Consider the following 56704-nt stretch of genomic DNA (forward strand, 5'->3'; position numbering starts at 1 on the left):
TTGCGGCCGAAGATATCGGACAGCCATCCGGCGAGCGGCAGCGTCGCGAACTCCACGAGCGCGGCATAGACCACCGCATCGAGGATCACCTGACGCGGCACGCCGAGCTTCGTCGTGGCATAGACCACCGTGAAGACGGTGAGCAGGTAGGCGAGCCCGACTTCCGAAACCGTGATGCCGATCGACAGCAGAAAGCTGCGCCAGTCGCGGCGCAGGACTTCCCACACCGGCTGCGCCAGAACTTCCTTGCGCTCGACCACCTCCTTGAAGTGAGGTGTCTCGGCGAGCCTCAACCGCACGATGAAGCCGACGCCGACGAGCAGGATGCTGATCAGGAACGGCACGCGCCAGCCCCAGCTCAGGAAGTCAGCTTCGGGCAGCTTCGTCATCAGGCCGAAGATGCCGGTCGAGGCGGCGACGCCGACGGGAAAGCCGATCTGCACCAGGCTGCCGTAGAAGCCGCGGCGGTTGCCGGCGTGCTCGATCACCATCACCACCGCGCCGCTCCATTCGCCGCCGAGTCCGATGCCTTGCACGAAGCGCAGGATGACGAGGAAGATCGGCGCCCAAACGCCGATCTGGCTGTAGGTTGGCAGGCAGCCGATCAGGAACGTGCCGAGCCCCATCGCGATCAGCGTCGCGACCAGCATCTTCTTCCGCCCGAGCCGGTCGCCGTAATGTCCGATGATCGCGCCGCCGATCGGGCGCGCCACGAAACCGACGGCATAGGTCGAGAAGGCGGCAAGCGTTCCGACGAAAGGATCGAAGCTCGGGAAGAACAGCTTGTTGAACACCAGCGCTGCAGCGGTGCCGTAAATCAAGAAATCGTACCACTCGATCGCGGTGCCGAGCGCGCTGGCCCAAACCACATGCGCCGTCGTCGATCGCTCCGTCCCCGCAGAGACCCCGGTTGCTGCCGTCATGCCCAACCCCACGATTTTGCGTGGCGGCATCATGGCCAATCGCCATGACGGTTGCAACCTGCGGAAGTGATGTCTCCGCCTGAGGCGCGGAACGAGAGATTGGCGCACGGCTGGCTCGGTGCTCGTCGTTGCGGAGAGCTTGCGACGAAGCAATGCAGACTGTTTCCGCAGATACATGTCTTGATTGCGCCACTGCACCCGCAATGACGCGCGGCCAGACGGCTGCGCGCGAAATGGAACGCTCCTCGTCACGCAACGATGGTGGCCCGGAACCCCACTTGCCCCATCATTCGTCATTGACAAATTTATTCGTCAATATCTAACTTGCGATCAGAATAACGAGCCGCACCAAGCGGCACCATAAAACGGGAGGGAACGACGATGAGAGGGCTTCTGGCCTGCGCCATGCTCATGGCCATGACTTCAGCAGCGATGACTTCGGCCGCAACAGCGCAGATCTCCGACGACGTGGTGCGGATCGGCGTGCTCACCGACCTGTCGAGCTGGGGACGCGACAACAGCGGTCCCGGTTCGGTCGAAGCGGCCAAGATGGCGGTCGAGGAATTCGGACCGACGGTGCTCGGCAAGCCGATCGAGATCATCAGCGCCGACCATCAGATGAAGACCGATGTCGGCGTGCAGATCGCGCGCGGCTGGTTCGACAACGGCAATGTCGATGCGGTCGTCGACATCCCCAATTCCGGCATCGCGATCGCGATTCACAACATGGTGCGCGAGCGCAACAAGATCGCCCTGCTCTCCGGGCCCGGCGCGAGCTCGCTCACCGACGAGCTTTGCAGCCCGAACACCGCACATTTCACTTACGACACCTACGCGCTGTCGAAGGTGACGGCCTCGGCCGTGATCAAGGAAGGCGGCAAGTCCTGGTACTTCATCACCGCGGACTACGCGTTCGGCCAACAGCTCGAGAAGGACGCCACGCGTTTCATCAACGAGATGGGCGGCAAGGTGCTCGGCGGCGTGAAGCATCCGACCAACACCGCGGACTTCTCCTCCTTCGCGCTTCAGGCCCAGAGTTCGAAGGCCGACGTCGTCGCCTTCGCCAATGCGGGCCAGGACACCGACAACGCCATCAAGCAATCCGGCGAGTTCGGCCTGGTTCAGGGCGGCCAGAAGCTCGTCGGCCTGCTGATGTTCGACACCGACGTGCATGCGATCGGCCTCAAATCCGCGCAAGGCACCTACATGACGACCGCGTCGTACTGGAACATGGATGAGCAGACCCGCGCCTGGTCCAAGAAGTTCTTCGCGCGGACCAACGTGATGCCGACCATGATCCAGACCGGCGTCTACGGCTCGGTGCTGCACTACCTCAAGGCCATCAAGGCCGCCGGCACCGACGATCCGGCCAAGGTGATGGCCAAGATGCGCGAGCTGCCGATCGAGGACACCTTCGTTCACGGCGGCAAGCTTCGCGAGGATGGCCGCGTCATTCGTGACATGTATCTGGCCAAGGTGAAGTCGCCCGAGCAGTCCAAGGAGCCCTGGGATTATCTGGAGATCGTCAAGACCGTGAAGGGCGAGGACGCCTTCCGCCCGATCTCCGAATCCAAGTGTCCCCTCCTGAAGAAGTGAGGCCCGCATGACCGGCAACGAGCGCAACGCAATTGAAACCTACGAGTGCGATGTGCTCGTGGCCGGATCAGGTGCCTCCGGCATGTCGGCGGCCATCACCGCGCGCTATCGCGGGCTCGACGTGCTGATCGTCGAGAAGGAGCCGCGCTTCGGCGGCACCACCGCCCGCTCCGGTGGCTGGCTCTGGATTCCCGGCACGTCGCTGGCACGCGCCTACGGTATCGAAGAGACGCCGGACCAGGCGCGCACCTATCTGCGGCACGAGGCCGGCAACAATTTCGACGCCGCGCGCGTCGACGCCTTTCTCACCGCCGGCCCGGAGGCGGTCGATTTCTTCACGACGAAGACATCGCTGCGCTTCGATATGCCGCTGGTGTTTCCGGACTATCACGCCGAAGCGCCCGGCGGCGCGCAGGGCGGCCGCTCGATGGTGACGCGCCCCTTCGACGGCCGCGAACTCGGCGACCAGATCAAGACGCTCGGCATGCCCCTGCCTGAGCTCACCGTGTTCGGCATGATGCTGGGCTCCGGCAAGGAGATCATCCATTTCATGCGGGTGACGAAGTCGGTGGCGTCGGCGATCTACGTCGCCAAGCGCCTGTCACGCCACATGATGGACGTGCTGCGCTACGGCCGCGGCATGACCCTGACCAATGGCAATGCGCTAGCGGGCCGCCTCGCGAAGTCGGCGCTCGACCTGAAGATTCCGATGTGGCTGTCCTCGCCCGTCCGCGAGCTGACGACTGAGAACGGCGCGGTGACGGGCGCGATCGTCAGCCGCGAGGGACGCGATGTGCGCGTTCGTGCCCGGCAGGGCGTCGTGCTCGCCTGCGGCGGCTTCCCGCACGACGTGGAACGGCGCAAGAGAATGTTTCCGCACGCGCCGACCGGCAATGAGCACTATTCGCCTGGACCGACCGGCAACACCGGCGACGGCCTTCGTCTTGCGGAAAGCGCCGGCGGACATGTCGAGGATCGCCTGCCGAACGCGGCGGCGTGGGTGCCGGTGTCGCTGACCACGCGCAAGGACGGTTCGAAAGGCGTGATGCCGCATTTCATCGACCGCGCCAAACCCGGCGTGATCGCCGTACTGCGCGACGGCAAGCGCTTCGCCAACGAGGGCAATTCATACCACGACTTCGTCCAGGCCATGATCAAGGCGGCGAAGCCCGGCGAAGAGATCGCGGCCTTTCTCGTCTGCGACCACCAGACGCTGCGCAAATACGGACTCGGCTGCGTGCCGCCGTTCCCGATGCCGCTCGGCCATCACCTCAACACCGGCTATCTCATGCGCGGAGATTCGCCGGAGGCGCTCGCGGCAAAGGCCGGCATCGACGCCAAGGCCTTCACCGAGACCGTGAGGCAGTTCAATGCGACGGCACCACAGGGGCACGACGCCGCCTTCGGCAAGGGCTCGAAGGCCTACAACCGCTATCAGGGCGATGCGCTGCACGGCCCGAATCCCTGCGTCGCGCCGATCGAGAACGGTCCGTTCTACGCGATCAAGATGGTGATCGGCGATCTCGGCACCTATGCCGGCATCGTCACCGACGAGAACGCGCGCGCGCTCGACGCCGAGGGACGGGTGATTTCGGGGCTCTATGCCGCCGGCAACGACATGGCGAGCATCATGGGCGGCAATTATCCCGGCGCGGGCATCACGCTTGGGCCGGCCCTGACCTTCGGCTACATTGCCGGCCGTCATCTCGCCGACAGCGCGGCCAAGCGCAACGCGGCCTAACGCACGCGCCAGGACACGCATGAAGAGAGAAAGCCGCGGCATCCAGTCGATCGAGGTCGGTGGAGAATTGCTCCGCGCCCTCGCCAGGAGCGGCGAGCCGATGATGCTGCGCGATCTCGCGCGCGAGGCCGGCATGACCCCGGCCAAGGCGCATCCCTATCTCGCCAGCTTCTCGCGCATCGGGCTGATCGAGCAGGACGAAACCACCGGCCGCTACGAGATCGGCGCGCTGGCGCTCGAACTCGGCTTGATCAGCCTGCGCCGGCTCTCCGGCGTGCGCATCGCACGGCCGAAGATCGCGGGCCTTGCAAGCCAGATCGGGCATGCGGTCTCATTGGCGGTCTGGGGAACCCACGGGCCAACCGTCGTGCAGCTCGAAGAACCCGGTCAGCCCGTGCATATCGTGATGCGGGCGGGATCGGTGATGGCATTGCTGGAGACCGCGACAGGCAGGGCCTTCGCGGCCTTCCTGCCGGAGAAGACGATCAACGCCGCGCTCGAAGGCGCTCTCGACCGTCATGGCGTCGGCTACAATCCGAAGCGGCCGGTGAAAGGGCCGAAGGTCGCCGAGATGCTCGCCGAGGTTCGCAAGCATGGCCTGGCGCGCGCGCTCGGCGATCCCCTGCCCGGCGTCAACGCGTTTTCCGCACCCGTGTTCGATCACGCCGGCCATGTCGCACTGGTGATCACCGCGATGGGACCGGAAGGCACTTTTGATGCCCGCTGGGATAGCCCCATCGCCCACGCCTTGCGCGACTGCGCCGGCGGAATCTCGAAACGGCTGGGTTACGGGATGACGATCGCGGCGGAGTGAGGCGTCGCGGCCGACGCACCAATCGCTATCGTCCTCCGCGAAGGCCGGGCATCCCGTCCGCCGCGACCTTTCGGCTCGACAGCAGGCATCACGGAGGACTGGATCGCCCGGTCAAGCCGGGCGATGTCGCCCTGTCTGGGCGTCAGTCCGTGCCCCTACTTATCCTTCACCGGCACCGTGTAGTTCAGGATCAGCCGGCCGCCGTCGGGATAGATGGTCTGCCCGGTGATGTAGGACGCATCGTCACTCGCCAGGAACGCGACGACCGACGCGACTTCGCTCGGTTCGCCGCCGCGGCCGCTCGGCGTGCGTGACAGCACGGTCTTGCGGGCGTCCTCGGATGTGTAGATGGACGATGCCACCATGTCAGTCAAAATCGTGCCGGGTCCCACCGCGACGACACGGATGTTGTGCGGGGCGAGCGCCACGGCGGCAACCGAAGTGAGCTGCTTCATGCCGCCCTTCGAGATGGCATAGGTCGCGAGCGTCGGGATCGCGAGCAGCGCATTCACCGAGGACATGTTGATGATGACCCCGCCGCCGCCCTGCACGATCATCTGCCTCGCCGCCGCCTGCACGCCGAAGAACGCGCCTTTCAGGTTGATGGCGATGACGTCGTCGAAATCCTGTTCGGAAATGTCCAGGATGCCCTGGTTGCGGGCGACACCGGCATTGTTGACCATGATATCTAGCCGGCCGAACTCCTTCACCGCGGTGGCGACGAGTTGATCCACGTCGGCGCGCTTTGCGACATTGCCGACAACGGTGCGCAGAGCCTCCGGCCGTCCGAGTTCGGCGGCCGTTTGGGCAAGACCGTCGGCATCCACGTCCGCGATGACCACCTTGACGCCGTCATCGAGGAATCGCTTTGCGCAGGCCTTGCCGATGCCGCGCGCTGCACCGGTGATGGCGGCGACCTTGCCGGATAGTTTCATGGGCTCACTCCAGAATGGCTGCTCGGGCAGGCTGTTGCCGGGTGAGACCCGGCTTACGCCGCCGCAAAGCCGAGATGAGCACGGAACCGGTTCTTGATAAAGACGGCATCGCGCGAGGGTAGGGAACGCGGCGGATTCTCGGCGAGGACCTTGATGACGAAGAGCCGCGGACCATCGGCGGGCTCGCCGATCTGCGCCGCGAGGCGCTGCACGTCTTCGATCGTCCGTGCCGTTCCGGTCGCGGCGAAGCCGCAGGCCGCTGCGATCGCGGTGAGATCGACGCCGCGCCCGGTGTGGCTCGTCTGCATTCCCGTCTCGCCGAAATGCTGATTGTCGATCACGACGATGTCGAGATTGCGCGGGCGTGCGACGCCGATGGTGGCGATGCCGCCGAGCCCCATGAGCTGTTCGCCGTCGCCGGTCAGGGCGAGGACGCGCCTGGATGGTTGCGCCTGGGCCAGCCCGAGCGCAATCAGCGCAGCGCCACCCATGGCGCCCCAGAGATAGAAATTGTCGTCGCGGTCGCCGGTCGCGTGCAGATCATAGGTCGGCGAGCCGAGGCCGGACACGACCAGGGCGTCCTTGCGATCGCTGAGGAGTGCCGCGACGGCGGCGCGGCGATCAAGCTGGGAGGGAATGGTCATCGACATCACCACTTTTTCTTGCCGATCAGGCGTTGCCCGATCAGGACCGCGATCTGCTGGTCGGATTCGTAGGCGAGCGCGGCTGCCGATTCCACGGTCTCGACCAGATCGTCCGGCGTTTCCGCGCGCATCACCTTCAGGCCGATCGCCTCCAGCGAGGGCTGCGTCGCCCGGCTCATCGGAACCTGCCAGGGATTGAACTCGGCCCATTCGCCGCGCATCGTCACCAGCATCAGCAGCGGAAAGCGGCCGATCGCCGACAGCGATAGCATGTTGATGCAATTGCCGACGCCGCTCGACTGCATCAGCAGCACGCTACGCTGGCCGCCAAGCCAGGCGCCCGCGGCAATGGCCACGCCCTCTTCTTCGGTGGTCAACACATTGGTCGTGACGTCGCGATCGGCCGAGAACATCCGAATGAGCTGGCTGTGGCCGGCATCGGGCACATACGACATCTGCCGCACGTCGGCGGCTTTCAGCACGCGATAGAGCTCGGATGGCCAGTCGTCGCTGGTACGTGTTTCGAGATTCGGCTGAGGGCTGTGCACCGCGTGTCTCCCTGACATTCGAACGGCACGCTAGCGATGTCCGGGCGCGAAAGCTCTGACCGTCTGGCACGAACAGATATCGAGAGATTGTATAGCTGCAGAGGCGAGCGATGCGCGCAACTATGCCCTCTCCCCTTGCGGGAGAGGGCATCACAGGAGGTCGATACGCACTCACTTGGGTGAGGGGTCTGTCTCCGCGCACTCATAGGCATCCGTATGCGCCGCCAGATACCCCTCATCCGGCGCTTCGCGCCACCTTCTCCCACAAGGGGAGAAGGGAAGTGGTACCGTCGTTCGGTCTGGCCTAGTTCGCCACAGACCTTGCCGCCGCGGGCATGTAGATCTGCGCGTAGCCTTCCTTGATCGCGGAGGTGATGCGATCCAGGCGGCGGTCGATGTGCTTCTCCAGGACCGAGACGCAAGCGTCCTCGTCGCGCGCCTTGAGGCCTTCGACCACGGCGCGGTGCTCGGCCTGGGTGTTGGAGCGGTTGATGCGATCCATGTCGATCCAGCGCACGAAGCGGATGCGGGCGTTGACGTTGCGCAGCACACGCAGCATCTCGGCATTGTTCGACATCGCCATCAGCCGTTCGTGGAACGTTTCGTCGAGCTCTACCAGTTCGACGGAGGACCGCTCGCCGGGATCCGGACCGGTGGCTTCGAGGAACTTCAGCAGCGCGTCGACGTCCTCGTCCCTGGCCCGCTTGATGGCGAGGCGGATCGAGGCGACCTCGATCGATTTGCGCAGCTCGTAGAGATCGAAGATCTCGTGAGCGTCGAGCTCGCGGCAGAAGAAGCCCTTGCCCGGCGTGAAGCGCAGAAACCCTTCGGTGTTGAGACGGTTGAGCGCTTCGCGCAGCGGCGTACGACTGACGCCAAGGCGCTTTGCCAGCTCGCCTTCGTTGAGCCGTTCGCCCGGCTTGAACTCGTAGCTCACGGCCATCGCCTTGAGCTGTTCATAGACGCGATCGACGATACTATCGGAGGCGAGTTCCACGTTGCTCTTCATCAGCTGCATTCATGCCCGAACACAGCCCAATATACCGGGCCTGCGGGAGCGATTGCAATGCAAACAACGGCGGAGCTTGTGAAGAGCTTGCGACAGCCGGAATCAGGCGAACGCGCGCGGGCGCAGTCCAGCATGAAACCAGGTGATCATGGAATAGATGTCGTAAACCGGCAACCCGACCTCGGCCTGCAGGGCTGCCGCATAAGGCGGCATGTTGGTGCATTCGAGCACGATGGCGCCGACGTCGGGGTTCTTGGCCACGAGTTGCTTGCCCGCCTCGACCACGTCGCGCTCGGCCTGCGCCACATCCATATCGTCCTTCTCGGCCTTGATCAGGACACGGAAGAATTCCTTGCCGTGCTCGGTGCCGACCAGCGGCGTATCGAGCGGCACGCCGGCACCTTCGAGGTGGGCCGGCGTCAGGGTCGAGCCCGACACCGTGACGAGGCCGACGCGCTTGCCCGGCGGCAAGGTCGCCTGCACCCACGGCACCTGCATCAGCGACGAGGTCGCAACCGGCACGCCGACGGCTGCCGCGATCTCCTTCTGGAACAGCGAGAGGAAGCCGCAATTGGTGGTGATGGCTTCGGCCCCGAGCCGCACCAGATCCTTGGCCGCATCGATGAAGTCGGGCAGCAGGCCGGCTGCGCCCTTCAGCACCACCTTCTCCGGCGAGGCGCCGGTCACGACGCGATAGAGCACCGGGAATGGCCAGGTCGTGCCGTTGCCCATGTCGCCAGGAATACGCGGAAAGCGCGCCTCCAGCATCAGGATGCCGAGCGGCGCACCGTAGATGGCCTTGCCGCCACGAGCGATGCGGGAGGACGAATTGGCTGGATGGGTCATGGTGCGATCTCAGAGGAAGCGGGTGGGCGCGAACGGCGCGAGCGGAATTTCCGGCTGCTTGCCGCTCAGGAGCTGGGCGACGAGACGGCCGGTACGGGCCGAGCCGACCAGGCCGACATGGCCGTGGCCGAAGGCGTAGACGATGTCACGCGAGGCGCGCGCGTGGCCGATACAGGGAAGACCGTCCGGCATGCTCGGGCGGTGACCGAACCAGGTCTTGATGCGCGAGGCCGGGATGTCCTTCGGCAGTTTCGGGAACATGCTGAGGAGATTGTTGCGCAGGATCTCGGCGCGCTTCCAGTTCGGCGCGGCTTCGAGGCCCGCGATCTCGACGGTGCCGGCCGCGCGCAGGCCCTTGTCGGTCCAGTTCACGACCATCTTGACGTCCGAGCCCATCATCGAGCTGCGCGGACCGGATTCCGGATTCTCGATCATGACGTGATAGCCGCGCTCGGTCTCGAGCGGGAGCGGATCGCCGACGGACGCCGTGAGCCGCTTCGAATGCGCGCCGGCAGCGACCACCGCGGCATCGCAGGCGATCTCACCGGTTTCGGTGACGACCGCGACGACCTTGTTGCCGCTAAGCTTGAGTCCGGTCGCCTTGGCATGGACCAGCTTCGCGCCGCTGGCGATCGCGTGATTGGCGAGAGCCGCGACATAGGCGCCGGGATCGCGGCACCGCCCCGCCTCTTCCACCACCACGCCGAAGGTGTAGCGCGGATGCAGATCCGGCTCGCGCTGACGCATCTCGTCGGCGTTGAGCTCCAGCCACTCGACGCCGACCTTCTTGCGCAGCCGCCAGCCGAGATCGTTGTCGAAATTGCCGCGCGACGGGAACACGTGCATCACGCCGTTGCGCTCGACCAGCTCAGGCACGCCCGCCTCTTCCGCAAGCTTCCGGTGCAGCAGCGGCGCATCCTTCAGGAGATCACGCAGCGCGAAGGCGGTCTTCTCGACGCGTGCCTCGGTCCAGCCCGAGAGCAGGTACTTGATCAGCCAGGGCAGCGCCTTCGGCAGATAGGACCAGCGGATCGCGAGCGGGCCCAGCGGGTCCATCAGATAGCCCGGCACCTTCTTCCAGATGCCCGGCTCGGCCGGCGGGATCACCGAATGCGACGACAGCCAGCCGGCATTGCCATAGCTCGCCGCCTGTTCGCCGCCGGGCTCGCCGGCGTCGATCAAGGTGACGCGATGGCCCTCGCGCAGCGCCTCGATGGCGCTGACCACGCCGACCGCGCCGGCTCCGATGATGGCAACGTGGCGGCCCTGAGACATCGCTTAAGCCTTCACCGCGGGCACAAAATCCTTGCCGACCGAAAGCGCGCGCGGATCGATGATGCAATGGAGGATCGACGGCTTGCCCGAAGCGAGCGCGCGCTCGAAAGCCGGCGCGAATTCCTCGGTGCGCTCGACCCGCTCGCCATGGCCGCCGAACGCCTTCGCATACATCGCGAAATCGGGGTTCTTGAGCTGGGTGCCGACGACGCGACCGGGATAGTCGCGCTCCTGGTGCATGCGGATGGTGCCGTATTGCGAATTGTCGACGACGATCACGATCAGCGGTGCGTCGTACTGAACGGCGGTCGCGAATTCCTGGCCGTTCATCAGGAAGCAACCGTCGCCGGCGAAGGCGACGACGACGCAATCCGGATATTGCCGCTTGGCCAGCACGCCTGCCGGCACGCCGTAGCCCATCGAGCCCGAGGTCGGCGCGAGCTGCGCTGCGAAGCTGTGGAAGCGATGGTGACGATGGATCCAGCCGGCATAATTGCCGGCGCCGTTGCACACGATCGCGTCCTTCGGCAGGCGGTCGCGCAGCCACGTCATGACCTGCCCGTACTGGAACGTGCCCGGCAGCTCGCGCGCCTTGTCGGTCCAGGCGAGATAGTCGGCATGGGCCTTGGCGGCTTCGCCCTTCCAGGCAACCGCGCCGGCCGGTTTCAGCGTCTCGACGGCGGCGGCGAACGCGGCAGGCGTCGCCTGGATCGCCAGCGCCGGCTGATAGACGCGGCCGAGTTCATCCGAACCCGGATGCACGTGGATCAGCTTCTGCTTCGGAGTCGGAATGTCGAGCAGCGTGTAGGACGAGGACGGCATTTCCGACATGCGGCCGCCGATCAACAGGATGACGTCGGCGCCTTCGATGCGAGCCTTCAGGCCGGGGCTCGGCCCGATTCCGAGATCACCGGCATAGTGCGAATGATCGGCGTCGATCAGCGAGGCGCGGCGGAACGAGGTCGCGACCGGCAGGTCGAAACGCTCGGCGAAGCGCGCGATGCCCTTGGTGGCCTCATCCGTCCAGCGCGAGCCTCCGAGAACGACCAGGGGCGCCTTGGCGCTCGCGAGCATCGCAGCGACGCGATCGATGTCGGCGGGAGCGGGCCAGCTTACCGCCGGTTCGACGCGCATGGCGTCGGCGACGGCGGCGGTTTCGGTCAGCATGTTCTCCGGCAGTGCGATCACCACGGGACCGGGACGCCCCTGCATCGCGACGCGGAAGGCGCGCGCGACCAGCTCCGGAATGCGATCGGGGCGATCGATCTCGACCGCCCATTTCGCCATGGTGCCGAACACGGCCTTGTAGTCGAGTTCCTGGAACGCCTCGCGCTCGCGCATGCCGGTATCGACCTGGCCGACGAACAGGATCATCGGCGTCGAATCCTGCATCGCGATGTGCACGCCGTGGCTGGCATTGGTCGCGCCCGGCCCGCGGGTGACGAAGCAGACGCCCGGGCGCCCCGTGAGCTTGCCGTAGGCCTCCGCCATCATCGCGGCGCCGCCTTCGGCGCGGCAGATCACGACGTCGATCGGGCTGTCATGAAGCGCATCGAGGGCCGCCAGGTAGCTCTCGCCCGGAACGCAGGTGACGCGCTCGACGCCTTGGGCGACGAGCTGGTCGATCAGGATCTGGCCCCCGGTGCGGGTGTTGCGAATGGTCATGACAGCTCCCTACAGGCTCCGGCGATGCGTTTGACCGCTTCGCGCAAGTTTTGTTCCGAGGTGGCGTAGGACAGGCGGAAATAAGGTGCAAGGCCGAAACAGCTACCGGGCACCACGGCCACGTCATGCCGCTCCAGCAGGTAGCGGCAGAACGCGGCATCGCTATCGATGACGGTGCCGTCGGGCGCGCGGCGGCCGATCAGGCCGGCACAGCTCGCATAGGTGTAGAACGCGCCTTCGGGCCGGCGGCAGGTAACGCCATCGATGGCATTCAACGCATCGACCACGATATCCCGTCGGCGCTGGAACGCGGCGCGACGTTCGACCAGGACGTCCTGCGGTCCCGTCAGCGCGGCGATCGCCGCGGCCTGACTCACCGAAGACGGATTGGTGGTGCTTTGGCTCTGCACCACGGCCATCGCCGCGATCAATTCGCGCGGACCACCGCCATAGCCGACGCGCCAGCCCGTCATGGCGTAGGCCTTTGAGACGCCGTTGACGGTCAGCGTACGCGATTTCAGGCTCGGCTCCAGCGCCGCCGCCGTGACGAACGGCATGCCGTCATAGATCAGGTGCTCGTAGATGTCGTCGGCCATCAGCCAGACGTGCGGGTGGCGCTTCAGCACGTCGAGGATCGGACGAAGCTGCGCCGCCGAATAGGCGGCACCGGTCGGGTTCGACGGCGAGTTCAGCAGCAGCCAGCGCGTCTTCGGCGTGATCGCGCGTTCGAGATCGGCCGCATCGAGGCGAAATCCGTTCTCCTCGCGGCAGAGCACGTCGACCGGCGTGCCGTCGGCGATGCGCACCATGTCGGCATAGCTCGTCCAGTACGGCACGGCGAGGATCACCTCGTCGCCGGGGCTGAGCGTCGCCATGAAGGCGTTGTGGATCACCTGCTTGGCGCCCGCTCCGGCGGTGATCTCGTCCGCGGCGTAGACGAGATCGTTCTCGCGGCGGAATTTCTCGGCGATGGCCGCCTTCAATTCCGGCGTGCCGTCGAGGATCGTGTATTTGGTCTGCCCGGCGCGGATGGCCCGCTCGGCCGCCTCCTTCGCATGATCCGGCGTGTCGAAATCCGGCTCGCCGGCGCCCAGCACGATGACCGGCCGCCCCTCGCGCTTCAACCGCTGCGCGACCGCGCCGATCTTGAGGATCTCGGAAACGCCGATCGCGCTGATGCGCTGGGCGGGGCGGAAGTTCGATGCGGGAGCCTGGACAGTCATGGGCCAGCCTCTAGCTACGCGCGGCGATCGCGATCACTTCGATACGGTAGGCGGGATCGGCGAGTTCGACCTTGCCGCAGGCGCGCGTCGGCGTGTTGCCCGGCACGACCCAGGCGTCATAGACCGCATTCATCGCGTCGAAATCGTCCATGGTCTTCAGCCAGACCTGCACGCTGAGAAGGCGCGACTTGTCTGTGCCGGCGCGGGCCAGCATGTCGTCGACCTTGGCCAGGGCCTCACGGGTCTGCTGGGTGATGTCAGCGGTCTTGGTGTCCGCGACCTGGCCTGCGAGGAAGACGAGATCGCCGAACACGGAAGCGCGGCTGCGGCGGGCGTTCTGGTCGAGGCGGGTGATGTCAGACATGGGACGTCCTTGGTCTTTACTTGCCGGTGGCGATGATGCGGCGGCAGTGATCGAGCGCCGCGCCGATAAGGTTGTCGCTCGCTTCCGGCGTGCGGAACGCCGAGTGCGCCGAGAGCGTCACGTTCGGCAGCTTCGTGAGCGGATGGCCGGCGGGAAGCGGTTCGACGGTGAAGACGTCGAGGCCGGCATGGGCGATGTGGCCCGAGCGCAGAGCATCGAGCATCGCATCCTCGTCGACGATCGCGCCGCGCGCGGTGTTGATCAGGATGCTGCCGGGACGCATCTGGGCAATGCGCTCGCGCGACAGCAGGCCCTTGGTCTCGTCGTTGAGAAGAAGATGCAGCGAGACGACATGGCTCTCGGCGAGCAGCTTTTCCAGCGAAACGAACTCGACGCCGGGATGCGACTTCGGCGACCTGTTCCAGGCGATCACCTTCATGCCGCAGCCGATCGCCATGCGCGCGGCTTCCGCGGCGATGCCACCGAAACCGACCAGGCCGAGCGTCTTGCCGGTGAGCTGCACCGCGTCGCGTCGCAGCCAGTTGCCCTCGCGCATGCCGCGGTCCATCTCGCCAAAGCTCTTGGCCGAAGCCCACATCAGGGCAATCGCGCATTCGGCGACCGCGGTGTCGCCGTAACCCTTGATCGTGTGCACGGAGATGCCGCGCTCGGCGAGCTCTTCCGGATTCATGTAGCTGCGCGCACCGGTGCCGAGGAAGACGACATGCTTCAGCTTCGGGCACTTGGCGGCGATCGGGGTCGGCACCGCCGTGTGGTCGACGATCATGATCTCGGCGTCGTCGAGCAGGCCGGGGAGATCATCGGGCTTGATCGAGGGATTGCGGTTGATGCCGACCGGCAGATGATCCGCGCGCAGCAGCTTGTCGGTCACTGCCGCCAGGGTGTCGTTTGCATCGACGAATAGGGCGCGCACAGGCCTCTCCTTTAGATCTCGATCATATTGCGTTCAGTCTTGTATTCAGACTTGAATGCGATTTGCAAGCCCTGCCTTTCGGGATTTTTGCGCAATCCTGCCAAGATATTGGGCTCTTCTCTGCCTTGCCGCACAAATGGTCAGCAATTTGAAATACCGTATTGCATTTTATCCTGAATACAGAAATAGTCCAGTCGCCGGGCTCGACCCGACCAAAATTCAAGGAGGCAAAGACCATGAATCGCAGGGACGCACTCACCACCGTCGCGCTGGCAGGCGCCGCGATTGCCGCGAGCAGCTCGGCCAAAGCCGACACCGCGCCAACCTCCACGCTCGATCGCATCAAGAAGAACGGCGTGTTGCGGGTCGCCGTCATCGTGGGCCAGGAGCCCTACTTCCATAAGGACCTCGCCACCGGTCAGTGGTCGGGTGCCTGCATCGAGATGGCCAAGGACATCGCCGGCAAGCTCGGCGCCAAGCTCGAGACGCTGGAATCGACCTGGGGCAACCAGATCCTCGACCTCCAGGCCGACAAGGTCGATCTCGCCTTCGCCGTGAACCCGACCCCGGAACGCGCGCTGGTCATCGACTTCTCGACGCCGATCCTGGTGCACTCCTTCACCGTCATCGCCAGGAAGGGCTTCGCCAAGCCGCAGACCTGGGCCGAGATCAACAAGCCCGAGGTCAAGATCGCCGTCGACATCGGCTCGACGCACGAGACGATCGCGCGCCGCTACTGCCCGAAGGCAACCATCCTCGGCTTCAAGAACCGCGACGAGGCGATCCTTGCGGTCGCGACCGGCCGCGCCGACTGCAACGTCTCGCTGGCGGTGCTCTCGGTTTCGACCCTGAAGAAGAATCCGAACCTCGGCGAACTCGCGATCCCCCGGCCGCTGCTGACGCTGCCGACCAACATGGGCATCCGCGCCGAGAGCGACCGCCGCTACAAGGACTTCCTCAGCGCCTGGGCCGACTACAACCGCGCGATGGGCCAGACGCGCGAATGGATGCTCAAGGGCTTCGAAGCCGTCGGACTCACCGCCGACGATCTCCCGACCGAAGTGCAGTTCTGACGGCAGCCCCATGTATGTCTGGGAGTTCGCGGCGCTCAAGCCGTATTGGGGCCTGATCTGGCAGGGGCTCCTGGTCACCGTGTTCTACACGGTGATCACGGTGGCCGCGGGCCTCGTCATCGGCCTGATCGTCGGCGTGCTGCGAACGACGGCACCGCGTTGGGTCTCGGTGCCGCTGCGGCTCTACATCGAGATCTTCCGCTGCACCCCGCTCCTGGTGCAGCTGGTCTGGATGTACTACGCCCTGCCCGTCCTGATCGGCGTCGACATGTCCCCGGCGATGGCCTGCTTCATCGCGCTGTCGCTCTATGCCGGCTCGTTCTACGCCGAGATCTTCCGCGGCGGCATCGAGGCCGTCGACGTCGGCCAGTGGGAAGCCGGGCGCGCCATCGGCATGCGGCGCGGAAAGATCTTCCGGCGCATCGTGCTGCCGCAGGCAACGCAGGTGATGATCCCCTCCTTCATCAACCAGACCATCATGCAACTCAAGAACACCTCACTGGTGTCCGTGGTCGCGGTCGGCGACCTCCTCTACCAGGGCTCGGTCATCACGGCATCGAGCTACAAGCCGCTCGAAGTCTACACCACGATCGCCGTGCTCTATTTCGTCGTGCTGTTCCCGCTGACGCTGATTGCCGACCGGGTCGAGTCGCGGATGGGAGCGCATCGATGAATGCCAACGGCGCGACGCTGGTCGCAAGCAACATCCACAAGGCGTTCGGCGAACACGAGGTGCTCAAGGGCGTCTCGCTCTCTGTCGCGCGCGGTGAGGTCGTCACCCTGATCGGGGCATCTGGCTCGGGCAAGTCCACCTTCCTGCGTTGCCTGAACCTGCTCGAAATGCCGCAGCAGGGCGAGCTCGAAATCGGCACGCACAAATTCACCTTCGGCAAGGGCATGCGCGCCGCCGGCGATGGCCAGCTCGCGATGCTCCGCCGCAGCGTCGGCATGGTGTTCCAGCATTTCAACCTGTTCCCGCACATGTCGGTGCTCCGCAACGTCATCGAGGGCCCGGTGCAAGTGAAAGGCATGGCGCAAGCCGAAGCCGAAGCGCTTGGGCGTGACCTGCTCGCCAAGGTCGGCCTCGCCGACAAGGCCGATGCCTTTCCGAGCCGCCTCTCGGGCGGCCAGAAGCAGCGCGTCGCTATCGCACGCGCATTGGCAATGAAGCCCGACGTGATGCTGTTCGACGAGCCGACCTCGGCGCTCGATCCCGAACTGGTCGGGGAAGTGCTTTCCGTCATCCGCGGGCTTGCGGCCGAAGGCATGACCATGGTGCTGGTGACGCACGAGATGGCGTTCGCCGCCGACGTCTCCACCCGCGTCGGGTTCATGAACGACGGTGTCATGGCGGAGATCGGCACGCCGGAAGAAACCATCCGGCAGCCGCGCAGCGAGCGGCTGAAGGCATTCTTGAGCCGGTTTCACGAAACGCATTGAGGCGCTTGAGCCGCGCGGCACGCCGGCGTATGATTTTCGCGCATGCGGCCACGCTCGGCTGTCCCAATTGCGGACGACTGGATCGCGGCGCGATTGTCGGATAGATTGATTTATCTCAAGGCTGCATCCGAAGCGCGAGCCCGGCTTGCGATCGCAAGCTGGCGACACCTTCGGACGATCGGGGGTAAATCATGTCCCGGCGTATTTTCCAGACAGATGGGTCTGAGCCGGCCGAGAGCGGGCCACCTCGTCAGGCCATCATCGCACCCAAAGGCTGCAACCTCATCCTCATGTCGTCGCACGGGGACAGCGGGCGTTCCGCGCTTCTCATTGGGGGGCGAGGCAAACCAGATGCCGGCGCAATCGAAGATTCCCATACTGGTCTGTCCATGAATGCACACCCGCGTGGGTGTCGAACCAGCGCGCCGGGAAATAAAAACAATGTCGTCGAGACAGGGAGCCTGAAAATGTACGCCCACATTCTCTTGAGCACGGATGGATCGGATGTCGCGAGAAACGGCCTCAAGCATGGAATTGCCCTGGCAAAGGCGTTGAAGGCCAAGGTGACGGTGATCGCCGTGACCGAACCGCTGCCGATCGACTACGGGAGCGGACATGCTTCGGGATGGATACCGTCGGAGCAGGAAATCGATGCCTTTGAGGCGGCCAGCAAGCAGCGTGCGCAGAAGATCCTCGATGAAGCGCGTGCCATGACGGAACAAGCCGGGGTATCCGCGGAGCTCGTGCATGTTCCGAATTCGCATCCGGCCACCGAGATCATCAAGACAGCGAAGTCGGGCGGCTGCGACTTGATCGTCATGGGCTCTCACGGGCGCCGCGGTCTCAAGAAACTGTTCCTGGGCAGCCAAACATCGGAAGTGCTGGCGGACGGCAGCGTGCCGGTGCTGGTCGTGCACTAGCCGGCGACCGGGAGCGGCAGGGCAACCCGGAAAAGCAGCCCTGCCTCGCGGCGTCGGCAGCGCCCACGCCTTGCCGGACGCGCACCACTTCTTGCGCCGGATGTTCAGCCGACCGGTCCCGTGGTCCAGTTGTCCCCCGAGAGCGGGATGACTCGCACGTCATCGATGACTCCGATATCCAGGCTTGGATCGAAGTGGCGCATCGTCCTCTCGTTCAGATCGATGATGCGACCGGGCCGGAGCGGTCCCACGTCATTTATCTTGACGATGACCTTCTTGCCCACGGCCTCGACGAGCGCATATTTCGGCCTCGCGCCGAACTGAACCCCACCAAATTTCCCGCGCAGGCTCGTCTTGATCGCAGCCGCCCAGACAGAGGGATCATACCGCTCTCCGGACGCTGTGTTCGGACCGCCCTCCTCCTTGCCGGGCTTGAACGGATTGTACATGGACGCCGCACCAACGATCGCCTTTCCCGAGGCGGCATCGACGGCGGCGCTTGACGGACTCTTCAGGGTCTCACTTCGAGCAGCAGCAACGGAAACGACAAGCGCAACCGCGGCGCCGCAAATCGCGGCGCGCGAGTGGATCAGCATCTCAACTCCTGTGATTTTTTAGATCATCCGGTTCCCGAAGCCGCAAACATGGTCAAGCGAACGCGTCAGCGTTCGTGAACTTGCGCCGATCGTTTGCGGATTCGAGCCACCCCTGGCTACGGAACCGTCGTGCGAACCAGAGCGGTCCTACACAGTGCTTACGTTCTCACTGACTAAGACAGAGAATGCGTCAGCAGCATGACTTGATGGAACCACCGTGAGTGCGAGTCCAAGAGTTCGATCAAGCTGATTGAAGCGAAAAGTATTCTCAGTCAGCGATGGACACCACGCCTACTCACATGCCGTCGCGTTGAATCCAACCCGTTGCGATCGCGCTCGCCCAGATGAGCATTCCCTTGCTGCGCGCCAGTGTGGCCATGGACGTGTTGTCGTATGGCACATAGCGAAACGTCGCGACCCAACCCAATCTGGTTTGCTCCAGAATCGCGTAGCACGCATGAGGCGTGCCGACCTCGACAACGTAAGGGACGGGTGTCTTCCCGTCGTAGCCGGGCAGGCCGACGCTGCCGGGATTGACGATCATTCGCCCGTCCCTGAGGTGAACGGCTCTCGGAATGTGCGTGTGCGCGCACAAGATGAGACCGGCGTCGATCCCTTCAGCCCCGGCTTCGATGGTCTCGATTCCGCTCGGGCGCACACTGCCGTCGGCGGCGACGTGATCGAGCCAGAATGCAGCGTCGTCTCTCGGCGATCCATGACACAGGAACACCTGCTCCCTGTATGTCAGCGTGGATGGCATGCTTGCCATCCAATCGAAATGCTTGGGCTCGAGTTGTTGAAAATCGCTGCGCGTCGAGATACCGGCACGCCGGAGCTCGACGAGAATTCGATCCTGGTCGCCCCGCACCGATGGAAACCCTCGCTCGATCAGCAGGTCCGCGGTTCGCGCGGCTTCGAGCGGACCACTGACGTGATCGCCGAGATTTACGACGTCGTCGATGCCGAGCTTTGCGATGTCGGCAAGTACGGCTTCAAGCGCGGGACAATTCCCGTGTACATCCGCGATGGCAGCAAATTGCATCGAGCCCTCCTGTTCGAGACGGCCGACGATTCACGGAATGCGGGACGATGCAGGGTCAGCGGTTCTCTTTAGCTGCATTTTTAAAAGCGCCCGCAAGCTGAGTATCAAATCGGCGCTGACAGGAGAACTACACGATCAGTGCGATCGGTTCAAGCTGTGGCCCCGCTCACTGCTTCCGCCGCGGATTGCGCCTGAAGTTCAGCCCACACCCGGCAACGCGCACCATCGTTGAGCGGCACGCTGTGGAACGGCTGGACGAAGATCGCGAGAGCCTCATTGCCGGGTTCGAACAGCGGCCACGCTTCGGCGGCATCGGGTCTGCCTGTCGTGACGAAACGCAGCACGCCTGCTTGCAGCCGCGACGCCACCTCGATGTCGGCGGGCGTCATCGGTCCGCCCTTGCGCTTCAGGATCGGACGATCGATGAAATGGGGAAGATGCGCCCACAGGCAGGCGTTGTCGACGCCATGGGTCGGTCCTTGCGACAGGAACGGCTCCAGCGCCGGGCGATGGTCGAACCGGCTCAGCCACACCGCGCCGCCTGCCTCCGCATGAAGCCGCGCGAGATCGGCCATGGGGCGATGCCAAAACGCGTCCGACAGCAACGCTTCATACGGATCCTCGTCGAGCCGCGCCGTGGCGCGATAATAGGAGAGCAGCCGACACCAGCCGGCATCGCCATACGCGGCGCGCACCTGCCGCTCGGTGGTACGGATCATCGACGCCGGTGGCGTGCTCTTCAGGAACATCGCCATCTCATCGCGACAGGAGCCAAGCCAGAGCGGAATGTCGCGCAGGCTTCCGTCGGCGAAAGCATCGCGTGGCTCGCGCGGGATCACGGAGCCGTCGAGCACCGGGCCGAACACGGTACCGGACTCCGTCTCGTCCGCGAGCCTGCGGCCGACGCGCTCCACCGCTGCGAAGAGCTTCGGCAGCGACATGGAGACAATAGTGGCGGGGTCGCGGGCAAGCTCGAGTTCGTCGAGCACCCGGCGCGCGACGTCGTCGGCTCGATCGGCGCTCATGATGGCGCGGCCTGGCGCGCTCAGCGCGAGCGCCCGGGTGAATTTGCCCTTGGCTTGCGGCAACGTCGCCAGCGCGATCACCATGGAGGCGCCGGCCGACTGCCCCGAGAGCGTGATCGCTTCGGGATCACCCCCGAAATTCCTGATGTTGGTCCGCACCCAATCGAGCGCGGCGAGCGCATCCGACACCGCGAGATTGTTGGCCTGATCCAGCCCGTGACGATGCAGTTGCAGGAAGCCGAGCGGACCTAGTCGGTAGTTGATGGTGACGATCACGGCAGGGCCGTGTGCCGCAAGGAACGACCCGTCATAATCGGCACCGCCGCCGGTAACGAAGGCGCCGCCGTGGATGAAGAACAGCACCGGCAGCGGACGATCGGCTTCCGACGGTACCCAGATGTTCAGGCTCAAGCAGGATTCCTCGATCGCCTGATCGAGATGACCGGGTTGCGGCGCGTAAGCACCGTAGTCCGTACAGCGGCGCAGCTCCGACCACGCGGGCGGCGTCGTCGCCCTGGCGAAACGTCGCGCGATCGCGAACGGCACGCCCTTGAAGGCGCGCACATGCCCTTGCTCGACGCCGACAATGGGACCGCTGGTGGTGGGAACCGCTTTGGTCAGCATGCGATCGCCATCCTGCGTTCAAGCGCGCCGCTTGCCGAGATCGGCGATGTCGACGGTATGGGTTTCACGCGCGGTTGCCGCAGCCGCCGCCGAGATCACGCAGCAGCCGGCGACGAAGATCGCGACGGGAATCCAGCCGTTCGGCCCCCCGCCGACCAGGCTAGCGCTCACCAGTGGCGTGAAACCGGCGGCAAGGAAGCCGAGCTGCGTGCCGATCGCCGTGCCTGAATAGCGCACGCGTGCTTCGAACATCTCGGCATAGAAGGACGGCCAGATCGCGTTCGGCGCAGCGTACACGATGCCGGACAGGATCATCGCCGCCGCGAATATCGCAAGCGTATTGCCGGATGTGATCATCATGAAATAGGGAAACAGCAGCACCGCGCAGCCGAGCACGCCGCCGATGAATACCGGCTTGCGGCCGATCCTGTCGGCCAGCAGCGCCCAAAGCGGCTGCGTGATCAGCGCCGTGACGTTGCCGAGCACGCCGGCCCACAGCATCGTCGGGCGGGCGACGCCGAACTTGCTGGTGGCGTAGCCGAGCGCGAACACGGCGGTCATGGTGCTCACGGTCGCGATCAGCGCGCAGACGATCACGCGCAGTACATCGGGCCAGTAGTCACGAAGCAGCGCGACGACGGGGAAGCGCGCCACCTGAGCATTGTCCTTGATGTTCTCGAACACCGGCGTTTCCGGCATGGTCCGGCGGACCAGATAGGCGACCAGCAGCACGAGTGCCGAGAGCAGGAACGGGATGCGCCAGCCCCAGCTCAACAATTGATCCTCCGGCAGGCTGGACACCGGAATGAACACGAGTGTCGCCAGGATCGCGCCGGCCTGGGTGCCGCTCAAGGTCCAGCTCGTGAAGAAGGCACGATTGGCGTTGGCGGAATGCTCCAGCGTCAGGGAGTTCGCCCCGCTCTGCTCGCCGGCCGCGGACAGTCCCTGCAACAGGCGCAGCAAGGTCAGGATGACCGGCGCGGCGTTGCCGATCGTCTTGGCGTCGGGCAACAGTCCGATGGCGAGCGTGGAGCCGCCCATCAGCACCAGCGTGAACAACAGCACGGTCTTGCGGCCGATGCGATCACCGAAATGGCCGAGGATGACGGCACCGACGGGCCGCGCAATGTAGCCGATGCCGAAACTCAGCAATGCGAGCAGCGTCGCCGTCGCGGGATCGACATTGGCGAAGAACACTTTTGGAAAGATCAGGGCCGCCGCGGTGCCGTAGATGAAGAAGTCGTAGTATTCGAGCATGCTGCCGACGAAGCTGACGAGCGCCGCGCGCTTGGGCAGCATGTTCGGCGTTGCTTCCGCGCCGGCGGATACGCGCAGCGATGCGGTTGACGTCAAGCTCATCGATATTCCCTCCCCGGATGCAGCGTTGGTCGCGGCTCGCGTCAGGCCCTCGCCTTGCACGAGTTTCTTGTTTTGATTGCCGCAACGCTGGTTTGCCGATACAATGTACGAACTAGTACGTTTATGCAAGGGCATCGGAAAGGCGGCGTCTACGGGCCGAATTTGCCTTCACCTTCAAGGTGATCCATAGATCGCACGGGAGAAATAGCGATGCTCGAGCGCATGCCGCCCCCATCAAAGCGCACCAACGACCCCGAGCGCACCAAGCGCGACATCCTCGAAGTGGCGATGCAGGAATTTGCCTCGGAAGGATATTCCGGCGCCCGCGTCGATGCGATCGCAGCGCGAACGCGCACGTCGAAGCGCATGATTTATTATTACTTCGGCGGCAAGGAGCAGCTCTATCTCGCGGTGCTCGAGGAAGCCTATCGCAGTATCCGTGCGCTGGAAGATCAGCTCGACATCGCCAGTTGCGACGCGCGCGAAGGATTGCGCCGGCTGATCGAGGCCACCTTCGACCACGACGAGCGCAATCCGAACTTCATCCGCCTCGTCAGCATCGAGAACATCCACCATGGCAAGCACCTGAAGCAGAATCTGCAACTCCGCCAGCTCAACGCCAGCGTGATCGCGACGCTCGACGGCATCCTTGCCCGCGGCCGCGAGGAGGGTGTCTTCCGGAACGATGTCGACGCCATCGACCTGCATCTGGCCATCAGCTCCTACTGCTTCTTCCGCGTCGCCAACCGCCATACGTTCGGCGCCCTGTTCGGTCGCGATCTCAGCGAGCCGAGAATGCTGGCGAAAAGCCGCTCGCAGATCGTGGAGATGATCCTGGCGTGGCTTGCGGCGAAGGCGTGAAGCCGCGCTGGTGATCACGAGCCGATGTCGCCCCCCGGTTTGCACGGAGCCATTCCGTCATTCCGATGTTGCATTGCGGTCAAACCGACGGAAGTTGCGCTTGATTTTTCCGCGGCGTTGGCCCACCCGAGAGACATGACGAAGGACAACAAGGTCATCGCCGCCAACGCGGCCTTCTACACCGCCTTTTCGACCGGAGACATCGCCGGCATGGAACGGATGTGGGCGGATGACGACGCCATTTCCTGCATCCATCCCGGTTGGCCGGCCATCGTCGGACGCGCCACCGTGATCGGGAGCTGGCGCGACATTCTGCAGAACCCGGAGCGGCCGCAGGTTGCCTGCGCCGAACCGCAGGCGATCGTCGACGGCGACAGCGCCCGCGTGCTTTGCATCGAGATCGTCGACGGCACCGCGCTTGCCGCCGCCAACCATTTCAGGCGCGTCGGCGACGGCTGGCGCCTCGTTCACCACCAGTCGAGCCCGATCGCGCAGATCGTGGAGCAGGCTCAGGAGGAGCCGCCCAGCCCGAACCGGCGCTTCCACTGAGCGCGACGGGATCAACCGGGCGACGCAATCTCATCGCAGGCGTCCCAGTTCCGACAGATCGTCCAGCACGAAACGCGCCGCGGCGAAGTCGTCGTCCCGGAAGTACATGCTGCGCGTGATCAGGACGGGAATGTCCGCACCCGCGGCCGCGATCAGGCCGTTGGCGGAGTCCTCGATCGCGACGCAATCCGCGCCCTTCAGCCCAAGGCGCGCCAGAGTTTCGACGTAGACGTCCGCCGCCGGCTTCTTGTGCCGAACATCGTCGCCGGCAACGATGGCGTCGAAATCGTTCGCCCAGCGGTCGCCGATCACGCGCGACAAGAGCGCATCGACATTGGCGTATGAGGTGGTCGTCGCGATCGCGAGCCGCTGGCCGCGCGACTTCGCCGCGCCGAGCAGGCCCGCAACGCCCGGCCGCAGCGGACAGCAGCCGGTCTCGACCAGTTCGACGTAACGCATGGTCTTGATGCGATGAAGCTCGGCGACGTCCGCATCCGACAATGGCAAAGCAGCGCACTGCTTCGCATGGTACGCGCGGATACGCTCCTTGCCTCCCGTCACCCGCAGCAGATCCCGGTAGACGGCACGATCCCAAGCCCAGGCAAGACCCTGACTGGCGAAGGCTTCGTTGAAGGCCCGCCGGTGCAGCTCCTCGGTCTCGGCCAGCGTCCCGTCGACATCGAAGATCAGAGCGGCGGCACGCCGGACTAGCTCCGCGGCCTCGGCGCGCGCAGCCGTCTGCGTCTGTGCCTGCATCATTGATGTCGGCGGCAAGAATCCCTCCAACGCAAGCTCCCGGTCGATCGTTGCGCGTGCCGTGGCGAGCACGCCTGGCCATCATGGGCGCGGGGTGGCGGGCGAGTAAAATCGCAATATCTTTTGCCGGACCCAAAAATCTCTTATGAGCGGGAGCGCGGTCATACGACCGCAGATCCGACCAGCACGGGAACCGCATGCGGCTCTTCATCCTAGGCTATGGCTACAGTGCCCGGCACTTCGTCCGCAAATTCGGCAGCGCCTTCTCGCAGATCGGCGTCACCGCGCGCGATCCCGCGAAACGGGGAGATCTCGCCGGCCTCGAGGCCCATCCATTTTCCGGGGGGGGTCCGGAACGCGAGACGATCGAGCGGGTTCGCGACGCCGATGTCCTTCTCGTGTCGATCCCGCCGGGTGAGGCGGGCGATCCCGCAATCGAGGCATTCGCGGACGCGCTGGCGACGCGGCGTCAGCGAAAGATCGTCTACCTCGCCACGATCGGCGTGTATGGCGATCACCGTGGCGCATGGGTCGACGAGCTTACGCCGCCGGAGGCCACCCTCCACCGCACGCGCCTGCGGCTCGCCGCCGAACGCGCCTGGATGGAAACGGCGCATGGCGATGTCGCGGTGCTGCGGCTCGCCGGCATCTACGGCCCCGGCCGGAACGCGCTGGCGACGCTTCGCGCAGGCTCGGCGCGGCGCATCGTCAAGCCGGAGCAGGTCTTCAACCGCATCCACGTCGACGATATCGCGGGCGCGATCATGGCCGCGGTTCGTCATCAGGGCGGCGGAACCTGGAACGTCTGCGACGACGAACCCGCGCCGCCGCAGGACGTGATCGCCTATGCGGCGAAGCTCATGGGCGTCGCCCCGCCCGTCGAAGAGGCGTTCGAGACCGCCGAGATGTCGGCCATGGCGCGCAGCTTCTATGCCGGCAATGCCCGCGTCTCCAATGCACGCGCGAAGAGCGAGCTCGGCATGACGCTCGCCTATCCGAACTATCGGCAAGGCCTCGACGCGTTGTGGAGCGCGGGCGAAGGCCGATAGGCGGCAACGGGCCGCATCATCCAGGCGCGCTTCTGTCCCGCGCGGCCCGCGCTTGACTCCCGTCCGGCATGGACGTGTTCTAGGCGTCGAGCGGGCCCTCGATCCGCATACAAGCCCGCCTGGGAGGATCCAATGAAGAAGACGATCGTCATGATCGCGGCGGCGGCTGCCATCATCACATCCGCCGCGGCGAGCGCTGCGCCGCTGCCCGAAGCCAACCCCGACGACGTCGGATTCTCGAAGCCGGGCCTGGCCCGACTCGACGATTTCTTCGCCCGCGAGATCGCGGCCAAGCGGGTGCCCGGCGCCGTCGTCGCCATCGCACGTGACGGCAAGCTCGTCCACTACAAGGCCTATGGCATGCTCGATCCGGACAAGGGCACGCCGATGCCCGTCGACGCGATGTTCGCGCTGGCGTCCATGACCAAGCCGATGGCCGCGGTCGCGGGCCTGACGCTGATGGAGCAAGGCCGGCTGCCGCTCCAGGCCAAACTGTCGGACTACTATCCTGCTTTCGCCGACATGAAGGTCGGCGTGACCCAGGCCGACGGCTCGCTCAAGCTCGAACCGCAGGCATCGCCGATCTTCATCCACGATCTCTACCGGCACACGTCCGGCCTGATGTATGGCGGCCGGCCGGACAGCTCGAGCCCGGTGGCGCGGCAATATCCCGACGGCGTCGCGCCCGCGGTGGAGGGCGACACCCAGGCCTTCATCGAGCGCATGACGAAACTGCCTCTGGCGCACCAGCCGTCGACCGAGTTCGAATACGGCTTCTCGATCGACGTGCTCGGCGCCGTCGTCGAGAAGGTGAGCGAGCAGAAGCTCGGCGACTATCTCGCCGGCAATGTCTGGCAGCCTCTCGGCATGAAGGACGCGACCTTCCACCCGACGGATGCGCAGCGTCCCCGTCTCGCCCGCCCGTTCGCCAATGACCCGCTGACGGGCCGGCCGCAATCCATCAAGCTTCTGGACACGCCGACCAAATTCGACTGCGGCGGCGCCTGCTCGTTCGCGACGGTCGGAGACTATCTCCGCTTCGGGCAGATGCTGCTCAACGGCGGCGAGCTCGACGGACAACGCATCCTCGGGCCGAAGACCGTGCATCACATGACGACCAATCACCTCGGTCCCGAGATCAAGAACAACGTGGCGGTCATCGAGCCGCATCGTGCCGGCTTCGGCTTTGGCCTCGCGGTCGCAGTCCGCACCAGCGAAGGGCTGTCGTCGGTCCCCGGCAATCCCGGCGAGTTCACCTGGAATGGCGCGTTCGGGACGCAGTTCTTCTGCGATCCGAAAGAGCGTCTCGTCGTCGTCGTGGGAACTGCCGCGCCGGGTGAGCTCAGGAAGTACTATCGCGAGCAGGTCCAGGACATCGTCTACGGCGCGATAGTGAAGTGAGATCCTGCGCGCGCTGATGGAGAGAGGGCGGCCGCTCGGCCGCCCTCTTGAATTCCGCGTCAGCTCAGGACGCCGTATTTCTTGAACCAGGCCTGCGCCTGCTTCCAGGCGTCTTCGGCAGCGTCCTTGCGGTAGCTGCCGCGGTAGTCCGCGTGGAAGCCGTGCGGCGCATCCGGATAGATCTTGAATTCGGCCGTCTTCTTGTTTTGCTCGAGCGCGGCCTTGAGCTGCTCGACCTGCGCGACCGGAATGCCGGTGTCGGCGCCGCCGTAGAGGCCGAGCACCGGCGCCTTCATCTCGGGCGCGAGCTGGAGCGGGCTCTTCGGCCACAGCGGATTGGGAGCATCGACCGGCGGGCCGTAGAAGGCGACACCGGCCTTGAGCTCGCCGTTGTGGGCCGCATATTCCCAGACGGTGCGGCCGCCGCGGCAGAACCCGATGATGCCGAGCTTCGTGGTATCGCCGCCCTGCGATCCCGCCCACGCCACCGTCGCATCGAGATCCGACAACAGCTCGGCATCGGGCTTCGCGTTGACCACCGGCAACAGGTCCTTGATGTCTGTGATCTTGGTCAGGTCAACGCCCTTGCGGAAATAATAGTCGGGCGCGACCGCGAACGCGCCGAGCTTGGCGAGGCGCCGTGTCACGTCCTTGATGTATTCGTGCAGGCCGAAGATCTCCATCGCCACGAGGATGACCGGCGCCTTGGTGTTGCCGGCGGGGCGGGCAAAATAGGCAGGCATCTCCTCCGAGCCGACCTTGATCTTGGCGTCGCCGGCCTGCAGACCGCTGGTGTCCGTCGTGATCACCTCGGCCCGGACCGGACCGGCTGCGAGCGTGTAGCCGGCGGCGACGGCCGCAGTGGCGCTCATGAAGCCGCGACGCGAGACCGGGGCGACTTTGGTCAGCCCGACGACGTCGGGTGTCATGGTTGTTTCGATGCTCATCGGTCTGTCCTTCTTTCCTGCTGCCGTGTCCCAATGCCCCTCGGAGGCGCCGCATTCCTCAACAATTGCCGGCGGAACGCAAATCACCAGCCTGCGAGCGCGCCGCGTCAGCCCTGCTTCCCGCGTTGCTTGACCGGCGCAGTCTCGGGCATCAGGCTCATCGCGACAAGTCCGACAATTGCCGCAACCAGAAGGTACCAGGCCGGCGCCAGCGGATTGCCGGTCACGTGAAGGAGCCAGGTCACGACCAACTGCGCGGTGCCGCCGAAGCTCGCGATCGCAACCGCGTAGACGGTCGCGAACACACCGCCGCGGATATTCTGCGGCAACGCTTCGGTGAAGGTCGCATAGAACGCCGTAAACGGCAGCGAGCCGACGATCGACAGCACGCCGAAGCCGACCAGCAGCGACAGCGCCCCCGGCGCATGGACGATCCAAAGGAAGGTCGGATAGGTCAGCAGCAGCGTCGCGAGCTGCGGCCAGATCATGACCGGCTTGCGCCCCAGCCGATCGGCCAGCCAGCCGCCGAACAGCGCGCCGACGAACTGGATGCCGTTGCTGACGAGCGACACGGCAAACGCCAATGTCGACGACACATGCAGCGTGTTCTGCGCATAAGTCGTCATGTACTGGGTGACATAGGTGGAGATCGTGCCGCTGGCGAGAATCATCAGCGCCAGCGCGATGATGCCGGCGTAGCGTCCGGCCCCTGAAAGATGCCCCGTGTGCTCACCGGCGGGCTGACCGGCTTCGGCCTGCGGGATCGTTTCCGGCAACGTCCGGCGCATCCAGACTCCGAACGGCAGGCAGACCGCCCCGATCAGGAACGCCACCCGCCAGCCGTAGGAGTCGAGCATCTCCGGAGCCATGGTCTTGCTCAGGATGACGCCGACCAGGGCGCCGGCCGTCGCGGCGATCTCCTGGCTCGCCGGCTGCCACGCCACCACCAGCGCCCGATGCTCGGGCGGTGCGATCTCGAGCAGGTAGGCCGTGGTCGGCCCGACCTCGCCCCCGAGCGCGAAGCCCTGCACCATGCGCGCCCCGATCACGATGATCGGTGCCGCGAGGCCGATGGCATCGTAAGACGGCGTGAAGGAGATGGTCAGGATCGCCGCTCCCATCAGCGCGAAGCTGAGCAGCATCGCCGGACGGCGGCCAATCCGGTCGGAATACACGCCGAGCACGATTCCGCCGATCGGGCGCGTGACGAAGCCGGCACCGAAGGTCGCCAGCGACAGCATCAGGCTGCCGTACTCGCTCCCGGTCGGAAAGAAGGTGTGGCCGATCTGGATCGCGAAGAAGCTGTAGGTGATGAAGTCGTAGAATTCGAGCATGTTGCCGACGGTGGCGGCCAACGCCGCGCGTCTGACACTGAACGACCTTGCTGTCTCGATCACCGCCGACGCTCCGACTTTCCAGGCTTTGCTCGCATTCCGGATTTAGCCGCTTAACCGCATCGCGGCACGACGTCCATCAGAACGGCGGTTCTCCCGGCCCGATATCGCGCACGAAACTGGATCATTTGACCGAAACTTTCAGAAGAATTGAGCCGAACCATTTACGCGAACTTTCTTGGGAACGCTCTAGTTCCACCCTCCGCAAGTTCCCCGTTCTCGCCGGCCCGGATCGCGCGACCAAAGGTGAATTGAACAACGCTCTATCCGACCTGGGATGATGATGATTTTGGCTCGCGAAGCGATCGAGTTGCTGGGACAGATGGCACAAATCCTGTGGTTCGAAGGGACCAGGGACGGTTTGCGCGACCGCGAATGGATGGCCCTGCGCTTCCTGTCCCGCGCCAACCGTTTCTCGCGAACGCCGTCTGCGCTGGCGAGCTACCTCGGCACCACGCGCGGCACCGCCTCGTTCATCATCGGCGAGCTCGAGCGTCTGGGCTATCTGGAGCGGAGGCGATCGGTCAAGGACAAGCGATCGGTCACGCTGAGCATCACGCAGCAGGGCAAGAAGTTTCTCGCGCGCGATCCCGTCAATGTTCTCGTCAAGGCACTCGCCGTGCTCGACGACGACGGCAAGATCCGCTTCCGCGATACGCTTCGGCACGTGCTGGATCAATCGGACGTCACCGAGCAGAGGCACCATACCGACGTCTGCAAGCGTTGCATTTTCCTTCGCCACGCCCGCAGCACGACAGAGGGCAAGACGATGGTCGAATTCACCTGCCGTCTGTTCCGCGCACCGATCTCGGAAGGAGAGGCTGAGTTGTTGTGCACCAGCTTCGAACACCGCCGCCAATAGGCGTTGCGCGCGCGGCAGACCAGTTCTCGTCTCGGAGGGTTCGGGCTTGCTTCGCCGTGCCCGCAATGACGGAGCAGGACGGGGCGCCATTCTCGAGATCGCATCCCGCCATGCGGGCACACTTCCATACGGACACACTTTCGCGTTCTCGCGGCGCCGTTCGCCCGAGCTGTGCTCGATCTCTCCACCCTCTTGAGCCAAGAGGGCGCAGGGAAGGCCGGGTGCCGGCGGCACCCACGGTCCACTGTGCGAATGGAGTGACGTAAAACCGCACAGCAGCATACAGGTGAAGCCCAACACACGGCCTTCCCTGCGCGATGGTTTGACGGCTTATGCCGTGCTCTCCCGGGAGCCGAGTTCCTTCTGGCCTCCCTCGCCCCGCGAATTGACGATGTGATTGACCCGGTCGGGCGCCTCACACCTCCGCGACAGGCTTGACCGTAGCGACGACGGCCAGGACCACACGGTTTTGCCGTACGCACATCCGCCCGATCGCCACAGCGCCCGACAGCGTGGTGCACCCAGCCGCCGGGATGTTGGCGAGACGAATTTTCAGCGCCGCTCATCTGCACGCGGCCACGAACTCACGGGGACTACCCGCCCTGCCCGCGCCTTCTCGTGCCGACGCTGCCGCGTCCACCGCAACCCGGCTCGCGACCGGTGACGACACATGGTCGCCCCTCTTGGTGAGCCGGGACATCCAACACATACGAGAAATCCGAATTTCGGTAAAGAAGAATATTTTCGGGCAGTCGGATTGACAGCGACGGGTGTCCAAGCAGCTGCTGTTTTGCCCGTCGGCCGGCGGGCCCCCGTCGGATTGCACGGCTCCTTTGGACGGTATCTGGATATAGTGAAACCGTTGTGTCTTGTATGCATTATCCCAGTTGCCATCCCGGCGCAGTTTGCCTTAGATGCCGCCAACTCGCCCGCAGGCAATGGCCGGGGCCCAAGAACCGCACGAGCCGTCGAAGGGAAGAAGCATGGCGCGTAACATCCTGATTCTCGGAGCGTCTTACGGCTCCCTGCTGGGCACGAAGCTGCTGATGGCGGGGCACAACGTGACCCTGGTTTGCCGCGCGAAGACCGCGGAATTGATCAATCGCGACGGCACCGAGGTGCGCATCAAGCTGCGCGACGAGGCGGTGCACCGGGCGATCTTCTCGCGCGACCTGCCGGGGAAACTGGACGCGGTGACGCCGGCCAATGTCGACGTCTCCCGCTACGACATGGTCGGGCTCGCGATGCAGGAGCCGCAATACACCAACCACACCGTCCGCGTTCTCATGGTAAAGATCGCCGCGGCGAAGCTGCCGTGCCTGTCGATCATGAACATGCCGCCGCTGCCCTACCTGAAGCGCATTCCGTCGCTCGCCGGCATGGACCTCGAGGAGGCCTACACCAATGCGCAGGTGTGGGAGCGTTTCGAGCCGGGGCTGGTGACGTTGTGCTCGCCGGACCCGCAGGCCTTCCGCCCACCGGAAGAAGCGGCGAACGTGCTTCACGTCGGCCTTCCCACCAACTTCAAGGCGGCGGCGTTTGCCGACGACAAGCACAACAAGGTGCTGCGGGAGCTCGAAGCCGACATCGATGCGGTGACGCTGGATGGCCATGACGTGCCGGTGAAGCTGAAGGTATTCGACTCGCTGTTCGTGCCGCTGGCGAAATGGTCGATGCTGCTGACCGGCAATTACCGCTGCATCACGCCGCACGAGCCGCGCTCGATCCGCGACGCCGTGCATGGCGATCTCGCTCGCTCGCAGACGATCTACGATCACGTCGACGCGATCGCCCGGCGTCTCGGCGCGGACGCGCAGGACCAGGTGCCCTTCGCGAAATATGCCAAGGCGGCCGAAAGCCTGCTCAAGCCATCCTCGGCCGCACGCGCGGTCGCGAGCGGCGCGCCCTTCATCGAGCGCGTCGATCTCCTGGTGAAACTGATCTCGCACCAGCTCGGCACGCCCAATGCCGAAATCGACCGCACGGTCGACATCGTGGATCAGAAGCTGAACGAGAGGATCGTGCAGGGCGGCGCCGGCGCACAATAGACCACCGAGCCGACCCACTCTGGACGGCGGCGGCGCTCACGCGCTCAGGAATGACTGAAGCCAGATCAACCCGGTCACCGCGACCAGCGTGACCGCGCCGGCGCGCGTGACGATGTCGGGATGCCCGAGCCGGCGCGCGCCGCGGCCGAGTGTCGCCCCCAACATGATCCAGGCCGCGCCGGCCGTGAGGATCTGCAGCGCGATCACGCCGAGCCATGGCAAGAGTTCGAGCGGCGCGGCGTGAGCAGGCAGCAGCAGGAACGCGAAGACCAGCGCTTTCGGGTTGAGCAGCGTGGTCAGCAGCACCTGGCGGAACGTGACCGCTGCGCCCTCACGCAGCTCGCGCGTGTTGAGCCGCCATAGGGTGACGGCAAGGCCGAGAATGTAGATCGTCACGGCGACGCGGAGCACGAGCGCCACGATCGGGATGCCGCCCACGATGGGGCCAAGCGCCAGCCGCAGCAAGGCGATCGCGAGCAGGTAGCCGCACAGCTCGGCCGCAAGCAAACGGAGCGAACGCGCGATGCCGATCCCCGCGCCCGATGTCGCGAGCAAGGTATTGGTCGGCCCCGGCACCGCCAGCAGGAAATAGGTCGCCGTGAAGAAGGTCAGAAAGCTCATGCAGCCGGATAACAGGCTCAGGGGCATCCGATCTTGATCTGCATCATACGCACCGGCGAAATCCGCTCGACCAGCAGAGAACGGCGAAGGGTCGTTTCCTGGCCAGTCAACGCGCCGTCACTGTCAGTGATGCGACTCTCCGGTCTTGCGTCAATCTCGTCATTGACAGGCAGCATCATGGTCGCAGCCGGCGCGCGTCGTACTCGACTTTGGTCGTACGGCGCAGAGCCATTTCGAACCGGCGCCGAAGCAGGCGCGCATCGCGCTCACATCGCTTCAACTTCATCACACGACAACACCGCAGATGGTTCCCGGTGTAGCGCACGCGCAACGCGATGCGCGACATGCTTTCATCACGTCCGCATCACGCGAATGTGTCGCGTACGCGAATGCACGCGCGCACGACGCGCTGTTCAAGACTGCGTGAGAGCAAAGCATGTTCATCATCATATCTCGACACGATTCACGGCCGGAATGCGCGATTTCACCGCGAATTGCACTGAAGTCGCGTCGTGCGCCGTCTGCAACGCATCGATGACGATCGCGATGGGCCTGCACTGATCCATCATTTGCGCAAACCCGCATGCACGTGCGTCGGGCTCGCTTCCTTGTCCTGTAACACAACCGACGCAAGATGATGCCGTCGAGCCAGTGCTCGGCCGCGATGGATTTGAATGCAGGCTCGCCGGGGCTTGCTCCAACGCGCGCAATAACCAAGCAAGACATACAGACCAACAAGAACAAGAAAATGGATCAGACGATGTTGAGCGTCGTTCGCGCGGTCGAGGACGGCGCGACGACGATGAAGGGCGTCATCGACGCAACCGGCCTGTCCCGTCTCAAGATCGAGCGCGCGCTCAGCGCGCTGGAGAAGCAGAAGCTGCTGGTGCGCGATGGCCAGGGTTTTCGCGCGACCGGCCTGCCGAGAAAGGCGCCGATCACCCGGCAATGCGGGTCGTGCAGCGCATGTTGCGACATTCTCGAAGTTGCCGCCGTGGACAAGCCGGTGAACCAGCTTTGCAGCCATTGGCAGACCGGCACGGGGTGCACCATCTATGCCCGCCGTCCCCAGATGTGCCGCTCCTTCGTCTGCGCCTGGCTGCAGGGTCACCTCGGCGACGAGTGGTTTCCCGCAACCGCGGGCATCGTGGTCCATTTCAGCCAGGACGCGGTCAACGTCACGGTCGACGATGATTGTCCCGACCGCTGGCGCGAAGAGCCATACTTCAGCAAACTGAGCGAATGGTCGCTGAACGGGATCAGGCGGATCGGAAACCGCGGCTATGCGACCCTCGTCGTCTCCGGCCCCGACAGGTTCCTGCTGCTTGGACGAACCATCGTTCCCGATCCGACACCGTTCGGCACCGCGTTCCTGCCGGTCACGGGCGACAGCTTCCGGTTCTGGAAGGCCCGGTCGCCGGAACATCTGCAGCGGCTCCACGAGCGTATCGCCGAGATCGAGCGCATCAGGCAGGAATTCGGGTCCTGTGCGATTCCGAGCGAGGCGGACGACGACCCCTACCCGCCCTACCGGCCTGCCCTGCTGCAATTGTCCAACCGGGCCTGAAGGTCGTGGGCAACGCACGCTGATTCGGCATGTGCCGCTCGACGTGCCCCGACCGGATTGATAAGCCCTCTGCGCGAAGGAGAGGGTTTGAGTCGCCGAAATGACCGTTGCGATCGAGATGGGGCAGACCGCGGCGGGCGCCGCGGCGGCGATGGACCTCGAGGAACTGCTGGCGACCCGCCTTCTGGTGCAGGGTAATTCGGGCTCGGGCAAATCGCATCTACTGCGGCGGCTGCTGGAACAGAGCGCGCCCTGGGTGCAGCAGGCCATCATCGACCCCGAGGGCGATTTCGTCACGCTGGCCGATCGCTTCGGCCATCTCGTGATCGAGGCCGAAGATCATACCGAGCGCGGCCTGCAAGTCGCGGGCGAGCGCGCGCGGCTGCATCGCGTTTCCACCGTGCTCAATCTCGAAGGACTGGACGCCGAGAATCAGATGCGGCGTGCGGCGGCGTTCCTCGGCGGCCTGTTCGACGTGGACCGCGACCATTGGTACCCGATGCTGGTGATCGTCGACGAGGCGCAGCTATTCGCGCCGGCCGTGGCGGGCGAGGTTTCCGACGAGGCGCGGAAGCTCTCGCTGGGCGCCATGACGAACCTGATGTGCCGCGGCCGCAAGCGCGGGCTTGCCGGCATCATCGCGACCCAGCGCCTGGCGAAACTCGCCAAGAACGTCGCCGCGGAGGCGTCCAACTTCCTGATGGGGCGCACCTTCCTCGACATCGACATGGCACGCGCCGCCGATCTGCTCGGCATGGAGCGGCGGCAGGCGGAAACGTTCCGCGATCTAGAGCGCGGACAGTTCATGGCGCTCGGCCCGGCGCTGTCGCGCCGGCCGCTGCGCCTGCATATCGGAGCGACCGACACCAAGCCGCGCAATTCGACGCCGCGGCTGCTGCCGCTGCCGGAAGCGACGCTGGAAGACGCGCGTGCGGTGATCCTGGCCGCACCGCCGCTGGAGGCGAGCCGGCCGCAACGCCGGCCGGCGCCCGACCTGCTCGAACAGCTCAGGGCCGCGAAATCCGCGGCAGCCGAAGCGCCGCCCGAGCCGGTCGAATTGCCGGTCAGCCCGGAGGAACTCGCGGAACGGCGCGAGCGTGTGGACCGCACCCTGCGCGCGGTGCTCGCCGAGCCCGATGCCGGCTTCCGCGCCATCGGCGTGCTCTATCAGGAATTCGTGGTCCGCTGCCGCATCGAGGGACTTGGCTCGGCCGTGCCCGATCTCAACGAATTCCGTCGGATGCTGACGCACGCGCGCGCCGGCCTCGGTGCCGATCTGGCCGAGGATGACGCCTGGCAGGAGGTGTCGCTGCGCGCCTCCATCCTGCCCGACGACATGCAGGGCGTGTTCATGATGATCGCGCGCGCGGCCAAGGAAGGCTGGCCGTGCCCCGGCGATGCCGCGATCGCGCGCGCCTATGGCTCGCATTCACTGCGCCGCGCGCAGCGCCTGCTCAGCTACATGGAGGAGCAAGGCCTCATCGTCTGCCAGCTCGACGGCGCCGGACGCCGCTTCGTGACGCTGGTGGAACTGGCCTGGGCCACCGCGCCCGGCGATCCCAACGCCGACGACCAGCCGCAGGAACAGGCGCAGAGCCGCGCGGCCGTCTGACGTGACGTGCCGCGCTCAGGTCGCGTCCACGCACTCCAGCGTTTCAGGCACGGCGGCCCGCCGGCCATCCGGAAACAGGCGGCGATAGAGCACGGCCGAGGCCAGCCACGCGAACGCGAACAGCGCGATGACGACGAAACCGACATTCGCGAGCGAGGCATTGAGGCCGTCGACGAGCGTCCACAGGCCGCCGGACAGTCCGAGGCGATCGCCGATCAGCCCGAGCGCCTCGATGCCGCCGATGAACAGCGCGACCGCGACCGAGGCACCGGTGATGGTGAGGTTGTACCAGAGCTTACGCAGGGGATCGACGAAGGCCCAGCGATAGGCACTCACCATCAGCGCGGAATCGGCGGTGTCGACCAGCGTCATGCCGGCCGTGAACAAGGCGGGAAAGACCAGCACGTGCCAGAGCGAGACGCCGCGCGCGGCCTCCGAGGCGGAAATGCTGAGCAGGCCGATCTCGGTCGCGGTGTCGAAGCCGAGCCCGAACAGCAACCCCAGCGGAAACATGTGCCAGGGCTTCGTCACCAGGCGGAACATGGGACCGAGCAGCCGCGCCAGGAAGCCGCGGCGCTCGAGCAGCGCCTCGAGCTGCGCGGCATCATGGATGTCGTGATCGCGCATCGCGCGCAGGGTTCGCCACAGGCCGGCGAAGATGGCCAGATTGATCGCCGCGATCACGAGCAGGAAGATCGCCGAGACCGAGGTGCCGACCAGCCCGCCGATGTCCCTGAGCAGGCTTTCGCCGCCAAGGCTCACCACGCCCAGCGCGAGCAGCATGGTCGCGGCCACGACGACGGTGGAATGACCGAGCGCGAAATAGAGGCCGACGGTTCTCGGCGCGCCGCCCACGTGCATCAGCTTGCGCACGACATTGTCGATCGCGGCGATGTGGTCGGCATCGACGGCATGGCGAAGCCCGAACACCCAGGCGAGCAGCGCCGTCGCCATCACCGTGGGCCGGTCCGCGAACAGCGCAAAAGCCCAGGCCCAGGCCGCCACGTTCACGGCAATGAGGCCGCCGAACAGCAGCGCCGTCCGGGGCTCGAACGCCCGCAAAGAGATTCTCGTCACCAAAACCGTTCCCGTCCGCCGCGCGCGGAACCACGCCTTCGGTATGATCTTTCCACAGAGTGATCACACGCGCCAGTGCAATCGCGGAAGGGCGCCCCGGCAATCGTGGTGAGCGTGACGCGCATCACGGCAGGCCGGCACGGGAAGCGCGAAGCTCGCGGCATCATCAGCCCGGAGATTTCCCATGGCCGCCCTCGCCGCTTCGAAATCGTCCTTCCAGAACCGGCTCGAATGCTTTGCGCTCTATGCCCTGCTTCAGGGCGTGCCGTGCTTTTCCGGCGTCGTGCTGATGATGAAGCTGATCGACCCGACCGAGATCGTCGGCGAACGCTACGGCGCCAGCCTCTTCATCGTGATGGCCGCGACGTTCCACGGGCTCATCACGCCCTGGCTGGCGCCGAAGTTTCCGCGCTTCTTCAGGCAGAACAGCGAGCCGTTGTTCTCCGACTCCACCCTGTCCTTCTCCGAAAAGATCACGCGCTGGCTGGGGCGGCCGAGCACGGGGGTGCAGTTGCTGACCAGCGTGCTGCTGCTGTCGGTGCTGGCCGTGGGCGTGGCCAGCATCCGCTGATCGCGGCCGGCTATGAGCGCCAGGTCGACGGCGACAGCATGATCAGCACGCAGATCGCGGCGTAGGCGGCGAGCGAGATCGTGACCATGGTGGCGAGCCCCGCCATTCCCGCGCCGAAACTCGCCACCGCGATCCAGCCGCCGCCGGCCGCGATGATGATGCGTGCGATCGCCGAGGCGAGCGGCCCCATCGCCCGGCCGGTGCCCTGGGCCGCGAACGACGTGACGAAGCCGAAGCCCAGCGCAGCATAGGCCGGCGCGACGATGCGCAGATAAGTCATGCCCTCGCTCACCACTTCGGCGTCGTGGCTGAACAGATTGAGCCAGACCGTCGGGAAGATGGCGACGAGCAGCCCGATCGTGCCGGTCATGATCATGCCGACGATACCGCTGATCCAGCCGATCTTCCGCGCCCGCGCGGTCTGGCCCGCGCCCATGTTGACGCCGACCATGGTCAGCGTCGCCGTGCTGATGCCGAACAGGAGCGGGATCATGATGTAGTCGAGCCGCGAGGCGATGCCGTAGCCGGCGAGCGCGGAGGTGCCGAACAGGCCGACCGCGCCGGTGACGAGAATGACGGTGAGATTGGTGAGCACCGCGTTGAACGCGGTCGGAATGCCGACCTTCAGCATGTCGGCGAAGATGCCCGCGCGCAGCGGCACGACGTGCAGCGTCAGGCCGGCCCGGCCCGAGGCCATGTAGCGCAGCAGGAACAGCATCGCCGCGCCGTAATAGAGGCCGAAGGCGATGCCCGCACCGCCGATGCCCATGCGCGGCACGGGGCCGAATCCGAAGATCAGCAGCGGCGAGACCGGAATGGTCACGATCGCACCGACCAGCGTCACCAGCGCGGGCACCTTGACATTGCCGGAGCCGCGCAGCGCCGCGGCCTGGAGGTTGACGATCCAGACCGGAATGGCACCCGCGAAAAGGTAGTTGGAATAGGTGGTGGCCGCCGCGAGGGCGCCTCCGGTGCCGCCGAGCGTGCGATACAGCCACGGGCCGCCGAAGATCACGCCGAGCGTGAAGACGCCGCCGGCGACGATCGCGAGCACCACCGCATGGAACAGCGCGGCTTCGGCATCATCGCGGCGGCCGCCACCGACCGCGCGCGCCACCGAGGACGCAACGCCGCTGCCGAACCCGCCATTCGACATCATGGTCATCAGCATGAAGATCGGGAACACCAGCGCGGCCCCCGCGAGCGCGTCGGTGCCGAGGAAGCCGACGTAATAGGCCTCCGCGATGTTGACCGCGGTCTGCGCGACCAGGACGGTGACGGTCGGCAGCGCGAGCTTGAGCAGCGTCGGCAGGATGGGTGCATGCAGAAGCGCCGCACGCCTCTGATCGGCTGCGCCCGGCGCCGCGGCCTGGCGCAGCGGAGCCGCGGTTCGGGCCGGACTTTGCGGCATGGTCAAAGCCGGCGCGGCGGCATCCTCGACTGACATGGGCTCGATCCTGTGGTCGGACAGGGCCACCCCGATCGGCCGCCCATTGCATTACGCTCATAATGTATTATTATGACCATAATGCAATAGTGCCCGCCTCACGATTTTGTGGCCAGGGCGGAGCCGGATCGCGCGGAGGCGGGATTGGCGCGCTACGACAAGGGACACCGGGACACGACACGGCGGCACATCCTCGACGTCGCCGCGTCGCAGTTCCGCGCGAACGGTATCGCCGCGGTCGGACTCTCCGGCATCATGTCGGAAGCCGGCCTCACCAACGGCGCCTTCTACACGCACTTCTCCTCCAAGGAGGAGCTGGTGCGCGCGGTGCTGCGCGATACGCTGGAGCGGCGCGAGGAACGGCACAGGTCCAATCTGGACAACGGCGTCGCGCTCGAGACCGTGATCCGCGACTATCTCTCTCCCCGCCATCGCGACCGTGCCGGGAGCGGATGTCCGACCGCGTCCCTCGTCGCCGAAATCGCGCGGCATCCGAAAGCGACACGCGATGCGTTCACCGGCAAGATGTCCGACATCCTCGCGCTGATGGCGGCACAGATCCCGGAAGGCTCGAGCGAGCAACGGCGGCGCCGCGCGATCTCGGCCTACGCCACCATGATCGGGGCGCTGCAACTGTCGCGCGCGGTGAACGACCGGCAATTGTCGGAGGAGATTCTGGCGGATGCGGCGGAGGCCGCGGTGAAGATCGTCAACGGTCGCTGACCGGCTCAATCCGCAATAGACCATGTGTGGCCATTTCCGGGCCGCTGTAACGAATCTCCGGCCGGAGCAAAATTGCGAAACTTGATGTGCCGGCAAGGGCCGGGCTAGCGTGACGCGCGGCCTTTGAACTTCCCCAAGTTCGTGTAGTTCGCACTGGATCGCCGCCTGGATATCTCAGGCGGCGGTCCAGTTACCGCCGCACTATCGAAGAGCACGAGATGAGTCGAAGGCCCGTTCTAGCCCGCGGCAATTCCATAGGTTTGACCGACCCGGCGCACGCGGGAGAAATCGCTCAGGTGTGATCCGGCGATCAGCCAGTTCTCCGCGACCGCCCGATCGAACAGCCACCACCGCGTTCGCGCCGCAAGCTTCGGATCGTAGTCGAACACCGTGCTGACATCGGGATCGGCGGTCTGAACATCCCCCATATGCGCTGCATCTGCCCAGAACAGAGCGGTCTCTCCATTCCCCTTCAGGAGGAAACCGGTCTGCCCCATCGTGTGTCCGGGGAGCGCGACGGTTTCGATGCCGGGCATGATCTCGCCGGGGACGAAGGCGCGAATGCGCGAGCCGTAGGCCTTGACGATCGCAGCCGTGATCGGAAACGCGCTGCGGCGCGCCTCCGGGAGCGCCAGGCGGGCGGCCTCGCTCGTATAGCAGGCGAGTTCGGTCGATGGGATCAGGACCTCGGCGCGCGGAAAGTAAGGCTTATCGCCGTCCAGCAGTCCGCGTGCGTGATCGAAATGGAGATGCGTCAGGAGGACTCGATCGACGTCTGCCGGTGCGATGCCGTTCTGCCGCATCGAGTCCCAGGACTGCCCGAGCGAGGGGTTCCAACCGGGTCCCGTTCCGGCATCGATGAGCGTCAGACCGCCCGGCCCGCGCAGAGCGAAGTGATTGACCTCGAACTCGATGGTCGTGCCTGAACGACTGGCCAGCATTTCTGCCTGCGCTGCCGGTCCTCGCGCGTGAACCAGCGAGTCGATCCCCGTGGAGAACATGCCATCGAACAGGAAGGCGACGTCGTAATCGCCGATACGGCGGCTGCGGAGCTTCAATCTGGAATCCTCCCTTTCTTGATGGAACGGAATGCGCGCTAGAGTCCGGAGACCAGATGGCCGCCATCGACCGCGACGACGCTTCCCGTCATGAACGACCCCGCATCCGAGATGAGCAGCAGCAACGGCCCGTTCAGTTCGTCGAGCCGGCCCAGGCGGCGTTGCGGTATCCGCTTGACCAGAGCCTTTCCGTTGTCGCTTGCAAAGAAATCATCGTTGAGGTCGGTCGCGAAATATCCGGGCGCCAGCGCGTTGACGCGGATGCCGTGCCGCGCCCATTCGAGCGCGAGTGCCCTGGTCAATTGAATGACGCCCGCCTTCGATATCGCGTAGGGCGCAACCGCGCCGGCGACGCGCACGCCAAGGATCGAGGCGATGTTGACAATCGCGCCCTTGACCTCGTTGGCGATCATCCTCCGTGCCGCCTGCTGCGCCACCAGCCAGACGCCCTTCAGATTGGTATCGACGACGCTGTCCCAGGATCGCTCATCCTGATCCAAAGCCGCTTTCGTCGCGGTGACGCCGGCATTGTTCACGACGGCGTGCAGGGGCCCGAACGTCGCTTCGGCCTCGGAAAATGCCGTTTCGATCCCGGCCGCATCGGTCACGTCGAGCGCGACACAATGTGCGGCGCCGCCGGAGGCTTTGATCTGCTCAACGTTTGCCTTCAGCGCATCGATGCGACGCGCGGCAAGCGTCACGCGGGCGCCTTTGCCCGCAAGGAAACGGGCGAAGTGCAGGCCGAAGCCGCTCGATGCTCCCGTGACCAGCACGTGCTTGCCGTCAATGTCGAACATCGAAGTCTCTCCGCCTCACGCGGGCCGGCGTGGCACGAAGCGGCACGTGGCGGACCGCGACGCTGCCGCAGCGATCGCTCACTCGGCCGCCTCCGGGTATTTGTCCGCGCCGTGCAGGCTCTCGCCGTTGGCGCGCAGCGCGCCGCCCCATTTGGTCAGCCACCAGCCATATTGTTCGGGCCAGCCTTCGAAATTGCCGGTCAGGCCGAAATGCTCGGCCGCGTGCAGGGCCCAGGACGGATTGAAGAGCATCTGACGCGCCATGAAGATCAGATCCGCTCGGCCATCCTGCAGAATCTTCTCGGCGAAATCGGGGGTGCGGATCATCCCGACCGCACCGGTCGGAATGTCTGCTTCATGCCGGATGCGTTCGGCGAACGGCACCTGGTAGCCCGGGCCGCGCGCGAGATTGGCGTTGGTCGAACCGGCCCGCAGATTTCCGCCCGTCGAGCAATCGACGAGATCCACGCCCAGCTCCTTGAGCTTGCGCGAGAAGACGACGCTGTCTTCGATCTCCCAGCCGCCGTCGATCCAGTCGGTGGCGGAGATGCGCACGAACAGCGGCATGGCCGACGGAATCGCGGCGCGCACCGCCCTGGTGACTTCGAGCGGAAAGCGCATCCGGTTTTCGAGACTGCCGCCATATTCGTCGGTCCGGAAATTGGCGAGCGGCGACAGGAAGGACTGCAGGAGGTAGCCGTGCGCCATGTGCAGCTCGACGATGTCGAATCCCGCCAGCACTGCACGGCGAGCGGTGGCGACGAAAGCGTCGCGCACACCGACGAGGCCGTCCTTGCTCAGCGGAATGGGCACCTGATAGCCGTCGGAGAAGGCCACGTCCGAGGGGCCGGTCGGGATCCAGCGCTCCTCCCCCATCTCGATGTCGCGATCGGTCAGGGGACCATTGCCCCTGAAGGCGCGCTGCTGGCTGGACTTGCGGCCGCCATGGTTGATCTGGATCGCGGCCTTTGCGCCATGCGCCTTGATCACTTGGGTGACCCGACGCATGCCCTCGATCTGACCATCCTCCCAAAGCCCGGGATCGCCATTGGTGATCCGGCCCTTGCGGGTCACCGACGTCTGCTCGACGAAAACCAGCCCTGCCCCGCCCATCGCGAACTTGCCGTAGTGGACGAGGTGAAACGGCGTCACGTAGCCGTTCTCGGCAGAGTACATCCCCATCGGAGAGACCACGATGCGGTTGTTGAGCTCGACACCACGGAAAACGGCTTTTTCGAACAGCTTGACCATTTGGCTCTCCCCTTGAGGTCAGCGGGCCCTGAAATTCGCGACGCGGCGCTCGGCGTTGGCGCGCACGCCCTCTGCAAAGTCCTCGGTCTCGCGCAGCCATGATTGCTCGTCGAGCTCGTGCTTCAGCCGTTCCTCGACCCGCTCGGCCAGTCCGGCGCGAAGCGTCGCGCGGGTCGACTTGACGGCGAGCGGTGAGCTCTCCGCAATCTCCTGCGCAAGCTTCATAGCCTCGTCACGCAGCTTCTCGAGCGGAACCACCGCTTCGCACATGCCGATTCGATGGGCTTCCTCGCCCTTCACGCGGCGGCCGGTCAGCATCAGGAGCGACGCCCGGGTCGGGCCAACCAGTTCGGGCAGCGTGATGGTGAGGCCGAAACCCGGATGAAAACCGAGCCGCGTGAAGTTCGCCGAGAAGCTGGTCTCGGGAGTCGCGATGCGGTAGTCGGCCGCGAGCGCGACGCCGAGGCCGCCGCCGATGGCGTGGCCCTGCACCGCCGCGACGATCGGCTTCTGCGCGCGGAAGATCCGGATGCCTTCGTTGTAGAGCGCCCGCGAATCCGCACGGCGCTCCTCCGGAGTCGCCGGCTGCGGTCCGGAAAAGTCCGCGCCGGCACAGAAGGACTTGCCGTTCGCACACAGCAGCGTGACGCGGATCTCCGGGTCGGCATCGGCGGCAATGAGCGCTTCCGCGATCAGCGTCATCAACTCCTTGTTGAAGTAATTGTGCGGCGGCCGGTTGATTTCGGCGACCTGAACGTGGCCGACACGGGAGATGAGAAGGTCAGACATGGGTCCATCAGTCCTTGAGATGACTAGCGAAGGCCGAGCCCGCGGGCGATGACGCCGCGCAGGATTTCCGTGGTTCCACCCTGGATCGTCAGCTTGGGCGCGATCCGGGTGTTGAATTGCAGCACTTGCTCGAAGCCGCCGTAACCCGCGGCATCGACCGGAAGATGCGCGGTGGCCTGGCGCACGCGCTGGGGCAGGTCCTGCTCCCACAGCGTGCCGAGATCCTTCACGATCGCTGCTTCCGACACCGGTTCGCGGCCGGCTTCGAGCATGCCCGCGACGGATACGGACATGCGGCGCAACGCGTGCAGCTCCGCGACCAGGCCGCCGATCGCCTCGGTCGTTCGCGGGTCGGGCTTGTTTCCGGCCACTTCGACCAGCTTGCGAAGCACCGCAAAGGTCTCGAGGAAACGCTCCGGCCCGCTTCGCTCATAGGCGAGTTCAGTCGTCGCCTGCTTCCAGGCGCCGTCGACCTCGCCGATCAGTTGGTCATCGGGAATGAACACGTCGTCGAAGACGACTTCGTTGAAATCCCGCACGCCGCTCATCTGATCGATCAGGTTGCAGGTGATGCCCGGGGCCTTCATGTCGACCAGGAAGGAGGTCAGGCCGTGACGGCGATTCTTCTCGGTCGGAGCGCTGGTGCGGAACAGGCCGATCATGTAGTCGGCGCGATGCGCGTTGGTGGTCCAGATCTTGGAGCCCCTGATCTTCCAGCCGCCGTTCGTTCGCGTCGCCTTGCACTTGGCGGCGAACAGATCCGATCCGGAGTCCGGTTCGGACATGCCGATGCAGAAGCACGCTTCGCCGGCGATGATCTTCGGCAGGATCTCCGACTTGATCCGCTCCGAAGCGTATTTGATCAAGGTCGGACCGGACTGGCGATCGGCCGTGAAGTAGACGGTGTTCGGCGCGTTCGACGCGATCATCTCCTCGTTGACGACGAAGCGATCCAGGAAGCTGCGCTCTTGTCCGCCATATTGACGCGGCCAGGTCATGCCGATCCAGCCGCGTTGCGCGACCTTCTTCGCGAATTGCTTGTGGACGCTCCAGTCCTCCTCGGGTCGATCCGGGTCGAACGTGCCGGCGTCGATCTCCGAGCGGATGAAGGCGCGCACCTCGGCACGAAGCTTTTGCACGTGCTCGGGCAGGCGGAGCGGCTGAAACTCGAGTGCGGTCTGCATGGGATACTTTCCTGATTGCGCCGCTTATCGCGTGGCCAGCAGCGGCCAGAGCGCTTCGGGGCCGCGCTCGCAAACGAGCTGGCCCAGCCGCTCGCGCCACTGGCTTTCGTTGCCGTAATCGTCACGCCAGGCGAGCGCGCGCAGCGTCAGGCGGTGGAGGACGTGCTCGCGCGTGACGCCGATGGCACCATGCAATTGATGCGCGATGGCCGCGCCCTTCTGCGCTGCCGCCGCCGTGCGGATCTTGGCCGAGATCACTTCCAGCCGCAGTTCGGGATCGTCGAACCCCCTCCCCTCCTTCAGAAGCCCCTCGAGGGCATCCGCGGCGGACCGCGCCGCGCTGACCGAGACAGCGACTTCGCCGGCAAGCTGGGCAACGCTGTGCTGAACGGATTGAAATCCGGAAATGAGCCGCTCAAACGCGCGACGCTGCATGACGTAGTCGGTGGTCAACGCCAGCATCTTCTCCAGCGCGCCCGCGATCTGCAGCGAGCGTGCCGCCGCGCCCATCAAAAGCGCCGTGTCAGCCGTGAACGTCGCCGGCGCACGCCTGGGCGCGACAGGCCGGCATTTCGAGAAGGTCACGCGATCCACGGGCTCGTAGGCCAGATTGCTCTTGGGTTCGATCGACGCGCCGTCCAGCGCGATCAGGACGACGGACAGCCCATCGGGGCCCTGCGCCAGCAACGCGGCATGTGTGCATTCGCGCGCAAAGGCGAGTCGCGCCACCCGTCCGGAGACAGTGCCATCCGCATGCAGCGTCACGTCATCGGAAAAGGAGGACGGGCCGAAGGCAATCTTGCCGGCCGGCATCTCCAGACCCGCCGCTCCGAGCATCCAGCCCGCGAGAAGCGTTTCCGCCAACGGCGTTGCGAGGGCCGCTTGCCCCGCCACACGCAGAACGCCGAGGCTGTCGTGCAGGCCAAGTCCCGCACCGCCGAGTTCTTCCGGCAGAGCGGCAACATTCAACCCGGTTTCCTCGATGCCGGCCCACAGGCGATCCTTCCAGCCCGTGTCCTTTGCCGCCACAACCGTCTGGATATCGGCGACGTCGGCGAAGAGCCGCCGCGCCGAGGATGCAACAAGGTCGTCGTTCTGCATGGGACCTCCGCCGTCAGGCTTGCGCAATCGCGCCGGACTGGCGCAGCGCATCGATCTCGCCGCTGGACAGGCCCAGATATTCCGAAAGGACCTCGCCATTGTGCTGGCCGAGACGCGCCGACGGGCTGTAGTCGGGCGTTGCGGCATCGTGCAGGACCAGCGGGCTGCGGTGGACGAGGATGTCGCCATACTCCGGATGCGTGATTTCGCGCAGCATGCCGCGCGCATGGAGATGATGGTCCTCGGTCACTTCGAGCAAGTCGCGAACCGCCGCACACGGCACCTTGTTGATACGGCACAACTCGGTGATCTCGTTGCGCGTCAGCCGCGACGACCACGCCGACACGATCTGATCGGTGAGATCGATGTGCTTCAGCCGGTCGAGAACGGTCTTCAGACGCGGATCCTCGGCGAGTTCAGGCCGTCCCATCGCGCGCGTCAGGCCGGTCCAGTGCGATTCGTTGACGCTGATGATGGCCACGTAGCCATCAGAAGCCGGATAGACGTTGTACGGCGCCTCCGCGAGGCCCCCGTGACGATTGCCGGTGCGCGGCGCAGCGGCCCTGCGATTGAAGACGTCGGCAAGATTCGAGGCCATGGCCGGATAGACCGTCTCGACCATCGCGATCTCGACCAACCGCCCGCGCCCGCTCTTCTCGCGATCGTAGAGCGCGGTCATGATGCCTGCGTAGAGATGCACGCCGCTGATGAAGTCGGTGATGGCCGGGCCGGCCTTGACCGGCGGGCCGTCGGCAAAGCCGGTCACGCTCATGATGCCGGAGACCGCCTGAATGGTCAGATCCATCGCCAGGTTGTCGCGGTTGGGGCCGGAGAGTCCGTAGCCTGAGGCCGAGCCGTAAACCAGGCGCGGATTGATGGCGCTGAGCGCCGCATAGCCGACGCCGAGCCGGTCCAGCACGCCGGGCGCGTAGTTCTCGATCAGCACGTCGGCCTTGGCCGCGAGCGCCTTCAGGATCTTCACGCCCTCGGGCGATTTCAGGTTCAGGCTGATGTTGCGCTTGTTCGCGTTGAGCATCGCGAAGGGCACGGCGTTGCCCTTGCTGATGCGCGCGCGATGGCGCACCGGCTCGCCATTCGGCGGCTCGACCTTGATCACGGTGGCCCCGGCCTGCGCCATCAGGAAGCCGGCATAGGGGCCCTGGTAAACCTGGCCGAGATCAATGACGATCACGCCTTCGAGCGGCAACTTGCTTGTATTGTTCAAGACGTCCTCGGTACTGTCAGAAATTGTAAAGCCGCGTCGGATTGTCGATCAGGATCTTGCGGCGGGTCGCTTCGTCGGGAACGCATTCGTGCAGAAGGCGGAGCAGATCGCCGAGATCCGGCATCGTCTCCGCGGTGTGACCGACATGAGGCCAGTCGCTGCCCCACACGACCTGATCGGGCGCCGCCTGCACGATCGCGCGCATGTAAGGCGCGGTGTCCGCATAGGGTCGGCCCGTGCGCGTGTTGCGGTCGGCGCCCGAGATCTTGGTCCAGTAGCGGCCGGTCTTCAGGCGATCGGTGAACGCGCGGAAATCGGGGTGCTCGTGTCCCTTGTCGGCCATGGTGCGCGACATGTGATCGATGACGAAATCGAGCGGGAGCTTTTCGAGTTCGGCGGCGGCAGCGGCCAGATCCGAGCTTTCGATCCAGAGCTGGGCGTGCCAGCCGCGTTCGGCGATCCGCGGCGCAAGCTTGACAAGATCGTCATAACTGGTGCCGAGCGTCGAAACCGGCTTGCCGTCCTGCCGGATCATGGTGACGCGCACGGCCTTGAAGCCCGCATCGGTAAGCTCGTCGAGCCGGCGGTCGGACACGTCGGGCCGCAGGATCGCGACCGCACGAAGCCGATCGGGATAGCGGCGCAGCGCGTCGTAGGTGACGGCGTTGTCCTCTCCCGAACCCACCGCATGGACGATGACGCCGCGCGTGATGCCGAGCTTCTGCCAGATTCCGAAGGCGTCCTCGATCGTGAAAGGACGCGCCGCCGTGAAGCGGCCTTCATTTCCGGCGGGAAAGCGATCGAAGGGGCCGTAGATGTGGAAGTGACAATCGCAACTGCCCTCGGGCAAACGGTATTCCATCAAGACAACTCCTGCTTACTGCCGGCATCTAGAGTCCGAGATAGGCGCGCTGGATGTCGGGCGATTCCGCCAGTTCGCGCGCGCTTCCCTCGGCGGTGATGCGTCCGACCCGAAGCACGTAGCCGCGGTCGGCGATCTTCAGGGCGGCGCGCATGTTCTGCTCGACCAGAAGCGCGCCGATTCCGCGCTCCTTCAGGCTGCGAATGGCCGAGAGCACCGCTTTGCTGAGCAAGGGCGAAAGACCGAGCGAGGGTTCGTCGAACAGCACGACTTTCGGCGAGGCCATCAGACCGCGGCCGATCGCGAGCATCTGCTGCTCGCCTCCGGAGAGACCGCCCGCCAGTTGGGTGAAGCGTTCCTTCAGGCGCGGGAACAGGGCCATGACGTCGTCGATCGTGAATCTGGGTCCGCCGCCATTGACGTCGATCAGCTTGAGATTCGCCTCGACCGACATGCCGGGAAAGATCTCGCGCCCTTCCGGCACATGACTGATCCCGAGACCGCTCGTGACCCAGGGCTTCTTGCCCGTGGTGACCTTGCCCGCGAAGGCGACCTTGCCGGACCACGGCGTCAGCACGCCCGAGATCGCGTTCAGCAGCGTGGTCTTGCCCGCGCCGTTTGCGCCGAGGATAGCGACGATCTCGCCGGCACCGACCGCAAGAGAGACATCCCTGAGCGCGGTCACGCGCCCATAACCGACCGACAACCCGGAGACCTCGAGAAGCTTAGACGGGCTCGTCATCACTTGCTCCAAGGTAGGCTGCGACGACATCGGGATGCTTGAGTGCGCGCTCGGGCGTGTCGGTCACGAGCTGGCGGCCATCGACCATGACCATGACCTCGTCGCAGAGCGCGCCGATCGCGGCCATGTCGTGCTCGACGATGACGATCGTCCGTTTGCCGGCGATGGCGCGCAGCAGCTGGATGAAGTCCGCGGTCTCGACCTCGTTCATTCCGGCGACGGGCTCGTCGAGGAAGAGGATTTTCGGATCGTTCATCAGCATGATCGCGACCGCGAGCCGGCGCTGCGTCCCGTAGGCCAGGGCGGACGCCAGCTGGTCGCGCAGGTCCGTCAGCCCGCAGACAGCCAGCACTTCCCTGGCTTTCTCGGCGAACGTCTTCATGTCCTCCCGCCAGACCGGAAGGCGCAGGAGCCGGTGCAACGCGCTGTGACGCATGCGGCCGTAGCTGGCGTAGAGCAGGTTCTCGTAGACCGTGGAATGGCCGAATATGGCGGTGCGCTGGAAGGTGCGCCCGACGCCGCGTCTTGCGACCTCGTGGGCCGGAAGAGCCGCGACGTCCATGCCCATCACGTTCACGCTGCCGGAGGTCGGCTTGGTGATCCCACAGAGGATGTCGAACATGGTCGACTTGCCGGCACCGTTCGGGCCGATCAGCCCGTAGATGGAGCCGAGCGGAATGCGGATGTCGACGCCCTTGAGAGCGCTGACCCCGCCATACGTCTTTTTGACGTCGGCCGCCTCGACGGCGTATCCGCTGCCCGAACTCATGCGCGGTCTCCGCTGCGCTTGTCGAACCTGCGCCCGATCGCCTTGAATAATTGGTGCAGGCCGCCGGGAGCGACGACCATGATGAAGATGATCACCAGCGAGAAGACGAGGACCTTGACGTTCGGATCGAAGTGCAGGAATTGCGGCAGGATCGTAAAGATCACCGCACCGATGACCGGCCCGAACAGCAGCCCGGTCCCGCCGATCAGCACCGCGAGCAGGGCATCGACGGTCCTCAGCACCGACATGACCTCGGGCGTGACGATCTGGGTGTAGGGAATGCAGAGGCTGCCCGCCAGCGCCGCGATCGGGGCACTGAAGACGAGCGCCTTCAACCTCTCGCGGAAGACGTTGATCCCGAGCGATTGCGCCAGATGACGGCCCTGACGGATGCTTTCGAGGGCGTTTCCGAAGCGCGAGCTGCGCACATTGGCAAGAACGACGAGCACGAGAAGCAGGATGACGGCCGTCACGAAGAAGTAGGTGCGCGGATCGGACAGATCGAACGGGCCGACCGCGAGCCGGGTGAAGCCGAACAATCCCAGCGGGCCGCCGGTGATCTCCAGATTGAGCGCGGTGACCATCGCCACGCCCGACAGGCCCCAGGAGACGATGGAGAAATAGGCGCCGGTCAGTTTCAGCGTCAGCCAGCCGATCAGGACGGCCAGGAATGCCGAGAAGCCCATGCCGATGAGGATGCCGGCTTCATAGGGCAGCCCGAGATGGTTCATCGCGATGGCCGGCGCATAAGCTCCGATGCCGAAGAACATGCAGTGGCCGAGCGGCACTTCGCCGATGCCCCCGAGCATGACGTTGACGCTGAGCGCGAACAGCGCGAAGCCGCAGGTGTAACCGGCCAGACCCAACAGGAAGGGGCTGTCCGCGCCAAGACCGATGCCGAGGACGATCGCCACGACCAGCGCAAGCAGCAAGACCCGTTTCCACGGAACGACGCTGCCCGATCCCTGCTCTTTCAGGGCGATTGAAGTGGGTGCCATGGCTAATGCCTGTTGAGTTCAGGCCGGCCCAGCAGGCCTTGCGGCCAGAAGAGCAGGACGAAGATCACGAGGATCCACCCCAGGGCCGGCGTCCAGGAGACCGAGACGTAGGTCTCGAACATCGAGTTCGCCAAGCCGATGACCAGCGCGCCGAGCAGCGCACCGCCGATGCTGCCCAGTCCCCCCAGGATGACCACGGTGAAGGCGACGATCACGTTGGCATCGCCCATCGTCGGGAACGCCGAGATCAAGGGCGCGATCAATCCGCCGGCGAGGCCGGCCGCGGAAACGCCGAGCAGAAACGACAGGGCTCGCAGCCGGGGCACGTTGATGCCGGAGTACAGCGCTCCCTTCGGGTTCTGGGAGATCGCCAGGATCTGCTGTCCCTTGATCGAGTAGCGAAGCCATAGCGAGAAGGCGACGAGAACGGCGATCGACGTGGCCGCGATGAAGAGACGCTGCGCCGAGATGAAGAAGCCGAAGACGGAGATCGCGGTCTGCCCGAACGGCGATTTCACGGGCAAGGGATCCGGTCCGATCACCAGCACGATCGCGGCCACGATCGCCTGCGACAGCGCGAACGTGATGATGATGGAGCCGTGCTCGCCACGATCGTACAGCGCGCGCTGCACGATCGTGAGCTCAAGCACGAAGCCGATGATCGCGACGATGACCACGGCCAGGGGAATGCACAGGAGATAGGGAAGGCCGGCATTTTCGAGCTGCAGCACCGCGTACGCGCCCAGGGCGAAGAATGCCCCGTGCGCGAAGTTCACGATGTGCAGCGTCCCGAAGATGATGGTCAGTCCGACCGCGACGAGCGCGTAACCCGATCCGAGGATCAGACCATTGATGATCGTCTGAACAAGCAGATCCATCTGCCCGGCCCTTTGCCTTACTTCACCTCGAAGGATTCGCGCAGGGCGACGTCCTTGCCCTTCACGACCTGGATGTAGAAGTAGGGAGCCTTGGCGCGCCCCTTCGCGTCGAAGGACAGCGAGCCGCGCGGCGTCTTCCAGACATTGTCGCGGATGGTCTTCGAGATCAGGTCGTAGTTGCTGTCGGTGCCGGCCTTGTCCATGGCCGCGGCGATCAGCTTGACGGCCTCGTAGACCACGAGGCTGACCTTGTTCGGATCCACGTTGTTGTTCTTGGCCCGGAACTTCTTGATGAAGTCGGCCATCTCGCCGGCGGCGCCTTCCGCGATGAAGATGTCGCCGGTGACGACGCCTTCCATGGCGCCTTCGGCCGGAACGATCGCCGAGGCCTGCACGGTGCCGGTCGAATGCGCCTCCATCGGGAAGCCGCCCTGCTGCCGGATCTGCTTCCAGATCTGGGCCGTGCGCGCCGGATAGGCGTCGACCACGTACATCATCTCCGGATTGGCCGCCTTCAGCCTGGTGATGATCGAGGTGAAATCGGTCGTGGAGGCGTCGTAATTGGCGATCTCGACCAGCTTCGTGCCGCTGCCTTCGAGCGCGCGCTTGAGGTTCTCCAGCACCGCCTTGTTGAACTCGGTGTTCTCGCCCATGTAGGCGATCGTCTTCGGCTTCAGCGTGCCGATCAGGTATTTGTGGAAGATCGTGGAGTTGGTGCTGGCGGTGTTGTTGACCTGGAACAGCCACGGCGAGCCCTGCTCGGTGATCGCGTCGGCCTGCGCACCCGGATTGACGTGAAGGATCTTGTTCTTCGTGATCGCGCTCTCGGCCAGCGTGATCGAGCTGTTCATGCCGGCGATGATCGCCTTCACCCGCCCCTGGGTCATCAGCTTCTGGACGGCGGCCACACCGTCCTGCGGCGTGCCCTTCTCGTCGTCGTACATCAGCTCGATCTGGCGTCCGCCCAGGATGCCGCCGGCACCGTTGATCTCTTCCAGCGCAAGTTCGGCACCCATCTTGCCGTCCTTGCCGTAGCCCGCGGTCGGTCCCGTCAAAGGCAGGACGAGGCCGATCTTGACCGGATCCTGCGCGAAAGCGGTCGTTCCGCCCGCCAACACCGACGCGAGGATCGTGGCGGCTACCTTCATTCCAAACTTCATAACACCTCCCAATTTTATCGTTGCGAGCACCTTGCGGACCTTCCGGGCAACGGCCGGACCGCGCACCGCCCGTCAGGGCGATGACATGACGCTCTTTGTTGTTTTGAAAAAACGGCCCGGCGGCACTGCGCGGCCTGCGATGGACCAGATGCTCGGGCTCCTCCTGACGCGCGCTTTCCGTCGCGCTTCATCGCAAACCCTATGCGGGCGATTTGGTAGAGTCTAGAGTTTACTCATATGTGGGATCATTTCCATATATATGTAAATTATGCGAGCGATCGGAATCGCGCCGGGCGTTTCTCCAGGAAATGCGCCATGCCCTCGGCAACGTCTTCGGACCCGATGCAGCGGCTGGTCTGCTCTGTCGAAACGGCCGTGGCCTGAGCGAGCGACTGCGACCAGGCCTCGCGCAACTGCTGCTTGATGATCATCATCGAGCGCGGCGAACAGTTCTGCGCGAGGTCACGTGCGTAGGCCTCGACCATCGTCAGGAAATTCTCCCCCGCCAGGCAGCGGGCCAACCCGATGGCGTCGGCCTCGCGACCGGCAAGAATGCGGCCTGAAAGCAGGAGATCGGAAGCATTCATCCAGCCGATCAGGCGCGGAAGCATCCACGCGCTGCCATGCTCGGCGACGAGGCCGCGCCGGGAAAAAGCTGTGGTTATCTTCGCGTTCTCAGCGATAAACCTGAGGTCGCAATACAGCGTCAGGCAGAATCCGACGCCGGCCGCCGCGCCATTGATGGCGGCGATCAGCGGCTTCCGGAGACCGAGCATGTAACTGTATCGCTGGTCGAAATCGCCGCTCGAGGATGCGACCGCCCGGTGGCTCTGCCCGGACGAGATCGCCTTGGGATCGGGTCCCGGGCAGAACGTCTTCCCCTCACCCGTCAGGACGATGACCCGCACATCCGGATTGACGTCCGCGGCCAGCAAGGCATTCCGGAGTGCGTCCTCGAGCGCATGATTCCAGGCGTTGCGTGCTTCCGGGCGATTGAACGAGATGGTCAGAACGGCGTCTTGCAGGCGCTGAAGAAGGACTTGTTCCATAAGTCGGCAGGCTCCCTTGAAGTGGGTTGACGCTGCCACACACCAGTGATTAGCTCCACAGAGAATTATTTACACATATATGTAAATGGCAAACTCCGATTCCAGCATCAAGACGGCGCGGCGGATCTTCGAGGTCCTCGAATATTTCGAGGACGTGCAACGGCCGATATCGCTGAAGGAAATCTCGACCAAGTGCGACTACCCGACGTCGAGCGCCGCGGCATTGCTGAAGAGCATGGTCACGCTGGGATACCTGTTCTACGACAGCTACAACCGCACCTACATGCCGACGATGCGCATCGCGCAGATGGGCGGTTGGCTGAACTCCGGGCTCTTCGGCGACAGTGCGATCCTGTCGCTCGTCGACTTCCTGAATCAGGAACTCGACGAACTCGTGAACATCAGCACGCAGTCCGATCTGCATGCCCAGTACATCCACTGCCTGCAAACCCGCAAACGCCTGCGATTCGAGGTCAAGCCCGGCGAAGTCCGGCCGCTCGCGATCAGCGGCGTCGGCCGGACGCTGCTCAGCGGGCACACCGACGTCGAGATCGCGCGCCTGATCCGCCGCATCAATGCCGTCTGCCCTCCCGAAGAACACATGGAGCTGGACGAGTTGATGAAGATCATCAACGGCATCCGCCGCGACGGCTATATGTTCTCCAAGCACATCATCGTCCAGGACGCCGGCGTCATTGCCATGTTGCTGCCGAAGCGAAATTTCGGTCGTCACCTCGTCCTTGGTGTCGGCGGTCCCGTCTCGCGTCTCGAGGAAAGGCAGGATCGGATCATCGCCTGCATGCATGAAGGCATTGCGCGATTCCTGAAGGAATGACGCGCATCGCGCCGGGCTTAGGAAACGCGGCGGGCCTCGCAGCGCGAGGCGCTAGAACGACGTTCCACCACCGAACCTGAACTCCTGCACGATGTCGTATTTGCCCTTCGTCAGCGGCACGGCGTAGTCGAAGCGCAGCGGACCGAACGGCGAGGCCCAGATCAGGCCGACGCCGACCGATGAACGCACCACGTTGCCGTCGTCATATTGCAATCCGCAGGTCGGGCAGGCCTTCGTGTTGACTTCGCCCGTCGCGGCCCAGGACGTCGGCCCCTTGTAATCCCAGAGCGAGCCGGCATCGGCGTAGACCGCGCCCTTCAGACCGACCTCCTTCGGCAGGAACCAGAACGGCATCTGCAACTCCATGGACGCCCCCCAATATTTCGTGCCGCCGAGCGCATCGCCGCTCGCCCCGAAGCTGGCGTAGGTGATGTCGCGCGGGCCGATGCCGTTGGACGCGAAGCCTCGCACGAGATTCGGGCCCATCTGGAAATGATCCAGCATGCGCAGGTCCTGGTTGCCGATCTTGTTGAGGACGCCACCCTGCAGATGGATCACGCTGACGATCTCGGACACGAGCGGCGCGTAGTATTTGGCATCCGCCGCAGTCTTCAGATAGGTCACGTCGCCGCCGACGCCGGCGAAATCCTGCCTGAAGTCGACGAGCAGGCCGTCCGTCGGGTTCTTGGTGTTGTCGAGCGTGTTGTAGCTGAGCGTGTAGCCGAGTGCGGACGTCCAAGTCGCGCCATTGGCCAGTTCCTTGCGGACCGGCAGGCTCGACTCTCCGTCGCCGTAGCAGCCGTATCCGTAGACGCCTGAATTCGTCGCATTGGTCGGGTCGACGCCGCCGAGGACATTCTTGATGTAGGCGGGCGTCGGATTGAAGGCGAGCGACGTGTTGGACGCATTGTTGTTGCAATTGTCATAAGCGCTCGCGAGCGTGATGCTCTGCTGATAGAGCGAGTAGCGGAGCTGGAGCGAGAGATCTTCCCGCAGCGCGAAGCCGAGGCGCGGAGAGAAACCGAGCGTCGTGACGCCGTAGCTCGTGTAGCTGTTCGCCAACTGCTGGCGCCAGTATGTGTCCATTCCGAGCGCGATCCGGTAATCCAGCAGGTACGGCTCAACGAACGATAGCGAGATGCCGCGCGAATACTGCCCGTAGCTGACGGATGCCTTGGCAAACAGGCCGCGGCCGAGCAGGTTGCGCTCGGAAATCGAGACTTCGGCGAGCGCACCGTCGGTCGTGGAATAGCCGCCCGACACCGAGAAGTCACCGGTCGACTTCTCTTCGAGATCGACGATCAAGACCACGCGGTCGCTGGAGGAGCCGGGCTCCGTGGTGATCTTCACGCTCTTGAAGTAGTCGAGGTTCTTCAGGCGCCGCTCGGCACGATCGACCAGCGCGCGGTTGTAGGCGTCGCCTTCGGAGAGGTCGAACTCGCGACGGATGACATAGTCGCGCGTGCGCGTGTTGCCGCGGACGGTGATACGCTCGATATAGGTGCGCGGGCCCTCGTCGACGTTGAACACGACGGACACCGTGTGCGCCTCGAAATTGCGGTCGCCACTCGGGCGTACGACCGCGAAAGCATAGCCGCGGCGCGAGGCCTCGATCTGCATCTCCTCGGTCGACTTCTCGACCGCCTCGACGTTGTAGAGCGAACCGACATTGACCCGCGAATAGGAACGCAGCGACCTGGAATCGAAATTCGGGATGCTGGAATGGAAGTCGACGGTGCCGACGCGGTATTGCGCGCCTTCCTCGATCTTGAAGGTGACGAGGAAGCCCTTCTTCGCCGGGTCGTACTCGGTCAGCGCAGCCACGACCTGCGCATCGGCAAAGCCGTTCTTCAGATAGAAGCGGCGGATGAGGTCGCGATCGGCTTCGACGCGATCCGGATCGTAGATGTCGTTGTTACCGAGGA

55 protein-coding genes (2 of these 55 only partly in view) are annotated in these 56704 nt (G+C 65.0%); 18 read left to right on the forward strand and 37 right to left on the reverse strand.

What is annotated here, in order from left to right:
• A protein-coding gene (locus QM712_RS13815) for an MFS transporter (protein ID WP_415023656.1) crosses the window boundary here: on the reverse strand, window positions 1-923 show its 5' portion. The gene continues 379 nt to the left of window position 1, outside the view; the window shows 923 of its 1302 coding nt (coding positions 1-923); its start codon is at window positions 921-923; its stop codon lies beyond the left edge, outside the window.
• Between the two features lie 381 nt (window positions 924-1304).
• Here QM712_RS13815 and QM712_RS13820 point away from each other — a divergent pair, with 381 nt between their 5' ends.
• Genes QM712_RS13820 through QM712_RS13830 form a run of 3 tightly spaced genes read left to right on the forward strand, consistent with a single transcriptional unit; the run spans window position 1305 to window position 5074 of the window.
• Complete coding sequence (locus QM712_RS13820; RefSeq protein ID WP_415023657.1) at window positions 1305-2519, forward strand: ABC transporter substrate-binding protein; 1215 nt, start codon at window positions 1305-1307, stop codon at window positions 2517-2519.
• Window positions 2520-2526: 7 nt separating this feature from the next.
• Window positions 2527-4260 (forward strand): FAD-dependent oxidoreductase, encoded by a 1734-nt coding sequence (locus QM712_RS13825; protein ID WP_415023658.1) that lies wholly within the window; start codon window positions 2527-2529, stop codon window positions 4258-4260.
• A 19-nt stretch (window positions 4261-4279) separates the two neighbouring features.
• Window positions 4280-5074, forward strand: a complete 795-nt coding sequence (locus QM712_RS13830; protein WP_415023659.1) for an IclR family transcriptional regulator — start codon at window positions 4280-4282, stop codon at window positions 5072-5074.
• Window positions 5075-5229: 155 nt separating this feature from the next.
• On the opposite strand, the gene QM712_RS13835 is transcribed toward QM712_RS13830, so the two are convergent.
• The 10 genes from QM712_RS13835 to QM712_RS13880 all read right to left on the reverse strand — a co-directional run bounded on the left by QM712_RS13835 (window position 5230) and on the right by QM712_RS13880 (window position 14517).
• Entirely contained in the window at window positions 5230-6009 is a 780-nt protein-coding gene (locus tag QM712_RS13835; RefSeq protein WP_415023660.1) for an SDR family NAD(P)-dependent oxidoreductase, read from the reverse strand.
• Window positions 6010-6062: 53 nt separating this feature from the next.
• A complete protein-coding gene (locus QM712_RS13840; RefSeq protein WP_415023661.1) occupies window positions 6063-6653 on the reverse strand; it encodes a thiamine pyrophosphate-dependent enzyme in 591 nt (196 codons plus the stop codon).
• 5 nt (window positions 6654-6658) lie between these two features.
• Complete coding sequence (locus tag QM712_RS13845) at window positions 6659-7201, reverse strand: thiamine pyrophosphate-binding protein (RefSeq protein WP_415023662.1); 543 nt, start codon at window positions 7199-7201, stop codon at window positions 6659-6661.
• Between the two features lie 304 nt (window positions 7202-7505).
• On the reverse strand, window positions 7506-8210 hold the full coding sequence (locus QM712_RS13850; RefSeq protein ID WP_415023663.1) for a GntR family transcriptional regulator: 705 nt from the start codon (window positions 8208-8210) through the stop codon (window positions 7506-7508).
• 102 nt (window positions 8211-8312) lie between these two features.
• Entirely contained in the window at window positions 8313-9056 is a 744-nt protein-coding gene (locus tag QM712_RS13855) for an aspartate/glutamate racemase family protein (protein WP_415023664.1), read from the reverse strand.
• A 9-nt stretch (window positions 9057-9065) separates the two neighbouring features.
• Window positions 9066-10331, reverse strand: coding sequence for an NAD(P)/FAD-dependent oxidoreductase (locus QM712_RS13860; RefSeq protein ID WP_415023665.1), 1266 nt, complete (start codon window positions 10329-10331; stop codon window positions 9066-9068).
• Window positions 10332-10334: 3 nt separating this feature from the next.
• Entirely contained in the window at window positions 10335-11996 is a 1662-nt protein-coding gene (locus tag QM712_RS13865) for a thiamine pyrophosphate-binding protein (RefSeq protein WP_415023666.1), read from the reverse strand.
• The gene (locus QM712_RS13870) at window positions 11993-13219 is read right to left on the reverse strand and encodes a pyridoxal phosphate-dependent aminotransferase (RefSeq protein ID WP_415023667.1); all 1227 of its coding nucleotides are present in this window, start codon (window positions 13217-13219) and stop codon (window positions 11993-11995) included. The genes QM712_RS13865 and QM712_RS13870 overlap by 4 nt, the downstream gene beginning before the upstream one ends.
• Before the next feature lie 10 nt (window positions 13220-13229).
• The gene (locus QM712_RS13875) at window positions 13230-13583 is read right to left on the reverse strand and encodes a RidA family protein (RefSeq protein WP_415023668.1); all 354 of its coding nucleotides are present in this window, start codon (window positions 13581-13583) and stop codon (window positions 13230-13232) included.
• A gap of 16 nt (window positions 13584-13599) precedes the next feature.
• Window positions 13600-14517, reverse strand: a complete 918-nt coding sequence (locus tag QM712_RS13880; protein WP_415023669.1) for a D-2-hydroxyacid dehydrogenase family protein — start codon at window positions 14515-14517, stop codon at window positions 13600-13602.
• A gap of 236 nt (window positions 14518-14753) precedes the next feature.
• Here QM712_RS13880 and QM712_RS13885 point away from each other — a divergent pair, with 236 nt between their 5' ends.
• The 4 genes from QM712_RS13885 (at window position 14754) to QM712_RS13900 (ending at window position 17950) form a co-directional block, all read left to right on the forward strand.
• Window positions 14754-15590, forward strand: a complete 837-nt coding sequence (locus QM712_RS13885) for a transporter substrate-binding domain-containing protein (RefSeq protein WP_415023670.1) — start codon at window positions 14754-14756, stop codon at window positions 15588-15590.
• Window positions 15591-15600: 10 nt separating this feature from the next.
• Window positions 15601-16263 (forward strand): amino acid ABC transporter permease, encoded by a 663-nt coding sequence (locus tag QM712_RS13890; protein ID WP_415023671.1) that lies wholly within the window; start codon window positions 15601-15603, stop codon window positions 16261-16263.
• Window positions 16260-17030, forward strand: a complete 771-nt coding sequence (locus QM712_RS13895; protein WP_415023672.1) for an amino acid ABC transporter ATP-binding protein — start codon at window positions 16260-16262, stop codon at window positions 17028-17030. Before QM712_RS13890 ends, QM712_RS13895 begins: the two co-directional genes overlap by 4 nt.
• Before the next feature lie 467 nt (window positions 17031-17497).
• A complete protein-coding gene (locus QM712_RS13900; protein ID WP_415023719.1) occupies window positions 17498-17950 on the forward strand; it encodes a universal stress protein in 453 nt (150 codons plus the stop codon).
• A 104-nt stretch (window positions 17951-18054) separates the two neighbouring features.
• On the opposite strand, the gene QM712_RS13905 is transcribed toward QM712_RS13900, so the two are convergent.
• From QM712_RS13905 to QM712_RS13920, 4 genes are all read right to left on the reverse strand, one after another.
• Window positions 18055-18546, reverse strand: a complete 492-nt coding sequence (locus QM712_RS13905) for an RlpA-like double-psi beta-barrel domain-containing protein (RefSeq protein WP_415023673.1) — start codon at window positions 18544-18546, stop codon at window positions 18055-18057.
• Window positions 18547-18841: 295 nt separating this feature from the next.
• Entirely contained in the window at window positions 18842-19588 is a 747-nt protein-coding gene (locus QM712_RS13910) for a metallophosphoesterase family protein (protein ID WP_415023674.1), read from the reverse strand.
• A gap of 149 nt (window positions 19589-19737) precedes the next feature.
• A complete protein-coding gene (locus QM712_RS13915; RefSeq protein WP_415023675.1) occupies window positions 19738-21237 on the reverse strand; it encodes a carboxylesterase family protein in 1500 nt (499 codons plus the stop codon).
• Window positions 21238-21255: 18 nt separating this feature from the next.
• A complete protein-coding gene (locus QM712_RS13920) occupies window positions 21256-22596 on the reverse strand; it encodes an MFS transporter (RefSeq protein WP_415023676.1) in 1341 nt (446 codons plus the stop codon).
• A gap of 210 nt (window positions 22597-22806) precedes the next feature.
• On the opposite strand from QM712_RS13920, the gene QM712_RS13925 reads away from it, so the two are divergent.
• Complete coding sequence (locus tag QM712_RS13925; RefSeq protein ID WP_415023677.1) at window positions 22807-23457, forward strand: TetR/AcrR family transcriptional regulator; 651 nt, start codon at window positions 22807-22809, stop codon at window positions 23455-23457.
• A 135-nt stretch (window positions 23458-23592) separates the two neighbouring features.
• Entirely contained in the window at window positions 23593-24006 is a 414-nt protein-coding gene (locus tag QM712_RS13930; protein WP_415023678.1) for a nuclear transport factor 2 family protein, read from the forward strand.
• A 30-nt stretch (window positions 24007-24036) separates the two neighbouring features.
• On the opposite strand, the gene QM712_RS13935 is transcribed toward QM712_RS13930, so the two are convergent.
• On the reverse strand, window positions 24037-24762 hold the full coding sequence (locus QM712_RS13935) for an HAD family hydrolase (RefSeq protein WP_415023720.1): 726 nt from the start codon (window positions 24760-24762) through the stop codon (window positions 24037-24039).
• Window positions 24763-24959: 197 nt separating this feature from the next.
• Here QM712_RS13935 and QM712_RS13940 point away from each other — a divergent pair, with 197 nt between their 5' ends.
• Together QM712_RS13940 and QM712_RS13945 are read left to right on the forward strand one after the other, a co-directional pair.
• The gene (locus QM712_RS13940; RefSeq protein ID WP_415023679.1) at window positions 24960-25811 is read left to right on the forward strand and encodes an SDR family oxidoreductase; all 852 of its coding nucleotides are present in this window, start codon (window positions 24960-24962) and stop codon (window positions 25809-25811) included.
• Window positions 25812-25943: 132 nt separating this feature from the next.
• Window positions 25944-27212 carry a serine hydrolase domain-containing protein gene (locus QM712_RS13945; RefSeq protein ID WP_415023680.1) on the forward strand — a complete coding sequence of 423 codons (1269 nt, stop codon included), beginning with the start codon at window positions 25944-25946 and terminating at the stop codon, window positions 27210-27212.
• 59 nt (window positions 27213-27271) lie between these two features.
• On the opposite strand, the gene QM712_RS13950 is transcribed toward QM712_RS13945, so the two are convergent.
• Complete coding sequence (locus QM712_RS13950) at window positions 27272-28159, reverse strand: dienelactone hydrolase family protein (protein ID WP_415023681.1); 888 nt, start codon at window positions 28157-28159, stop codon at window positions 27272-27274.
• Window positions 28160-28266: 107 nt separating this feature from the next.
• Window positions 28267-29493 carry an MFS transporter gene (locus QM712_RS13955; protein ID WP_415023721.1) on the reverse strand — a complete coding sequence of 409 codons (1227 nt, stop codon included), beginning with the start codon at window positions 29491-29493 and terminating at the stop codon, window positions 28267-28269.
• Between the two features lie 343 nt (window positions 29494-29836).
• On the opposite strand from QM712_RS13955, the gene QM712_RS13960 reads away from it, so the two are divergent.
• Both QM712_RS13960 and QM712_RS13965 read left to right on the forward strand, forming a co-directional pair.
• Complete coding sequence (locus tag QM712_RS13960; RefSeq protein ID WP_415023722.1) at window positions 29837-30415, forward strand: MarR family winged helix-turn-helix transcriptional regulator; 579 nt, start codon at window positions 29837-29839, stop codon at window positions 30413-30415.
• 983 nt (window positions 30416-31398) lie between these two features.
• Complete coding sequence (locus QM712_RS13965) at window positions 31399-32463, forward strand: ketopantoate reductase family protein (protein ID WP_415023682.1); 1065 nt, start codon at window positions 31399-31401, stop codon at window positions 32461-32463.
• Window positions 32464-32499: 36 nt separating this feature from the next.
• On the opposite strand, the gene QM712_RS13970 is transcribed toward QM712_RS13965, so the two are convergent.
• Both QM712_RS13970 and QM712_RS13975 read right to left on the reverse strand, forming a co-directional pair.
• On the reverse strand, window positions 32500-33084 hold the full coding sequence (locus QM712_RS13970; protein WP_415023683.1) for a LysE family translocator: 585 nt from the start codon (window positions 33082-33084) through the stop codon (window positions 32500-32502).
• A 17-nt stretch (window positions 33085-33101) separates the two neighbouring features.
• Window positions 33102-33263: a hypothetical protein gene (locus tag QM712_RS13975; protein WP_415023684.1), complete on the reverse strand. Its 162-nt coding sequence runs from the start codon at window positions 33261-33263 to the stop codon at window positions 33102-33104.
• A 569-nt stretch (window positions 33264-33832) separates the two neighbouring features.
• Between QM712_RS13975 and QM712_RS13980 the strand changes: the two genes are divergently transcribed.
• On the forward strand, window positions 33833-34651 hold the full coding sequence (locus QM712_RS13980; RefSeq protein WP_415023685.1) for a YkgJ family cysteine cluster protein: 819 nt from the start codon (window positions 33833-33835) through the stop codon (window positions 34649-34651).
• A 100-nt stretch (window positions 34652-34751) separates the two neighbouring features.
• Entirely contained in the window at window positions 34752-36263 is a 1512-nt protein-coding gene (locus QM712_RS13985) for a helicase HerA domain-containing protein (protein WP_415023686.1), read from the forward strand.
• Between the two features lie 15 nt (window positions 36264-36278).
• Here the strand turns inward: QM712_RS13985 and QM712_RS13990 are convergent, their stop codons facing one another.
• Window positions 36279-37340 carry a HoxN/HupN/NixA family nickel/cobalt transporter gene (locus QM712_RS13990; protein ID WP_415023687.1) on the reverse strand — a complete coding sequence of 354 codons (1062 nt, stop codon included), beginning with the start codon at window positions 37338-37340 and terminating at the stop codon, window positions 36279-36281.
• Between the two features lie 184 nt (window positions 37341-37524).
• Between QM712_RS13990 and QM712_RS13995 the strand changes: the two genes are divergently transcribed.
• Window positions 37525-37911 carry a hypothetical protein gene (locus QM712_RS13995; RefSeq protein WP_415023688.1) on the forward strand — a complete coding sequence of 129 codons (387 nt, stop codon included), beginning with the start codon at window positions 37525-37527 and terminating at the stop codon, window positions 37909-37911.
• Between the two features lie 10 nt (window positions 37912-37921).
• Here QM712_RS13995 and QM712_RS14000 read toward each other — a convergent pair whose 3' ends face one another.
• Window positions 37922-39358, reverse strand: a complete 1437-nt coding sequence (locus QM712_RS14000) for an MATE family efflux transporter (protein ID WP_415023689.1) — start codon at window positions 39356-39358, stop codon at window positions 37922-37924.
• A 144-nt stretch (window positions 39359-39502) separates the two neighbouring features.
• Between QM712_RS14000 and QM712_RS14005 the strand changes: the two genes are divergently transcribed.
• Window positions 39503-40081: a TetR family transcriptional regulator gene (locus tag QM712_RS14005; RefSeq protein WP_415023690.1), complete on the forward strand. Its 579-nt coding sequence runs from the start codon at window positions 39503-39505 to the stop codon at window positions 40079-40081.
• Window positions 40082-40317: 236 nt separating this feature from the next.
• On the opposite strand, the gene QM712_RS14010 is transcribed toward QM712_RS14005, so the two are convergent.
• The 14 genes from QM712_RS14010 to QM712_RS14075 form a co-directional block, all read right to left on the reverse strand.
• Window positions 40318-41139: an MBL fold metallo-hydrolase gene (locus QM712_RS14010; RefSeq protein ID WP_415023691.1), complete on the reverse strand. Its 822-nt coding sequence runs from the start codon at window positions 41137-41139 to the stop codon at window positions 40318-40320.
• Between the two features lie 38 nt (window positions 41140-41177).
• The gene (locus QM712_RS14015) at window positions 41178-41936 is read right to left on the reverse strand and encodes an SDR family NAD(P)-dependent oxidoreductase (protein WP_415023692.1); all 759 of its coding nucleotides are present in this window, start codon (window positions 41934-41936) and stop codon (window positions 41178-41180) included.
• A gap of 78 nt (window positions 41937-42014) precedes the next feature.
• A complete protein-coding gene (locus QM712_RS14020; protein WP_415023693.1) occupies window positions 42015-43187 on the reverse strand; it encodes an NADH:flavin oxidoreductase/NADH oxidase in 1173 nt (390 codons plus the stop codon).
• An 18-nt stretch (window positions 43188-43205) separates the two neighbouring features.
• The gene (locus QM712_RS14025; protein ID WP_415023694.1) at window positions 43206-43976 is read right to left on the reverse strand and encodes an enoyl-CoA hydratase/isomerase family protein; all 771 of its coding nucleotides are present in this window, start codon (window positions 43974-43976) and stop codon (window positions 43206-43208) included.
• Between the two features lie 23 nt (window positions 43977-43999).
• Window positions 44000-45160 (reverse strand): acyl-CoA dehydrogenase family protein, encoded by a 1161-nt coding sequence (locus QM712_RS14030; protein ID WP_415023695.1) that lies wholly within the window; start codon window positions 45158-45160, stop codon window positions 44000-44002.
• Window positions 45161-45184: 24 nt separating this feature from the next.
• On the reverse strand, window positions 45185-46261 hold the full coding sequence (locus QM712_RS14035) for an acyl-CoA dehydrogenase family protein (protein ID WP_415023696.1): 1077 nt from the start codon (window positions 46259-46261) through the stop codon (window positions 45185-45187).
• 13 nt (window positions 46262-46274) lie between these two features.
• Window positions 46275-47486 carry a CaiB/BaiF CoA transferase family protein gene (locus tag QM712_RS14040; RefSeq protein ID WP_415023697.1) on the reverse strand — a complete coding sequence of 404 codons (1212 nt, stop codon included), beginning with the start codon at window positions 47484-47486 and terminating at the stop codon, window positions 46275-46277.
• Between the two features lie 16 nt (window positions 47487-47502).
• Window positions 47503-48348: an amidohydrolase family protein gene (locus QM712_RS14045; RefSeq protein WP_415023698.1), complete on the reverse strand. Its 846-nt coding sequence runs from the start codon at window positions 48346-48348 to the stop codon at window positions 47503-47505.
• 28 nt (window positions 48349-48376) lie between these two features.
• Entirely contained in the window at window positions 48377-49090 is a 714-nt protein-coding gene (locus QM712_RS14050; RefSeq protein WP_415023699.1) for an ABC transporter ATP-binding protein, read from the reverse strand.
• Window positions 49074-49859, reverse strand: a complete 786-nt coding sequence (locus QM712_RS14055; RefSeq protein ID WP_415023700.1) for an ABC transporter ATP-binding protein — start codon at window positions 49857-49859, stop codon at window positions 49074-49076. Before QM712_RS14055 ends, QM712_RS14050 begins: the two co-directional genes overlap by 17 nt.
• On the reverse strand, window positions 49856-50857 hold the full coding sequence (locus QM712_RS14060) for a branched-chain amino acid ABC transporter permease (RefSeq protein ID WP_415023701.1): 1002 nt from the start codon (window positions 50855-50857) through the stop codon (window positions 49856-49858). The genes QM712_RS14055 and QM712_RS14060 overlap by 4 nt, the downstream gene beginning before the upstream one ends.
• A gap of 2 nt (window positions 50858-50859) precedes the next feature.
• The gene (locus tag QM712_RS14065) at window positions 50860-51735 is read right to left on the reverse strand and encodes a branched-chain amino acid ABC transporter permease (RefSeq protein WP_415023702.1); all 876 of its coding nucleotides are present in this window, start codon (window positions 51733-51735) and stop codon (window positions 50860-50862) included.
• 17 nt (window positions 51736-51752) lie between these two features.
• Window positions 51753-52883 carry an ABC transporter substrate-binding protein gene (locus QM712_RS14070; protein WP_415023703.1) on the reverse strand — a complete coding sequence of 377 codons (1131 nt, stop codon included), beginning with the start codon at window positions 52881-52883 and terminating at the stop codon, window positions 51753-51755.
• Between the two features lie 278 nt (window positions 52884-53161).
• The gene (locus tag QM712_RS14075; RefSeq protein WP_415023704.1) at window positions 53162-53944 is read right to left on the reverse strand and encodes an enoyl-CoA hydratase-related protein; all 783 of its coding nucleotides are present in this window, start codon (window positions 53942-53944) and stop codon (window positions 53162-53164) included.
• Between the two features lie 85 nt (window positions 53945-54029).
• Between QM712_RS14075 and QM712_RS14080 the strand changes: the two genes are divergently transcribed.
• Window positions 54030-54779, forward strand: a complete 750-nt coding sequence (locus QM712_RS14080) for an IclR family transcriptional regulator (protein ID WP_415023705.1) — start codon at window positions 54030-54032, stop codon at window positions 54777-54779.
• Window positions 54780-54830: 51 nt separating this feature from the next.
• Here QM712_RS14080 and bamA read toward each other — a convergent pair whose 3' ends face one another.
• Window positions 54831-56704: the 3' portion of an outer membrane protein assembly factor BamA gene (bamA, locus tag QM712_RS14085; RefSeq protein ID WP_415023706.1), read on the reverse strand. 643 nt of this gene lie beyond the right edge of the window; 1874 of the gene's 2517 nt are visible here — the last part of the coding sequence; its start codon lies beyond the right edge, outside the window; the stop codon is at window positions 54831-54833.

Source organism: Bradyrhizobium sp. (assembly GCF_047605465.1).
Taxonomy (GTDB): Bacteria; Pseudomonadota; Alphaproteobacteria; order Rhizobiales; family Xanthobacteraceae; genus Bradyrhizobium.

Bases quoted from the DNA above. Each gene is read 5' to 3' on its own strand.
- QM712_RS13820 (WP_415023657.1), top strand. From the start codon at position 1,305: ATGAGAGGGCTTCTGGCCTGCGCCATGCTCATGGCCATGACTTCAGCA.
- QM712_RS13825 (WP_415023658.1), top strand. From the start codon at position 2,527: ATGACCGGCAACGAGCGCAACGCAATTGAAACCTACGAGTGCGATGTG.
- QM712_RS13830 (WP_415023659.1), top strand. From the start codon at position 4,280: ATGAAGAGAGAAAGCCGCGGCATCCAGTCGATCGAGGTCGGTGGAGAA.
- QM712_RS13835 (WP_415023660.1), bottom strand. From the start codon at position 6,009: ATGAAACTATCCGGCAAGGTCGCCGCCATCACCGGTGCAGCGCGCGGC.
- QM712_RS13840 (WP_415023661.1), bottom strand. From the start codon at position 6,653: ATGACCATTCCCTCCCAGCTTGATCGCCGCGCCGCCGTCGCGGCACTC.
- QM712_RS13850 (WP_415023663.1), bottom strand. From the start codon at position 8,210: ATGAAGAGCAACGTGGAACTCGCCTCCGATAGTATCGTCGATCGCGTC.
- QM712_RS13855 (WP_415023664.1), bottom strand. From the start codon at position 9,056: ATGACCCATCCAGCCAATTCGTCCTCCCGCATCGCTCGTGGCGGCAAG.
- QM712_RS13860 (WP_415023665.1), bottom strand. From the start codon at position 10,331: ATGTCTCAGGGCCGCCACGTTGCCATCATCGGAGCCGGCGCGGTCGGC.
- QM712_RS13865 (WP_415023666.1), bottom strand. From the start codon at position 11,996: ATGACCATTCGCAACACCCGCACCGGGGGCCAGATCCTGATCGACCAG.
- QM712_RS13870 (WP_415023667.1), bottom strand. From the start codon at position 13,219: ATGACTGTCCAGGCTCCCGCATCGAACTTCCGCCCCGCCCAGCGCATC.
- QM712_RS13875 (WP_415023668.1), bottom strand. From the start codon at position 13,583: ATGTCTGACATCACCCGCCTCGACCAGAACGCCCGCCGCAGCCGCGCT.
- QM712_RS13885 (WP_415023670.1), top strand. From the start codon at position 14,754: ATGAATCGCAGGGACGCACTCACCACCGTCGCGCTGGCAGGCGCCGCG.
- QM712_RS13890 (WP_415023671.1), top strand. From the start codon at position 15,601: ATGTATGTCTGGGAGTTCGCGGCGCTCAAGCCGTATTGGGGCCTGATC.
- QM712_RS13895 (WP_415023672.1), top strand. From the start codon at position 16,260: ATGAATGCCAACGGCGCGACGCTGGTCGCAAGCAACATCCACAAGGCG.
- QM712_RS13900 (WP_415023719.1), top strand. From the start codon at position 17,498: ATGTACGCCCACATTCTCTTGAGCACGGATGGATCGGATGTCGCGAGA.
- QM712_RS13905 (WP_415023673.1), bottom strand. From the start codon at position 18,546: ATGCTGATCCACTCGCGCGCCGCGATTTGCGGCGCCGCGGTTGCGCTT.
- QM712_RS13910 (WP_415023674.1), bottom strand. From the start codon at position 19,588: ATGCAATTTGCTGCCATCGCGGATGTACACGGGAATTGTCCCGCGCTT.
- QM712_RS13915 (WP_415023675.1), bottom strand. From the start codon at position 21,237: ATGCTGACCAAAGCGGTTCCCACCACCAGCGGTCCCATTGTCGGCGTC.
- QM712_RS13920 (WP_415023676.1), bottom strand. From the start codon at position 22,596: ATGAGCTTGACGTCAACCGCATCGCTGCGCGTATCCGCCGGCGCGGAA.
- QM712_RS13925 (WP_415023677.1), top strand. From the start codon at position 22,807: ATGCTCGAGCGCATGCCGCCCCCATCAAAGCGCACCAACGACCCCGAG.
- QM712_RS13930 (WP_415023678.1), top strand. From the start codon at position 23,593: ATGACGAAGGACAACAAGGTCATCGCCGCCAACGCGGCCTTCTACACC.
- QM712_RS13935 (WP_415023720.1), bottom strand. From the start codon at position 24,762: ATGCAGGCACAGACGCAGACGGCTGCGCGCGCCGAGGCCGCGGAGCTA.
- QM712_RS13940 (WP_415023679.1), top strand. From the start codon at position 24,960: ATGCGGCTCTTCATCCTAGGCTATGGCTACAGTGCCCGGCACTTCGTC.
- QM712_RS13945 (WP_415023680.1), top strand. From the start codon at position 25,944: ATGAAGAAGACGATCGTCATGATCGCGGCGGCGGCTGCCATCATCACA.
- QM712_RS13950 (WP_415023681.1), bottom strand. From the start codon at position 28,159: ATGAGCATCGAAACAACCATGACACCCGACGTCGTCGGGCTGACCAAA.
- QM712_RS13955 (WP_415023721.1), bottom strand. From the start codon at position 29,493: ATGCTCGAATTCTACGACTTCATCACCTACAGCTTCTTCGCGATCCAG.
- QM712_RS13960 (WP_415023722.1), top strand. From the start codon at position 29,837: ATGATTTTGGCTCGCGAAGCGATCGAGTTGCTGGGACAGATGGCACAA.
- QM712_RS13965 (WP_415023682.1), top strand. From the start codon at position 31,399: ATGGCGCGTAACATCCTGATTCTCGGAGCGTCTTACGGCTCCCTGCTG.
- QM712_RS13970 (WP_415023683.1), bottom strand. From the start codon at position 33,084: ATGAGCTTTCTGACCTTCTTCACGGCGACCTATTTCCTGCTGGCGGTG.
- QM712_RS13975 (WP_415023684.1), bottom strand. From the start codon at position 33,263: ATGATGCTGCCTGTCAATGACGAGATTGACGCAAGACCGGAGAGTCGC.
- QM712_RS13980 (WP_415023685.1), top strand. From the start codon at position 33,833: ATGGATCAGACGATGTTGAGCGTCGTTCGCGCGGTCGAGGACGGCGCG.
- QM712_RS13985 (WP_415023686.1), top strand. From the start codon at position 34,752: ATGACCGTTGCGATCGAGATGGGGCAGACCGCGGCGGGCGCCGCGGCG.
- QM712_RS13995 (WP_415023688.1), top strand. From the start codon at position 37,525: ATGGCCGCCCTCGCCGCTTCGAAATCGTCCTTCCAGAACCGGCTCGAA.
- QM712_RS14000 (WP_415023689.1), bottom strand. From the start codon at position 39,358: ATGTCAGTCGAGGATGCCGCCGCGCCGGCTTTGACCATGCCGCAAAGT.
- QM712_RS14015 (WP_415023692.1), bottom strand. From the start codon at position 41,936: ATGTTCGACATTGACGGCAAGCACGTGCTGGTCACGGGAGCATCGAGC.
- QM712_RS14020 (WP_415023693.1), bottom strand. From the start codon at position 43,187: ATGGTCAAGCTGTTCGAAAAAGCCGTTTTCCGTGGTGTCGAGCTCAAC.
- QM712_RS14025 (WP_415023694.1), bottom strand. From the start codon at position 43,976: ATGTCTGACCTTCTCATCTCCCGTGTCGGCCACGTTCAGGTCGCCGAA.
- QM712_RS14030 (WP_415023695.1), bottom strand. From the start codon at position 45,160: ATGCAGACCGCACTCGAGTTTCAGCCGCTCCGCCTGCCCGAGCACGTG.
- QM712_RS14035 (WP_415023696.1), bottom strand. From the start codon at position 46,261: ATGCAGAACGACGACCTTGTTGCATCCTCGGCGCGGCGGCTCTTCGCC.
- QM712_RS14045 (WP_415023698.1), bottom strand. From the start codon at position 48,348: ATGGAATACCGTTTGCCCGAGGGCAGTTGCGATTGTCACTTCCACATC.
- QM712_RS14050 (WP_415023699.1), bottom strand. From the start codon at position 49,090: ATGACGAGCCCGTCTAAGCTTCTCGAGGTCTCCGGGTTGTCGGTCGGT.
- QM712_RS14055 (WP_415023700.1), bottom strand. From the start codon at position 49,859: ATGAGTTCGGGCAGCGGATACGCCGTCGAGGCGGCCGACGTCAAAAAG.
- QM712_RS14060 (WP_415023701.1), bottom strand. From the start codon at position 50,857: ATGGCACCCACTTCAATCGCCCTGAAAGAGCAGGGATCGGGCAGCGTC.
- QM712_RS14065 (WP_415023702.1), bottom strand. From the start codon at position 51,735: ATGGATCTGCTTGTTCAGACGATCATCAATGGTCTGATCCTCGGATCG.
- QM712_RS14070 (WP_415023703.1), bottom strand. From the start codon at position 52,883: ATGAAGGTAGCCGCCACGATCCTCGCGTCGGTGTTGGCGGGCGGAACG.
- QM712_RS14075 (WP_415023704.1), bottom strand. From the start codon at position 53,944: ATGGAACAAGTCCTTCTTCAGCGCCTGCAAGACGCCGTTCTGACCATC.
- QM712_RS14080 (WP_415023705.1), top strand. From the start codon at position 54,030: ATGGCAAACTCCGATTCCAGCATCAAGACGGCGCGGCGGATCTTCGAG.